This is a genomic window from Rothia sp. 27098_8_27 (assembly GCF_041432805.1).
Taxonomy (GTDB): domain Bacteria; phylum Actinomycetota; class Actinomycetes; order Actinomycetales; family Micrococcaceae; genus Rothia; species Rothia mucilaginosa.
The window spans coordinates 57,672-115,342 of sequence record NZ_JAPWAJ010000001.1 but is presented as its reverse complement, the minus strand read 5'-3'; the positions used below and the strand labels follow the sequence as shown (position 1 = coordinate 115,342).

Genomic DNA, 57,671 nt, shown 5'->3' with positions numbered 1-57,671 from the left:
AGGCGAAGTACAAGCTGTGGGTCACTGCGGATGAGAAGAAGGTTATGGAGCGCGTCCTCAACTCTTGCAAGGACACGAACCCCACTAAGAAGTAGCCCCGACTAAGAAGTAGCTTCCCGGCACGCACGCAAAAAGCATAAAGAAAAACCGCCCCGCACCCTGAGTTTAGGGTGCGGGGCGGTTTTTGCATGTGGCGCCCCAGGAGGGAATCGAACCCCCGACCAAGAGATTAGAAGGCTCCTGCTCTATCCTCTGAGCTACTGAGGCCTTCCTCTAGGGTACATGAGAATTTATGCTTCTCATGCACCGCGCCTCTCACGCGGGGGCTGTTCCACTGAGCTAAGCCAGGCTGGCGAACTAGGAGTTCGCGCTAGGAGCCTACCTTGGCGGCTTCCCGTTCTGCCTTCTTCACCTCGCGGCGGCGTGCACGGCGGCTTGATGCGCCGGGGAACAGCTGCCACCACAGGCGGATGGTGGTGCGGCGAATCTGCGTGGGGTGCAGGCTCACGTACACCAGGCGGCGGGTTGCCGGGTCGAGGGCGACCAGGTAGATGATGTAGCCCAAGCAGATGACGGTCGCGATGAGTCGTCCCATGTCCTGGTTGAAATCGCGCAGGTAGGGCGAGACGTTCAGCTGGTCGCTCACACCGTATGCCATGAAGAACAGCGTGGTGATGAAGTACCACATGAGCTGGAAGTGTGAGCGCAGGCCGGTTGCGGCGAGCATCGGGATTGCCCAGAGCAGGTACCAGGGCTGAATCATGGGGCTGCACAGGAGCATAAACAGGATTGCGAGGCCGGCGTGGCGCACGATGTTGCGGTCGCGTCCAACGAATGCCATGGCTACTGCGCCGAGCATGCCGATGCCCTTGCCGACGGTCTCGATGAGCTTGCGGATGACCTCGAAGGCGTCTCCCTGAACGAACAGGGATGCGGCGCCGATGACTAGGCCGAAGGGGGTGTACCAGATGTACTGGCCACCGGTGGTGGACAGTGCCTTAACCCAGCCGAATTCCAGTCCGGTCACCCAGCCCATGAGCGCCATTTCGGCGAGCAGCAGCACACCGGAGAGCGCCCAGAAGATGAACTTGCGCGGCCAGGAGGCGTTCTTACCAGCCCAGAGCAGACCCACGAAGGGCAGTACCACGAGGGCGAGCGGCTTGACGGCAACGCCGAGGGCTACGAAGGTCACGCCGAGCGGGCCGCCCCACCAGGTGTCGCGGTAGCGCTTGGCGTAGTAGAGGCCGCCGAGCATGAACATGGTCATGAGCGAGTCGTTGTGGCCGCTGGCAATGAACGATGCGATGAACAGCGGGTTCGGGCCAATCTGCCAGAGGGCGCGGACCTGGTTGAAGCCGTGCGCCTGGGCGAGTTTTGCCACGTAGAAGAGGATGCCGATGACCGCGAGCACGGAGAGTAGGCGGAAGTAGAAGAGGGAGAGGTCGATGTTCTCCCCCGCCAGGCGCACAATCCACTCTTCGAGCTTGAGGGAGACCGGTCCGTACGGGGGCGGGGATTCCGCCCACATGGGGTCCGCACCGTTCTGCATGAAGTTCGAGATTTCGGAAACGCCATGCTTGTACGGGTTGAGGCCGTGCGCCATGACCATGCCCTGACCGTAGTAGGAGAACATGTCGCGGCTGTAGATGGTGAACGCGAAAATCTGCGGCAGGGACCAACTGGCGGTGACGGCAATCATCCACCGCATGGCGTTGGGTTCGTTCCAGTCGCCCATTTTCTGGTAGATTCGCAGCCATTCACGGCACATGATCATAGCGCCGAGGGCGAGCATGATAATGCCGGTGATGACCCATGCGGCTTCGAATCGGATGGCTCGAATAATGTCGTAGCGCCAGAAGCTGGAGCTGTCGGCGAGCCAGCCGACGGCGTAGGAGCCGAGGGTGACCATGATGGAGCCGATGGTGCCGATAATCACCGTGCGCAGACGGTGGTTATTGACGTAGTCCAAGAGTTTGGGTGAGAGAGGTGCGTCGTGTGCGCCGGGGGTGGTGAGCCGGTGTGCTAGCTCCTTTGGTGCGCGCATAACTCCCTTTCTGTCTGCATCGTCGTTCTGGTTTTTATCATACCGGAGCCCTTGGATGCACTTACGAGAATCACTGTTGCGAAGGCACTTGTGGACGTTCCTCAAGGGCACGCAGAGGGGTGCAGTTCTCCCCCATTGCCGCCGTTTGCTCATCCGCCTGTGCCGTCTTGCACCATCTTGTACCCTTTTGTGACGCGCTACCCGCCGGGCCGGCGGTGTTTGGGGGTAGAGTGGGAGGGTGAGTATTTCTAGTGAACGTATTGTATGGATTGACTGCGAGATGACCGGCCTGGACGTGGAGAATGACGCTCTCGTCGAGGTGGGCGTTCTGGTCACGGATGCCGATTTGAACATTCTGGGTTCTGGCGTTGAGTTCGTCATTAAGCCCGGTGATGAGTCTCCTGCCGGTGCGCTGGAGAACATGAATGACTTTGTGCGGTCGATGCATGAGGCGTCGGGTCTGCTACCCGATATTGAGCACGGTGTGTCGATGGATTACGCGCAGGAGCAGGTGCTTCGTTACATCAAGAAGTATGTTCCGGTGGCGGGCAAGGCGCAGCTGGGCGGCAACTCGGTGGGTATGGATAAGCGTTTCTTGGAGCGTTACATGCCAGAGGTCATGGCGCACCTTCACTACCGCGTGATTGATGTGTCCACCATTAAGGAGCTGGCGTCGCGCTGGTACCCGGCGGCTCGTCACAGCGCCCCGGCGAAGACCGGTAACCACCGCGCGCTGGGTGATATCAAGGACTCGATTGATGAGTTGAAGTATTACCGTCGCGCTATTTTTGTGCCGCAGGGCCCGGATGCGATTGCTTCGGCGCAGATTGCGCGTGAGGTGGAGGCTGAGCGTGCCGCACGCGAGGCGGCTGAGCGCGAGGCTGAGGCGTCCGCTTCTGAGGCGGCAGAGGCGTCCGAGGCGTCCGAGGCGTAAGCGCAACATGTAACGAGCATCACGGCTTTTCAACTTGGCAGGTTTCTGAATCTCCTGTACAGTAGTATCCGTTGCATATCGCAAGGGAAACCAAGCGAAGCACATGGTGGTCGTAGCTCAGTTGGCAGAGCGCCTGGTTGTGGTCCAGGAGGTCGCGGGTTCAACCCCCGTCGATCACCCCGATGGAAAGGGTCGTTATGGTTATCCGTAACGGCCCTTTCGCTTACCCTCAATCCGGTTCACCCGCACACGGTGTACCCGGTAAGTTCCCACTCAACAGTTCCCGTTCAACACAAGCAAAGGATAATTCCGTGGCTATTCGCCCCATCGTTATTCACGGCAACCCCGTTCTGCACCGCCCCGCGGCACCCGTCACCGAGTTTAATGATGAGCTCAAGGAGCTCGTGGCTGACATGTACGAGACCATGGACGCATCCAACGGTGTGGGCCTGGCGGCACCTCAGATTGGTGTGGGCCTGCGTATCTTCACCTACAAGATGGAGAATGAGGACGGCGTTCCCCCGCGCGGCTGCATCATCAACCCGGTACTGACCCTGGGCAAGATTTCTACCGCTGACCCGGACCCGTACGAGGAGGAAGAGGGCTGCCTGTCCTTCCCCGGTTACGGCTTCCCCCTCAAGCGCGCCGAGTGGGTGACCGTGAATGGTCTTGACGAGCACGGCAACCCCGTCCAGTTTGAGGCGACCGGCTGGTTCGCACGCTGTATGCAGCACGAAACCGACCACCTGGACGGCAAGCTGTACGTGAACCGCCTGAACAAGAAGTGGACCGGCAAGATGAAGAAGGTCGTGAAGAAGGAAGGCTGGACCGTCGACGGTAACTCGTGGATGCCCGGCGTGGATCCGGATCCGTTCGGCCACTAATCACGAGCTCTTCTGAAGGTCAGAGACCTTTCGAGAAGTTTAAAACGAAGACCGCGAATGCACTCTAAAAGCGCATTCGCGGTCTTCGTTTTCCATCAGCCGGTGATATTTTCCACCGGCTAACGATAGCGTGAAACGGGTCATCCTATGAGCCGGGTTCTGTCTAAAACGCCACCCGAAGGGGCGTTTTGAGGCAATCATCTATCTAGAACGTACGTTGCCGCACGTCTCAAGCAGCCTACCCGAATACGCACCCCACCTCCGTGAAGGAAGCTGACGGGGATCGGGCGCACTACCCTACCATGGCGTATTCTGTTTGACCTTGCTCCGAATGGGGTTTACCTAGCCGGGCACGTCACCGCGCCCGCTGGTGGTCTCTTACACCACCCTTTCACCCTTACCGCGGCGAACCGCGGCGGTTTACTTTCTGTGGCACTGGCCTGCGGGTTACCCCGAGTGGATGTTATCCACCATCCTGTGCTGTGGAGCCCGGACTTTCCTCGAAGCACGTGTGCCTCGCGATTGCCCAGACGGCCCGTTTCACCCAACCCATTATACGCACACCCTTGGAGGTGGCTATTTCCCGGGTTCGTTTCGCGGGTACACGGACGTACTGGGGCACGCCGGCGCCTCGCAACTACACAGCGCCTCGTAGCTACACTGCGTCTCGCGGGTACACTGGAGAGATGCTGATTCTTCTTCCCCCGTCCGAAGGTAAAACTCCCGCCCCCGCAGGCAACGCACCCGTATGCTTCGCTGACCTCTCGTTCCCCGAACTGACCGCCGAGCGTGAGAGCGTCCTGGAGGAGCTGGCAACGGTTAGCTCGGGCCCCGATGCTCTCACGGAGCTCAAGGTGGGCGCATCCCTCGCAGCAGAGGTGGAACGCAATACGCGCCTGCTCACCGAACCGGCACAGCCCGCGATCCGCACCTACACGGGTGTGCTCTTTGAGGCGCTGGATTATGCGAGCTTCTCCCCCGCCGAACGCGATGCCGCACACTGGTCGCTGCTAATCTCTTCGGCACTGTGGGGTATTCTGCGCCCCGAGGACGCGATCCCCGCTTACCGCCTCTCGATGGGCGTGAAGCTGGGTTCGGTGGGTGCGCTCGCCTCCTTCTGGAAGGGCGCGTTGGGTACCGCTCTGAAGTCGACCGCGAAGGACCAGCTAATTCTGGATTGCCGTTCTGCCGCCTACGCAAAGTCGTGGGTAACTCCCCCGTCGCAGACTCTGGCGGTTCGCGTGGAGCGTGTGGCAGCTGATGGGTCGCGTAAGGTCGTCTCACACATGGCGAAGCATTACCGCGGCCTGTTTGCGCGTTACCTGATTCAGTCGGGTTTGGCGGCTCGTCCTATTGATGGATCTACGGCGGGTATTGCCGAATTTTTGGAGGCGGTCAGCGAGGACTGGTCGGTGGAGTGCGCCCTGCCGACGGCGCGTAAGGCGGGTGTTTTGACTCTGCTGGTGCATGAGCAGTAATGGCCGCCGGTTGTTATTTCTCACTCTTGTAAAGATTCATTGTAAAGATTTTTTAACTATTTTTATGGGCGTTAAAAATGTATTTCCCCCTGTAAAACCACATTTTCCCACATTAAGCGGGTAGGTTTTTGCGGGGCAGAAGGCGGGTAGTGTCTATCTATCCGCCTTCTTTTTGTGCACAGAAGTGCTTATAGTATTAAACGTCTCGCCATTGGTGGCGGGTATTTCACTCACTAACATTCACATTCTCAACCCAGCACACATGGAAACACGTCACGCCACGTACGTATAACAAACGACTAGAGGTTTAACCAATGGTTATTGGTTTGCTAGCGTAGAAGTAACCACTCAGAAACACATCGATAGGACAATGATATGTCTACTTTTTCCTCTCGTCGCGCCCTCATTAAGGGTGCGGCTGCACTAACAGTTGCTGGCGCTTTGGGCGCGCACCACGCCGGCGAGCAGAACGCCCAGGCTGCCACCTTGGACGTTAAGACCACTCCGCTGACGTTCAAGATTACCGAGGCGTCGTTTGATATTAGCGGTTTCAACCTCAGCTACGAGATTACCGGTCTGCAGGCTGTGCTTGATACTGGCCTGTACACCCCGTACATTGAGGCTGGCTACTACACCAAGGAGAAGGGCTTCACTCAGTTCTATTTCTTCGCTCTTGAGCCGAAGAAGCGCATTGAGAATGACGTCTATGTAAGGCACCACGTCATTAATCGTGACATCACTGCCGGCCCGAAGGGAAACTACGGGGTTCGTCTGTCTCTTCGTCCGCGCCGTGAGCAGTACACCATCCTGCGTACTATTGAGGTTCGCCCGACGATTAACACTGAGTTCGCGTGGGCACCGTTCATTGTGGATATTGATATGGATGGCGAGTACGCCCCCGATATCTACAGGTCATGTAGCGCAAAGATTCTGCTAATTGATAAGGATCGTTGCTTCCACCCTCAGCGTGCGGTGACTCGCGGCGACCTGATGGATGCAATTTACCGAGGCGCCCGCTCGCCGAAGGTGAAGCTTCCTACGCGTTCTCCTTTCCCTGATGTGTCCCCGAAGGATGAGCGTTACTCGGCGTACATTTGGGCGTACCAGAATGGTCTGACCTCGGGCTGGTCTGACGGTAAGATGCACCCGGAGGCGGTGGCTAGCCGCGCTACGATGGCTGCGTTCTTCTACCGTTACTTTATGCTTACCCCCGGCCGCCGTCCTTCGTGGTTCAATCTCACCATCCCGCAGGATATGAAGCCGGGTGCCCCGTTCTACACCGAGTCGGTGTGGCTGCACTCGTCGGTGAATGTTGATGTGAGCTTCATTTATAAGAGCAAGGATTTCCGTCCGACCAAGATTGCTACCCGCGAGGAGCTGGCTCGTGTCGTGTCGATGCTGGGTATGGCTAGCATCAGCCGCAGCCCTTATCTCGATGATTAAGATTCGGCAGATGCGGTGAATCAGACTGTTGGACCCCTATATTGTGCGGGTTGACCCCTGATAACAACAGCTGAAGATAGCAGCCTACAGAAGGGGCGGTGAGAGTTTTTCTCTCACCGCCCCTTCTGTGTGCCCGCTTTATGGTACTGGCGCTACTGGGTGCCGTTTTTAGCGCTGGTGATGTTTCCAGTTTTTGTTTCTCTATTGTGTGGTCTTTTTTGGGGTTTGGGCTTTGTATAAAGCCAGGGCGTAATTTTTGAATTTTTTGTCTTATAACTCTCATCGGCATGTTTTTCTCGTGTTTTCGTTGATTGTCTAAGACGCGGGTTGGTAGGCTGAAATTGCACTTCAGCTTACCGCTGCTACGGGCCTTCTACGATGTGGATTCGGTGCGGGCTCAGCGCGGTGGACTGTCACTCATTTATCCTCTCAACTTCTTTTCTCATTCGCCCTCTTTCATGCAGAAAATTCAGATTGGATAATGATGTCCTCCTTCTTTAAGCCTGCTCGTGGCACGCACCGAAAGGTTGCGGGTGCTTCCCTGGTTTTGGGTTTGTCTCCGCTGCTGGCTTTGACGCCGGTGGCGGCCCAGCCGGCGCCCACCTCCCCCGCCCAGCAGGCAGATACGCAGCAGGCTGGCAAGCAGCAGGCAGCACTTCAAGCAGCGCCCGTGCAGAACGCACCCGTACAGAACGCTCCTGTGCAGGGTGATAAGCAGGATGCTTCCCTGCCGACTCTGCGCGTGTCCAGCGGCTCCCTCGACATTCTTCACGGCGGTACCGTGCACGTGGAGGGTACCGGGCTGAGCCCCGAGTTCTTGGCGCATCATGAGCTGCGTAGCCTCACGATTGCGCCGAAGGGCTCTTCGACCTACGCCAACCCCTACCAGAAGGTCGATCACCGCGGCCTTGTCTTTGACGCCCCGAAACCGGCTGCTGACGGCAGTTTCAGCGCTGACCTGACGGTTCCGGCGAATAGCCTACCGGCAAACCTGGAGTACGAGGTCATTCTGACCTACCGCCCCGTGGATGAGGCGCACCCCTATGCGTGGAACACTGAGGACCGCGTCCGTGCGGCGCTGCCGGTGGAGTTCAACCTCCCGAAGGCGGCGCTCCCCTCCATCACCTATGATGTTTCGGCTATTTCTGAGGAGCAGATTGCTTCCGGTCAGCCGATTGAGGTGACGCTGACGGGTACCGGTTTTCAGGATGTCAGCTCCGTGAAGTTCACCCTATCCGAGCATGATGAGCAGGGAAAGGTCACGAACGATAATGTGGCTTCGCTTGGTGAGCTGAAGGCACCGGATACGGAAGAGAATCAGCGCATTTTCGAGGGCCTGATTCCTAATGGCTATTTCCAGAAAAAGGTCACTATCCCCGCGGGAGTCTTGAAGTCCGGTAAGGGGTATTCCCTGGGTGTTTCCGGTGTAGAAACCCACGGGTGGAATAAGCTGTCGCGCAAGTTCCCCTTCGTTCCTGTGGGCAATAATCCTGCGCGCATGGCGTATCAGGATAATTCGTTCAGGAATACCCTGCCGAAGGTATCTGTTGCTGCACAGGATTTTGATCCCGGTCAGGACCGTGTCTATAAGGTGACTATTTCTAATATTTCACCCGAGGTGGATCTGGGGTACTACCTTGATTCTGTGGCGATTTATAACGCTACCTCTGGTGAGCAGGCATATTTTGCGAGGAATGATGTAGCGGGCCAATACTATAAGCGTGACGAGCTGGTAACCCGCAACGCTGACGGTACTCTGACCGTGGAGGTTGAGTATAAGGTTCACGGCGATTCCTACAATAGGCCTTCTTCCCGCGGTTCAGTGGCTGAAGTGCGGGCGGTGTTCTCGGACTCTGAGTATTCGTACGGTAGCCATAAGTTCACGGTGAACGCGCAGCTTCCGATGGCTCCTCTTGCCGCTGATGCTGTTGATTCGGAGAACCCGGGGAATGTTGAGTTGAAGGTCGATTCGGGAACCCTCAATATTTCTCAGGGTGGCACGGTGTCGGTGACGACTTCCCCGTTGAGCCCCGAGTTCCGTAAGAAGTACACTTTCTACGAGCTGGCTCTGGTGGAGCGCGGGTCGGTGTACGTGTATGCGGAGCACAATAGTTATGAGCCTCTCGACGAGTACGGCGGAATGCTCAAGGATTTGGTGCATCAGGTGCGGGAGAACCCGGACGGTAGCCTCACCTACACGTTTAAGGTTCCCCCGCAGTACGTTGAGGCGGCGGACGGCGAGCTCTTCGATGTGGTGATGACGTACTACCCGTCGGATGAAACTGAGCCGGAACCTTCGAGTAGGTCGAACCGTTTGTATGCCCGCGCCCATATTGATACGGTTCAGGATGCGCAGCCGACCCGTGGGACCTACACTTTCAGTCAGTCCGCTATCGATGACCCGTGGAAGGATACGACGCTGCGGGTTGAGGGACGCCATATCCTCTCCCAGGCTAGTGAAATGGTTGGTAATGATTGGCCGGTCATCGCTATCTATGAGGCTGACCCTGCAACGGGAAAGATGGTGGGTGAGCCTGTGTTCACTCAGCGGGTGGACTACACGTACTACGGGGTTAACACCAGGTGGTTCCGCAATAACTATTTCAGTGCGGAGCTGAAGATTCCTGCGGGTACGTTGAAGCCGGGCAAGCTCTACTTTATTGGTATGTATGGGAACGGGTTGCCTTACCCCGGCATGGAAGATTCTCCGGGTTCTATGCTGAATGATGTTGCTGAGTTCCTTCCGGTGCATTCTCCCGAGCAGGACTCTGCGGGGCCCACGCTGCACCTTGGGTCGGTGGGCCTGAGCCCTTATGCGCAGACGAACTTGTTTACGGCGCGCGCTACCGGGCTTTCTGATCCGGGTGAAGGATCGTACCGCCTCTCGGTGCAGCATGTTGATGAGCAAGGGCGTTTGACCGGTCAGACGGTGTTCCAGCAGGCGATTCCCGCCGATCGCATCCAGGATGGCAGGGTGGAGCTGAATCTGACGATTGCTCAGCAGCTGAGCTATTCGGGTGCTTATCGTCTGGTTTTGGAGAAGGTCACCCCCGGTAAGGATGGTGCCGGTGAGTCGGTAGAGCAGCTTGCTGTCGAGGATATTCCTCTGAAGCTGACGCGTGAGGATGAGTTGCAGGCGGCTGAGCAGTGGTTTGCTGAGCGTGATATTTTGCCTAATCCTTCGCCGATGTCCTGGCATAGCGGTATGACGCGCCACGATGTGACGGTGTCGCTGTACCGCCTGGCGGGTTCCCCGAAGGTGGAGCTGCCTGCTTTTAGCCCGTACGCGGATGTGGCAACGAACGACCCGGACTACGCCGCGTACATTTGGGCTCGTCAGAAGGGCATTACCTTCGGCTGGGCGGATGGTAAGTTCCACCCGGAGGCGAAGCTTTCGACCCCGTCGACGGTGGCGTTCATGTACAGGTACCAGAAGGCGATGGGTCAGGTCACGCCGAAGGTGCCGACCTCTGCCTCGTTGCCGCGTAGCTCGTCTGTGCCGGGCAACCAGGGTGCGCCTCGGAGTGCTAGCGGTTGGCAGCATAAGGTTCGTCAGGGTAGCGCTTTCTGGCGTGAGGCTCAGTGGGCTGTTGATCACCACATGTGGGGTTACCGCGTTGATGGGGAATACGTCTATGAGGACTTTGATAGGTCTTTCGTTTCCTCTGGTGATTTGAAGTTGATGCTGTATCGCATGGAGCACGGCGGCAGCCACCTCAAGTAACGCCCGGTCGTGGTGAGGGGTAACCGGTGGGCTGGAATGTTCGGATTAGTTCGGCTTTTCAGCCCGCCGGTGCCACCCCTCCTATTTGTTTCTCCAGAATGCTACTTCTCCCCTGTTTTTTGGGGGTCTTTTCACGCTTTATCCGCTCGACGTCTTCGCTCACTTCATATACTCACTCACTTCAATCACCGTATAAATTTTGTAGATGGGATTATGATGTCTTCATTCTTCGCCCCACGAGGTGCCCCACACCATTCTGATACCCCGCGCCACCCGGCGAGCGCCCGCGCGCTCAGCCTTTCCCTGTTGCTGGGTTTGAGCCCGCTTGCCGGTATCACCCCGGCGGCACTCGCAACACCGGCCCAGGCAGCACCTGACCAGCCGACTCAGGTTGCACCCGCTCAGGCAGACCCGGAACAGACGACCCCCGTCTCTCCCGCTGCAGCTCAAGAAGATGCTGACGAACCCACATATTCGCTTCCGGAGGTAGATGAATCTCGCCATCCTGAAATGGAAGGGTTTACAGTCTCTCCCGAGACTCTCAACATTACTCGAGGAGGCACCGTAACGCTGACGACGCCTCCGCTCAGTGCTGAATTCCGTCAGAATTACGAATTCTACGAATTTTCTCTGGTTGATCGCGGTTCTTCGTACTTCAAGGCCGCGTATGCCCGCATTGACGGATATGCCTACTTTGGCTACCTCTTTGACCGTGAGCCCAACCCGAAGCAGATGGTAGAAAATCCGGACGGGAGCTACACCTTCTTCCTCAATATTGGGCCGTACATTATTGAGGCTGAAGAAGGCACTCTTTTCGACGTTATTCTGACGTACCACAAGAAGGGCCACCGGGAGGATTTTTGGCCGTCCGAATTCCGTTTTGTGGCGCGTGCACCTATTAATGTTGTGCAGGACCCTAAGCCGACTGAGACGACGTACATTTTCAGTGTGCCCGCGATTGATGACCCGTGGAAGGATACGACTCTGACGATTGAGGGGTTCCATATCCTTACGAGCGGTAGTCGAGAGGGCAAGGATGGCCCCGCGCTTCTGGCTTTTTATGAAGTCGACCCGAAGACCGGAAAGATTGTAGGCGAACCAGAATTCACCACTCGGATTCCGTACCCGGCTTCTCGTAGTGGAGAGCGCGTTTATTTCCTGAATTGGCATTTTAAGACGTCTATTACGATTCCTGGGGGCACGCTTAAGCCGGGTAAGGTCTATAAGATTGGTTTCTACGGTAAAGACCGTCCGGAGGATGAGAATTACCCCGGTGAGTTGCTGAATGATGTTGCAGATTTCATTCCGGTACGTTCGCTTAATAAGGAATCGGCTAGCCCTGAGATGTTTCTGAAGGCTACGACGGTGAGCCCTTATGATGAGGAAAATATCCTTCAGGTACGCGCCGTCGGCTTGAAGAAGCAGCCTGGGGTCTCTTACCGTTTCTCGGTGCAGTATGTTGACGCGCAGGGACTTCTGGCCGGTCAGAAGACGCTAGTGCAGGAGATTGCTGCTGAGAACATCCATGACGGCACGGTGGATGAGAAGCTGAACATCCCCGGTGCACCGATGAATTATGACGGCTCGTACAGGCTCTTCTTGGAGAAGGTGACTGCTGGCAAGGACGGTACGGTTGAGTCGGTTGAGCAGCTTACTTCGAAGGATCTGCAACTGCAGTTTACGAAGAATAAGGAGGTCAACGCCGCCTGGGCATGGTTTAAGTACCGTCAGGTTCTTCCTGAGTTTTCTTCTTTGAGTGAGGGACGCGATATGACGCGCCGCGATGTGACGGTGGCGTTGTACCGTCTGGCGGGTTCCCCGAAGGTTGAGCTTCCGGCGACGAGCCCTTATGGAGATATCGCTCCGGATGATCCGGACTACGCGGCGTACATTTGGGCTCGTCAGAAGGGCATTACGTTCGGTTGGGCGGATGGGAATTTCCACCCGGAGATGAACATGCACAATTATTCGACGGCGGCGTTCCTGTATAGGTATCAGCGTTCGCGCGGTATGGTGTCTCCCGGCTTGCCGACTGCCGCACCGCAGTCTCGTAACAGTAGCCTGCCGGGGTCGGATGAATCTGAGGTGAGCGCTAACCCATGGGTTCTGGATTTGGAGGAGGGTAGCGCTTTCTGGCGTGAATCTCGGTGGGCTGTTCAGCAACGCATTTGGGGCTACACCGGGGATTGGGAACACGAACGCTTTTTCATGGAGACAACGTCCGTCTATGACTTGGCGTTGATGCTATACCGCATGGAGCACGGCGGCAGCCGTCTCACATAGTGTCTCTCCGTGGTGTTAGCCATTCTGGTTGGCTTTCGTCAAGTAGGCGACTTTATGGCTCTGTTTATGTGCCATTTTTATTGTGGGTGACTTTTATATTGCCTTGCCCACCGCATTGTGAATATTCTCAACCTGCAGAGGTTGCATAGGTGCGAATTTTTCGAATGCGGTGGGTTTTCCTTACTTTCTTTTTTGTACAGTGACCAGCATTTGTGCTTATCAGCACAATATTTAGGCATATTTTCCACGTCATGCACATACTTTTTAAAGCTATACTTCACCTTAAGACATGCGATAAAACACACAGGCATTTTTCGCACTGATGACCTTTCAGGTTCCAGCATGTCTTAACTATTTGCTACGGTGTTTATGCGCACCACACTCGATGCGTGACACCGATAAAAACTGATTGGATAACAATGTCCTCACTTCCCAACCACATGCGCTTTGCGCTACCCAAAAACATGGCTAAGAACGGCTGCGCCCTCACTTTGGCGGGTGCCATGCTCTTGCCCCTCTCCCCCGCGTTTGCGGCTCCTGCTGCTACTCCGGTAGCAGCCCAGGCTGTTGCACAGGGTGAGGTTCAGGGTGCTCAGCGTCTGCAGGTTACCTCCGGCACTTTTGACATTCTCAAGGGCGGCAACGTGACGGTTAGCGGCTCTGGTTTCTCCAAGGACTTCGTTGAAGGCAAGTCGTTCCGCCTGTACGTTGTTCCGAAGGGTGAAAGCGTTGCTTTCCCGCCGCACCGTCCGCGTGATTACCCCGTCTATGTTCAGGATGTTCCCGCCTCCGCCTTTGCGGCTGACGGCACCGTGAATCTGACCGCTTCTATCGGCGCTAACTATCTGGAGGCCAATGGCTCGTCCTTCGATGTTGTGCTCGGTTACCGCGATGACGCTGAAGACGGCTGGATTCCCGCGGATGAGGTTCGTACTGAACTGACGGTCGCGGATGTTCCCGCCGTTGATTCCCCCACCCTGTCGTACGGCGCTTCGTCGGTGAACGCTTCTGAGAACACTAAGGTCACCGTGAACGGTGCTGGCTTCCAGAACATTTCGTACAACGGTAGCGAGTCGCTGATTGTTGCGGTTCGTGCGGTTGATCCGGCGACCGGTAAGGCGACCGGCCCCGCGCTGGCTCAGTCGGAGGCTAAGTTCACCTCCTACTCTGCTTTCTTTGGTCAGTACATGGGTTACACCAACGGCCGTTTCTCGACTGTTCTGGACATCCCGGCGGGCACCCTGAAGTCTGGTAGCTCCTATGTTGTGCAGACTTTCGAGTTCAACGTTCCGGAAGATAACGATGAGGCGAACAGCCAGGCGCTGAGCACTCAGGCGTTTGTTCCGGTGAACGGCGAGAATGTTAAGAAGGAGTCTCCTTCGGTTTCTTTGAGCACTGACAAGGTGGATCTGAGTTCTTCGACCACTATCCGTGTGAAGGGTAAGGATTTCGATGTCCCCGCTGGTGCTACCGTGAACGTGCTGTTCTCGGCTGCTGAGGCTGACGGCAACCCGACCGGTGAGGCTCTGGAGAGCATCACTCTGAGCGCTGACCGTGTGGCGACCGGCGCGTTTGAGACGACCGTTAACGTTGACGGCACCAAGCTGGATGCTGATAGCCACTACGCTATTTTCGTGACCGTGAACTACGCAGATGGTCAGAGCGAGCGCATCGCGGCTGATTACCTGACTCTGACTGGTGAGTCTGCGAACAAGAAGGCTCGTGAGCGTTTCGCTGACGTTCCGGCTGCTCACGCGAACCACAAGGCTGTTCTGTGGGCTGCTGATCAGAAGCTGATTGATTCTCGTGAGAAGGATTGGTTCGGCGTTAATGATGATGCGACCCGCGGTGATTTGACTGTTGCGCTGTACCGCATGGCTGGTTCCCCGGAGGTTACCCTGCCGGCTACTAGCCCGTACCCGGATGTGAAGACCGATGACCCGAACTACGCTGCGTACATTTGGGCTCGTCAGAAGGGTATTACTTTCGGCTGGTCTGATGGTAAGTTCCACGCGAATGCGTCTGTCTCTAATGCTACTGTTGCGGCGTTCCTGTACCGTTTTGATGGTAAGAAGCCGGTTGCTGTGACTGAGGCGCCGTACACCGATGTGAAGGTCGGTTCTGCGTTCTACCGCGAGATCACTTGGGCTAAGCAGCAGAAGCTGCAGGTCTTCCCGGGTTCTGAGTACCACCCGTCTGCGCTGGTGAGCCGTGGTGAGCTGGCTGGTTTCTTGATGAACTACAAGGTCCGCTAGGGCTCTATAAGGTTCACTAGGGCTTTATAAGGTTCGCTAGGACTAATCTCTAGGGTCTAGGGATTATGCCGGGCTGGCGGCGATGAAACGTTGGTTTCATCGCCGCTGGCCCGGCTTTTCTGTGCTCTTGCGGGGTGTTTATGAGGTGTCTGCAGGGTATCTATAGGGGGTGTGAACGGGGCTGTTGTCCGCTGCTATCCTGCGGTTTTTCGGGGTATTTTTGCCGGTTGCCACGCTAGTGTGGGCTGTACCGCATGTGGGGCGCGCCTCATGCAGTACCCGCTATTGGGTGGATTTTTGGGGTGCTCCACTCCCCTTTTTCAAGAATGTTCCATGGAGTGTAAATTAATATTTTTCAAGCTGTGGTTTATGCTTAGGACTGTTGCGCCCCCTTGGTGCGCACCCTTATCCGGCTGGGTGCGTAGAACTAGAGGGAGCCCAGCACACACCGATACATCAACCACATTGAGGATTTATGTCCCAGGATTTTAAGCAGTCGTCTGATACTGCCCATAATTCTTCTGCACCTCTGCTGGCACCGGAGGGTACCCCCGATACTTCTTCTCAGGATGCCGCTAAGAAGCGTAAGCGCCGCCGTATTGAGCTGGCTGTTGGCGCTGTGGCGTTGGCGGGTGTTTTGTATCTGCCGTTCTCACCTCTTTTCTCTTTTTATGATTCGTCGGAGGCGCGTCTTTCTTCGGCGGATACTGCTGCGCCGACGACCGCTTCGGCGACTTCTACTTCTGCTCTGGTGTCGAGTTCTTCGACCCAGGGCCCGAAGATTCTGCGTCCGTCCGTGACCGCGCCGGATGCGAACACTATTTTTGCTGATGCCCCTGAGGATTCTGCGTACTATGCGGGTATCCGTTGGGCTGTTCGCACCCAGACGATGGAGCCGGTTTCTGAGGACCAGTTTGGTGCTGAGGATCCGGTGACTCGTGGCGAGCTGATCACTATGTTCTATAAGCTGGCGGGTTCGCCGGCGGTGACTCGTCCGGAGCATTCGCCGTATGCGGATGTTGATGAATCTGACCCGAACTATGATGCGTACCTGTGGGCGCGTCAGGAGCGTATTACGTCCGGTTGGGTTGATGGTATGTTCCATGCGGAGGCGCGCTTGTCGAATGCTTCCGCTGCGGCGCTTCTGTACCGTGCTGATGGTGCGCGGAAGATTCAGATGTCGGGTACTTCCCCGTTTAGCGATGTTTCGTCTGCGACTCCGTTCTACCGTCAGATTGTGTGGGCGTCTCGCCATGGCGTGTCAACGGTGTCTGAGAGTAATGCTTTTGAGCCGACGGCTCAGACCTCTCGTGGTCGTGTTGCGATGATGATGTACCTGTACTTCCGCACTTCATAGTTTTCGCACTTCCTCGTTTCACGCTTCGTTTTAGTGCTTGGTTAGTGTATTTGGCCGCCCCGTGTTCCCGAATGGTTTTTCTGTTCGGGAGCACGGGGTTCTGTTTTCGGGGTTTAACGTGCTGAGTTTAGCGTGCTGGGTTCAGTTTTTAGCAGCTGGTCAACCTGGGAAAACCCTCAGAACCTTCAAGTCTCTCTTGAGTGTTTCCTGACTTCTATTCACCCCTTTGATAGGGTGAAATTGTCCCCGAAACTAACGGGGACATTCGACCACTTCTCATTGGGTTGGCGCAGATTCGACGAAGATTTCTCACTCCCCTTTTAGAAACTGCATTGGCGCGATGGGTTCGACCAATAAGGAATGATTATGTCCGCTCTTCCGAATTTCAAGGCTTCGTCCTTCTTCCGTGCAGCACGGGGTTGCGGTGCATTGGCGTTGGCTGGCGCGATGGTTTTGCCGATGTCTCCTGCGCTTGCTCAGAATGTTGCCGCGGATGCTCCTGCGGCGGCTGTTGCTGGTTCCCTGCCGGATGATCGCGTCCGTGAGAATCCCACTGATACTTCTGATGAGTTCTATCCTCACTTGAGCTACAACGCGTTGAAGAATACTGATAAGGATCAGGTTCTGGACTTCTGGGGTTGGGGGTTTGAGGGTGATTTTAACTCCCCGAAGGGTGTTCAGATTGTTGTGCGTGAGAAGGGCTCGAACACCCCCGCCCTGGCTATTAGCGACATCATCGAGTACAACGACCCCGAGTATTCGTCCCAGTACCAGCATGGGCTCCTCAACGGTAACGTTAAGATTCCCGCTAACACCCTGAATAAGGCAAAGCAGTACGTTGTCGAGGTATGGGGCAACAACGGCTACCAGGAGGGTAGCGAAGACCTGGTGACCCCCGTTGTTGGCAAGGCACCCGAGGGCCGCGGTACTCTGCTCGCTTCTCAGACGCTGAACTTCAATGGTTCTGACGGCACGACGGCTGCGGATGTTCCGGGCGCTAAGGCCACCCAGGAGGACGCTCCGACGTTCGAGGTTCTGTACGACGGCAAGGCTCAGCTGCTGTACACCTTTGAGGGCGGTACCGTCCACGTGAAGGGTTCGGGTTTCACTAAGGAGTGGCGTGAAAAGCACGGCAAGGTGGCGGTTTACCTGGCCGCTTCTCAGGGTGTTCCCGACGGTAGCCTACTGCCCGCTGATGATACGCCGCTACGTTTTGAGGAGGGTAAGGACTTCACCATTGCTGAGGACGGCACCCTGGATGCTCAGCTGACGGTCAAGCCGGACGTGCTTCAGCGCTACTATGAGCCTCGCTACTACTTCCCCGGTATCCCGACTTACGATGTGCGTTACGAGGTTGACCTGGTTGCTGAGCAGCAGGGTCAGCCCCAGCTGACCATTGAGGATCTGTGGGCTGGCAAGAATGTGATTCGCCGTATTGCAGTGCAAACTCAGGCGTTCCGTCCCAGTCCGTTTGCCCCCAAGGTGGAATACAAGGCTCTGGGCGATACCACCACTGATCAGGACATTTACTTCTCGGGTACCGGTTTCTACGGTGAGATTCACTCCGTCAAGGGTGTTCAGTATGTAATCCGTGAGAAGGGTTCGAACACCCCTGTTCTGGCGACCAGCGACATCATTGAGTACAACCACCACGATCGTGCCTTTGAGTATGTGAACGGCGTAGTGAACGGCACCGTGAAGGTTCCGGCTAACACTTTGGATGCTTCGAAGAAGTACGTGGTGGAGGTCTGGGCTAATGACGGCTACAGCGAGAGCGGCGAGTTCCTTGCCCCCGTTGTGGGTAAGGCGCCCGAGGGTCGCGGTGAGCTGTTGGCTTCTCAGGACCTGAATTTTAAGGGTTCTGATGCGTCCAACACTGATGATAAGAAGCCTAGCCTGACCGATGAGCAGCGCAAGGAACGCGCTACCCGCGGCGAGTTGACTGCGGCACTGTACGCTCAGGCTGGTAGCCCCAAGGTGAATCTGCCGGCAGTCTCCCCCTGGCCGGATGTGAAGACTACCGACCCGAACTATGCCGCCTACGTATGGGCCCGTCAGAAGGGCATTACTTTCGGCTGGTCTGATGGCAAGTTCCACGCGGACGCTGGTATCTCGAACGCCACCGTTGCGGCGTTCACTTACCGCGCGGCTGGTTCTCCTGCGGTGACGGGTAATTCCCCCTACGTGGATGTTAAGCCTGGTTCTGCGTTCTACCGTGAGATTGTGTGGGCTAGCCAGAATTTGGCGTCTGCGTATGATGGTCACTATTTCATTCCTCAGCAGTTGCTGACTCGCGGCCATCTGGAGACGGTGCTGGCAGCTTTCCAGTCTCGATAAGCTGGCTCAGCTGATCGACTAGCTGCACGCATAACCCCGTGTTCCTAGACAGGTTTTCTGTTTGGGGGGCACGGGGTTCAGCGTTTAACAGCTACTCACTGTGTGAGATTTTCCAGAACCTTAAAGCGTTCCTTGAGTGTTTCCTGACAACTGTTCAACACTTTGCTAGGGTGGGAGTACTCCCGAAACCGACGGGGGTACTCAACCACTTTCTCCTTGGGGAAGAACAGGTTCGATAGCGATTTTTATAACCGCCAGCGAGCCCCCTACAGCCCTCTAGGAGAAACGACTTTAAGGATGTCTTATGTCCTCACTTCCGAACTCTAAGTCTTCATTCCTGCACGCGGCTCGCAACTGCAGTGCACTGGCACTGGCGGGCGCGATGGTCCTGCCGATGACCCCGGTTCTCGCGCAGGATGCAGCACCCGCCGCAAACGCACCTGTGGCAAACGCGCCGGCCGCTAATACCCCTGCAACCCAGAATGTTACGGATGAGCCGTCTTTCACCGTTGATTATGGGGAGTACGACTTCCTGGATGGTCGTGACTACTTCAGGAAAGAAAGCGACGCCCTGTACACCGGTGACTACAACGAAATGACGGTGAAGGGCACCGGTTTCACCAAGGAGTGGCGTGAGCAGCACGGCACCGTGGTCGTCTATATTGCTGCTACTCAGGACCGTCCTGGTAATGTGGAGCCTTCCACGTCGATGCTTCGTTTTGAAGAGGGTAAGGACTTCACCATTGAAGATGACGGCACCTTTGACGCTTACCTGAAGATCGATCCCAACACCGTGGAGAGTTACTACCCCCTCAAGGAGTATTCCCCGGATACGACTCTGGAGAAGGTGCGCTATGAGATTGGCATCCTTGCCGAGCCTAAGGGTCAGCCGCAGTCGACTGTTCAGGATATTTGGGCTCGCAAGAATGTTGTTGCCCACCAGGGTCTGAGCACTAAGGATGATCGCCCTGGTACGTTATCACCCATGTTTAAATACGATGCTCTGAAGGACACCACAAAGGATCAGGAGTTGCTGATTCAGGGTGTGGGTTTCCATGGGGATCTCCGTGGAGCAGAGGGCATGATGTACCTCATTCGTGAGAAGAGTACCGGCTCCCCGGTCCTGGTCATGAGCAATATAAAACACTACGGCTACGATAAGGAAACCTACTCGAACACGCTGGAGGGAGGTTTCGCTTTCGTCACCATCAAGATTCCGGCGAACACTCTGGATCCGTCCAAGCAGTACCTCATTGAGGCGTGGAGCGACTATGGCTATGTCAGCCAGCCGGATAAGACTCTCATCACCCCGTTGGTGGGTTATGCGCCGGAGCACCGCGGTGTTCTTTTGGGCAGTATGGATTTGAAGTTTGAGGGTGTCCAGCAGTTCACGCGTGCTCGTACGATTGATATAGGACGTGAGTACTTTTCGACGCATCTTTACGGCGATGAGGACAAACAGCCCGCTACCCGCGGTGAGTTGGTTTCCTACCTTTATGGGTTGAAGAATAGCCCCAAGGTTGACCTTCCTGAGGCCTCTCCGTGGCCGGATGTAAAGACTGACGACCCGAACTACGCCGCCTACATTTGGGCTCGTGAAAAGGGCGTTACCTTCGGCTGGTCGGACGGTAAGTTCCATGCGGATGCCGGCATTTCGAACGCTACCGTTGCTGCGTTGACCTATCGTGCAGCTGGTTCGCCGGCTGTGCAGGGTGTTTCGTCTTTCCCGAATATTACGCCGGATTCCGCGTTCTATCGCGAGATTCTATGGGTGACCCAGCAGGAGATTATCAATCCCGACAATGGCACGTTTGATTCAACGCACCCCGTGACTCGTGGCGAGCTGGAGTGGATGATGTACTACTTTACGACTCAGTTCCTTCATCCTGAGCAAAATTAATTAAGTAAGCCGGGCTGGCTCTAGCCTCAATGCCCCGTGCACCTTGAGAGTCTTCTTCTCACCGGGTGCACGGGGTTCAGCTTTTACCGGCTGATCAACCTGTGAAACGCCTCAAAACTTTCAAGCTTCCCTTGAGTGTTCTCTGACATCTACCTGAGGGTTTGATAGGGTGAAAATGTCCCCGCAACCGACGGGGCTTTCAACCACTTTTCTCATAGGGTGTGTGCAGATTCAACGGCGAATTCCCTACCCGCCATTGAGCCCGCAGAGCCCTGCGAGAAACAACTTTAAGGATGTCTTATGTCCTCGCTTCCGAACTCTAAGTCTTCATTCCTCCTCGCGGCTCGGAATTGTAGCGCTCTGGCGTTGGCTGGTGCTATGGTTCTGCCGTTGGCCCCGGCGCTGGCTCAGAATGCAGCTCCTGCCGCTGATGCTGCTGTTGCTGCCGCTACCCCGCAGGTAGCCGACCAGGACGCTGCGGCTACCCCGACCCTTGAGGTTTCCATCCCTGACGGTTACAAGTACGACGGCGTGAACCCCTCCCTCGTCACGACTGAGGGCGGTACCATCCATGTGAAGGGTGCGGGTTACACCAAGGAGTGGCGCGCTCAGCACGGCACCGTGGCGCTGTACATTGCCCCCGCGAACTACGCGCCCTCCGGCTACGAGATTCCGACTTCGAAGATGTTGCGCTTTGTGGAGGGTCAGGACTTCACCATTGCCGATGACGGCACTTTTGAGGCTGATCTGAAGGTCGAGGCGTACGATCTTGCCGCCTACTACTTCGTCGATGACGATTACGCCCAGGATCCGACCGGCGGCACCAAGTACGATGTCCGCTATGAGATTCACGTGGTTGCTGAGCAGAAGGGTCAGAAGCCGCTGACCACTCAGGAGCTGTGGACCAGCAAGAACGTGGTACGCACTCAGGTCCTGAATACTCTGGGTAAGAGGGCAGAGCCGTTCGATCCTAGCTTGGCATACAACGCTGTGGGTAATCCCGCGCAGGCGCAGACTTTGTATGTTAGCGGCAGCGGCTTCCACGGCAATATCGACTCCGTTAAGGGCGTTCAGTTCGTGGTTCGTGAGAAGGGCTCGAACACCCCCGGTTCTGGCAGCCAGCGACATTATCGAGTTTAACCACCCCACCATGTACTCGGCGTACCGTGACGGCAACCTGTACGGTAAAGTGAATGTTCCGGCAAACACCCTGGATGCTTCGAAGAAGTACGTGATTGAGGTCTGGGCTAATGACGGTTACAGCGAGAGCGGCGAGCTGCTCGCACCGGTTGTGGGCAAGTCCACCGAGGGCCGCGGTACCCTGCTCGCATGGCAGGACCTGGATCTGAATGGTACGAACGGTTACAGGGATGCAAACCTGCCCAACGCGCAGGATCCTAAGAAGGACGACGACCAGAAGCCTGCTCCTTCCGATGAGAATCTGAAGACTCCGGCAACTCGCGGTGAGCTCGCAGCTGCCCTGTACATTCAGGCGGGCACCCCCGAGGTGAAGCTGCCTGAGACCTCCCCCTGGCCGGATGTGAAGACCGACGACCCGAACTTCCCTGCTTACGTGTGGGCTCGTCAGAAGGGTATTACCTTCGGCTGGTCGGACGGCAAGTTCCATGCTGATGCTGGCATTTCGAACGCTACCGTTGCGGCGTTCACCTACCGTGCGGCTGGTTCGCCCGCGGTTAAGGGCGACTCCCCCTACAGCGATGTGGCTCCCGGTTCGGCGTTCTACCGTGAGATTCTGTGGGCTCAGCAGAACAAGGTGGTACTGAACGCTAGCGGCGCTTTCGATGCTCAGCACATGGTGACTCAGGGTGAGCTAGAGACTCTGATTGAGGCGTTCCAGGCTCGCGCTAAGTAAGGTCGTTTAGACCACCCGTGCTTGCGGGATAATACCTCTCAGAAGTAATGCCCGGTCTGCACGTTCTCTTGAGGATCCTTGGGAAAGGTTCCTGTCGGGTTCGTGCAGGCCGGGCTTTACTGTGCCTAAATTTTTGAAGCCTGCTTCTTGGTAGCTATTCAGCGGCTACTTTCAGCGTTTACTTTTCAGTCAGGCTGGTCCATGCGGCGGCGGGTTCGGTGCTTGCCGAGTGCGCATCCTGACCGGTTGCCACGCCGGTGGAGACGGTGAAGTCCCACGGGTCGGTGTTCAGTGCGGACAACTTCGTTTCGATGATGAAACCGCGCTCAGCGAGCAGGGCACACAGGCGGTTTGCCGCCGAACGCAACCACAGCGATTCGCTGGCGGCGTGGGAGCAGTCAATCAGGGCGATGTTGCTGCCGTCAATTCGTGCGGTTTCACGGAATTCGCTGGCGGGGTGGTGGCGCAAGTCGGCGGTGATGTACACCTGCGCGTCGGTGGCGCGCACAGCGTCGAAGAGAGAGTCACCGGCACCACCGCAGAGGGCGACGCGGCGGATCGGCTGGTCAGCGTGTCCAGCGATGCGCAGGCCGCCGGCGGTTGCGGGCAGTGCCGTAGCGAGGCGTTCTGCAAGCTCCTTGAGGGTGACTTCTTCGGGCAGGGTGCCGAGGCGGCCGGTGCCTACCGCGTGTTCCTGCTCGTCAAGTACCTGGGTTTGCGCTTCGGTGAGCGGTTCGCGGTCAATCAGACCGATAGCGTCACAGAGTGCTTCGTTCACGCCTTCAACGGCGGCATCTGCGTTGGTGTGCGCGCCGAGCAGTCCGCATCCGCCTTCGATAAGGGTGTGCAGCACATTGCCCTTGTAGTCGCTGTCGGGGATGAACTTTGCGCCGCGTAGCAGTAGCGGGTGGTGGGTGATGAGTAGCTGCGCGCCTTCGGCTACGGCTTCTTCGGCGGTGGCGGTGAGGGCGTCTACTGCGAAGAGGACGGTGCTCACTTTGGCGGCGCCACGTCCGGCGACGAGACCGGAGGCGTCCCAGCCGGCGGCGAGCTGCGGCGGGAAGAGTGTGTGGAAGGCGTCGACGACTTCTGAGAGTGTGGGGGTTTCTAGTTTTTCAGTCATACCTCTATTGTGGCAGGTGACGCGGCAGGGCAGGTGGCGGTTTACGCCAAAGCCTGCGGTAGCGCAGGAATATTGTGCGGCCCTGCGGTGTTCTTTAGGTAGCGTGGTTTTCGAAGCGTTAGTTCGAGCCCCAATATTCGAGGAGGAATCATGACTGATGTTGTTCTTGCCGGAGGCTGTTTCTGGTGCCTGGATGCGGTGTACCGCCAGTTCCGCGGGGTTGAGGCGAGCATCTGCGGCTACACGGGCGGCGATACTCCCGACCCTGATTATCGTTCGGTGTGTTCGGGTGCGACCGGGCATCAGGAGGCGCTGAAGCTCAGCTTTGACCCGCAGGTCATTGACCTGGATACGGTGCTGGATATTTTCTTCACAAGCCACGATCCGACCAGCTGGGATCGTCAGGGTGCGGATACCGGTTCACAGTACCGTTCGGTGCTTTTCTACGCGGATGAGCAGCAGCGTGAGGCGTTTGAGCGTGCGGTGGCGCGTGCTCAGCAGCTGTACTCCTCCCCCATTGTTACGCAGATTAAGCCCCTGGGCGTGTTCTATGAGGCTGAGGAGTATCACCAGAATTATTACGCGTTGAATCCGGCGCAGGGTTATTGTGCGTTTGTGGTGAGCCCGAAGGTGGCTCAGGCGCGCCGTAATTTTGCGTATCTGCTCCGTTAGCTGTTCCGTTAGTCGGTGCGTCCGGTTCAGCCGGAACGTTTACGTTGTTCACCCCGTAGCTGTCTTTTGTTGTGTGGCAGCTATGGGGTGTCTTCGTATGCGCCCGGCTATTCATTGTTCGCCGGTGCTTTAGGGTTGCTATAAGGTGCGCCCGGTATGATGGGGGTGTCGACTCACTCCTCCTTGTCCGTTGACCTCACCGAAAGACTGCTGATGACTAGCTCCTCTTCTAAGCCCGTCGCCTTGTGCCGCCGCGCCGTGTTGGGTGCGGGCGGTGTTGGTCTTGCCGCTGTGTTGTCTGCGTGTGCGCGTACGGTGCATCCACCGGTTGATACTGCCGCCTCTGAGTCAGCGAGCGCGAGCCCCTCTGCTTCGCCGGCGTTGCCGTCTGCGAATAAGTCGTATAAGGGTAAGGTCACGTTCGATAACTTTGAGAAGAACGGCGAGTACGTTCCTGCCACGGCTGAGAAGAAGGCGCAGAACGTGCCCAAACCGCTCATGCCGGAGAAGGTGCAGGAGCTGAGCATTGACGGTATCTATGCACTGATTGGCTATTGGATTTCTAGCTTTAATTATTTGGCGTTGACGGGTGATATTGAGCCGATGAAGAAGACGGATCTTAGCACTGACTACACCAAGGAGCTTGAGCCGATGGTTAAGCTCTATGAGACGGGGCGCGGCTGGATTTATGACACGAGTGAGCCGATGTCTGTGTACCTGTTGACGGATACTCCCACGCAGGTTGAGGGCGACCGCATTCTTTATTATTGGCGTGCTCGTTCCCTGGTTGATCAGAATGGGAAGAGGCATCTGACGGAGGGTGATAACCGTGATAAGCCCATTGTGGGGGCTGAGGATTCTCAGGGTCAGGCGATGAGGATTGTTGTGGAGTATAGGGAGGGTGCTTGGTTTATGAGCACCCAGAAGGATAAGGACGCTGGTAAGAGCTCGGATTCTGCGAGCCCCTCGGCATCCTAGTGCACTAATTGCAGCTTTTTAAACCTTTCTTCGCAAAAGGATGTAAGTGGAAACATTTGATATCTATTTGCATACTTTAGGGTATGATGGGGTTGTCAACTCACTCATTTTCTTTTGTTGACTTCCCTTGAAAGGCTGATTATGACGAGCCCTTCCCCCACCTCTGCTGGTATGTCTCGCCGCGTGGCGCTGGGTGCGACCGCCGCTGGTGCACTTGCCGCGTTGACCGCTTGTGCCAGCGATATTCGTCCACTGGCTGATGGCTCGGCGTCTAACTCTACTTCCGGTTCTGCTAGTGCATCTGCGAGCGCTTCAGCTAGTGCCTCACCCAGTGCCTCGGCTAGCGCTTCGCCTTCTGCTTCTTCCGGCAAGCATTATAAGGGCCTCGTGAAGTTCGATAACTTCGAGAAGAACGGCGAGTACGTTCCGGCGACCGCCACTCATAAGGCGCAGAATGTGCCGAAGCCTCTCGTTCCAGCGAACATGAACGAGCAGAACGTTGACGGTATTTACGCGTTCGTTAGTTATTGGTTGGCGAGTTCCAACTATCTGCTAATGACCGGCGATACTGAGCCGCTGCAGAAGATTGAATCTGCGGATGCGCTGGAGAATTACCGGAATTTGACGGTTGCCTATGAAAATAATGCGGGCTGGCTCTACGGTGCGGATACTCCTATTATTCTTGAGTTGCTTTCTGATTCACCGCAGAAAATTTCCGGTAGCCGAATTCGCTATGACTGGTTGGGATACATGAGTTACAGCGCGGACATGAAGATTCACGCTGAAGGTCAGGGCCCTGATGAACCCTTTATGGAGGATAGCTCGCGGGAACTGACGAAGGTTGGTGTGGAGTACAAGGACGGTAAGTGGATTATGCTCACCGGCGATGAGAGCTCTTCTTCGGCGGCTTCCGATTCTTCTTCGAGTTCTTCTTCTGTCTAAGCACCTACCCTATAGGTATGGTCTAACGGCTTAAGATGGATTTCTCCCCCGCCTGCGGTAATGCACCGTGGGCGGGGGTTCTTTATGTCAAGACTTGGTGATGCTTTGCAGTGGTATTAGGTTGCTTTGTCATCGGCGCTAAATGACGACCGTTGATAGGTGTCTGTGTGCTTGTCGGTATAATAGGGGCGTCAACTCACTCAATTTCCTTTGTTGACTTCCTTTTGAAAGGCTGATTATGACGAGCCCTTCCCCCCTCTCTGCTGGTATGTCCCGCCGCGTGGCGCTGGGTGCGACCGGTGCCGGTGTGCTGGCTGCGTTGACTGCATGCGCTAGCGATATTCGCCCGACGGCTGAAGGTTCGGCGTCTAGCTCCGCTTCTGAAAGCGCCTCGGCCGCTACTTCCGCATCTGCTTCTTCGGACAAGTCCTATAAGGGCTTTGTGAAGTTCGATAACTTCGAGAAGAACGGCGAATACGTTCCTGCCACTGCCGAGAAGAAGGCGCAGAACGTGCCCAAGCCCCTCGCCCCGGGGAACATGAACGAAGATAACGTTGATGGCATGTATGCGTTCATTGGCTACTGGCTGGCGAGCTTCAACTATGCGTTGATGACCGGTGATACTGAGCCGATGAAGAAGGCTGACCCTGCAGATGTGTATGCGAAGAGCCTGCAGGAACTTACGATCATGTACGAGAACGATCTGGGCTGGATGTACGGTACGGATACCCCGGTTACTCTTGAGCTGACTAGTGGTTCACCGAAGAAGGCGTCCGGTAAGGGTACCCGTTACGACTGGCCGGCATACATGAACTACAGCGCCGATGCGAAGATTCACATTGAGGGCAAGTCTGACCAGCCCTTTAAGACCGCTTCTAGCCCGAATGGCAAGCTGGCGAAGGTTGCCGTGGAATACAAGGACGGTAAGTGGATTATGCTCACCGGCGATGAAGGCTCTTCTTCGTCGGCTTCCGCTTCTTCTAGCTCTTCTGCTGCCTAGGTCTTCTGTCTAGGCCCCACCATAACGGTTCAGGCATAACAGCTTGAGGTAGGCTTCTCCCCCGCCTGCGGTAATGCACCGTGGGCGGGGTTTCTTTGTGCCGAAACTCTGCGAAAATTCTGGCGGAACTCTGCGGAAACCCAGGGAACACCCAGGCAAAACCCTGGAGCTATTCGAGGGCCGCTGGAGGGTACCTCGGGTACGCTTAATGTATATACATTGACGTACTAGATGTGGTCTTTGCCTGCAGGTCGTGAGCTTCGTACTGACGGCTTTGGAGGTGAATGATCCGACGAAGGACTTCCGATGACTACTTTCTTCACTCGACGTACTGCCCTGGGTGTTGCTGTTGCTGGCGCGCTTTCTGCGTTGACTGCGTGTGCCAGCGATATTCGTCCGCTGGCTGGCGGCACCGGCTCGGCTTCTCCGTCGGAGGCGGCGGCCACCTCCGAATCTGCGTCTGCAGTGGCGTCTGCGAGCGCTTCGGCTTCTCCTTCTGCTTCGGCTGCTTCGGGTCTTCCTTCTTCGGGTAAGTCCTATAAGGGTCCGATGAAGTTCGATAGCTATGAGAAGAACGGTGAGTACGTTCCGGCGAGCGCTACGAATCCGGCTGAGAATATGCCGAAGCCTGTTCCTCCGGCGAATATCAAGGAGCACAGCGTTGATGGTGCGTACGCTTTCTTGAGTTTCTGGCTGGCGAGCTTGAACTATTTGATGATGACGGGTGACCCGGCCCCGATTGAGAATATTTACTACAAGGGCTACGGTTGGGAGAAGTATCAGAGCACAATCAAGCTGTATGCGTCGGGTGCTGGTTGGGTGTACGGTACGGAAACTCCGTATATTATTGAGCTGCTGACGGATGCTCCTCGTGAGGTGCCGGGTAGCGACAATACCCGCTTTATCTGGGAAGGCTATTCCTACATGGACCCGAAGATGATGCGGCATTACAGGAATCAGCCTGAGAAGGCAACGAGCGCTGATGAGTCGAAGAAGAAGGTGGCGAGGTTCCGTCTGGAGTACAAGGACGGCAAATGGGAGCTGTCTAGTGCCGCGTAGTTGCCGCCTTGCAGGGGGTTCTCTCTCCTCGTGACTTCTCACGCAACAAGACCCCGCACCTGGTAAAACGCTGGGTGTGGGGTCTTAATTTTCTGAACATTCGAAGTGGTCACGGGGCTATTTGGTGGCTCTCGGGTAACCTTAAAGGTGTATACATTGACGTACTGATAGGTCTTTACAGGGCGTCTACGCCTGCTCTGGCGCATGGTGTTTTTATCTGTTCTGTATTGGTTCCAACGAAGGGCTTCCGATGACTACCTTCTTCACTCGACGTGCTCTCCTGGGCGTGGGTGCGACCGGCATCCTTGCGGCGCTGACTGCGTGCGCTAGCGATATTCGCCCGCTGTCGCAGGGTTCCGGCGGTTCCTCTGGTTCAGCTTCTGATGCTGCTTCTGGTGCGGCGTCCTCTTCTGCGAGCGCTTCGGCGTCGCCTTCTCCTACCGATGATCACACGCCCGGCTCATACGTGGGTCCGATTAAGTTCAATAACTACGAGCGGAACGGCACCTACATCCCTGCGACTGCGGATGCGCCGGCGCAGAACGTGCCGAAGCCTCTGATTCCGGAGAAGATGAAGGAGAACAGCCCCGAGGGCGCCTACGCGCTGATGGGTTATTGGCTTGCGTCCCAGAATTATCTGATTTTGACCGGCGACGTTGAGCCGCTGATGAAGGCGGATCCTGCGAAGGCTTTTCTGAGGAACTCTAGGACCATGATTAAGCTCTATGAGTCGGGTCTGGGTTGGATTTACGGTTCGGATCAGCCGTACAAGATTGAGATTGCGGAGAATGAGCTTCAGCCGGTTGCTAATAAGCAGGACCGTTACGAGTGGCTTGTGACCGTCGCGTATGACGCTGCCGCTAAGTACCACATTGAGGGTGAGCCTGACGCGACTATCGTTGAGGAAGAAAAGACGATTCCTCGCACGACGAAGTTCATCATGGAGTACAAGGAGGGCATGTGGCGCATGCTCCTGGATAACAACAGCTAAATTTCCTCATCTTCTGATACGCACTACTTAAGGATTTCTGATGACGACTTTCCTTTCTCGACGTGCAGCCCTGCTAGCTGCCGGTGCAGGCGCTATTACGATGCTGAGTGCCTGCTCCAGTGATATTCGCCCGCTGGCGGATAGCTCCCCGTCTGCTTCTGGGGAGGCTTCCTCTTCAGCAAGTTCTAGCGCCTCTGCTAGCCCCTCTGCCTCCGCTAGCTCCTCCTCTGGGGGCGGTTCTTCTGCGAAGTCTTATCTGGGGCCGGTAAAGTTCGACAACTATGAGAAGAAGGGCGAGTACGTTCCCGCGGATGAGACGCACAAGGCGCAGAACGTGCCCAAGCCCCTCCCTCCGGCGAATATGCATGAGAACAGCATTGATGGTGCCTACTCTGCCTTTAGTTTTTGGCTTGCCAGCGTCAACTATCTGGTGCTCACCGGTGACGATGAGCCGTTGAAGCAGGCTGACCCCTCCGGCAGGGATGTGAAGTCTTTCCATGATTACGTGACTTTTTATGAGTCCAATGAGGGGTGGTTTTACGGTTCGGAGCATGCGCTTCAGGCTGAGATGATGACCCCGCAACCTGAGAAGGTGGAAGGCAACGAACCTCTCTATTACTGGCGTATCACGCTGTCCAAGGACCCTAATGCGATGATGCATGTTGAGGGTAAGGGCAACAGGCCTATGTACCAGAACACTTCCATGGAGCCCGAGCTTTCCAACCTGAAATTGTCGTATCAGGACGGCAAGTGGTTTACTTACCCCACCAAGGTACGCGGGCAAAGCACTGCAAGCCCGAGTGCTAAATCATCCGATGAGGCTAGCTCCAAGAACGCCTAGAGCATCTTTGCTGAGTCCGTCATAGGGGCGGGGATTTACCTCGCTTACAGGCTCATAAGATTTAGGGCTTAGTCCCATGACCCTACGCACTATTTAAGGATTTTTCATGGCAACTTTTCTTTCTCGACGCGCCGCACTAGCTGCTGCAACCGGTGCCGGCGCGGCTGCAGCGCTGACCGCCTGCGCTAGCGATATCCGTCCGCTGGCTGATAGCTCTTCTTCCCCTTCCGGTGAGGCTTCGGCCAGTGCCAGCGCTTCTGAGTCTGCAAGCGCATCCGCCTCGGCATCTGCGACTACTTCCGCTAAGAAGTCGTATAAGGGCACGGTGAAGCTCGACAAGTACGAAAAGAACGGCGAGTACGTTCCTGCCACGGCTGAGAAGAAAGCGCAGAACGTGCCGAAGCCTGTTGTTCCGGAGAAGATGAACGAGGCGACCGTTGAGGGCATGTACCAGTTCCTCTGCTACTGGGTGGCAAGCTTCAACTACATGTTCATGACCGGCGATTTCGAACCGCTCAAGAAGGCTGACCCTGAAGGCCGCTATGCGAACGATCACGCCAATGCTGTTCTTATCTACTCTTCCGGTAAGGGCTGGGTGTATGACACGGATGCGCCGGTTACCATTCAGCTGCTGACTGATGCTCCCAAAAAAGTTGAGGGCGGTCCCAACCGTTACGATTGGCTCGGACGCATTATCTATGATCCCAATGCAAAGGCTCACGTTGAGGGTCATGACCCTGTTCCTCTGGTTGATGGATCGACCAAGAGCGAGGCAACCAATTTTCCGTTTGATTATAAGGACGGCGCCTGGTTCTTACTCAGTGATGAAGAAGCTGATTCCCCCTCTTCAGAGGCGAGTAGCGCTAGTGCCTAACCCGCGTTCCTAGCCATTTATAGTGATGAGGGAAGCTCTCGAATGCAGTTGAGGCTGCGTGCGGGAGCTTCCCCTTTTTGTTTGCATGGCCTGCGTACGGTCGTGTTGAACTATTCCCCCAGATGAGCAGGTGCCGGCTTTGAACGTGCCAACAAACCTGCTCGGGTACGCTTAAAAGCACACGAACAAACTATTGAGGGGTTCTCATGCCTACCTTCGTTACCCGACGCACCGCCCTGGGTATCACCGCTGCCGCTGCGCTCGCCTCCTTGACTGCCTGCGCCAGCGATATCCGCCCGCTGGAGGACCCGAGCGTGGTTGACCCGATGCGCCCTTACAAGGGCGAGCTGAAGTTCAATAGCTACAAGTCCACCGGAACCTACCGCCCCGCAAGCACCACGAAGAAGGCGGAGAACCCGCCCATGCCCGTTCCTCCCGAGAACATAAAGTCGAAGACGATCTCCGGCATGTATGCGGCGCTGGGCTACTGGCTCGCAGCCCTGAACTATCTGACGGTTACCGGCGACGCTGCCCCGTTCAAGGACGTGGACCTAGACGGTATCTACGTACAGAAGATGAAGATATACGTAGACTTGTACGCGAAGGATGAGGGGTGGATGTACGGCACCGATACGCCGCTCTTGGCTGAGCTGATCGAAGAGACTCCACAGAAGGTTGACGATGAGCAGTACCGTTGGAAGGGTATTGGCCGTAACCATAAGGCCGCCGTTCTCCATTACGTACCGGAGGACAGGGATATTCACATTGCAGATACGAGCGGCAGCTCTGCTAATGATGAGGTCACTTTTGTGTTGAATTATCGGAACAATACGTGGATGGTCACCATTGAGACGAAAAGCTCTTCGACAGCTACCCCCGACTCCTCGGGCGGAAGCAATTCTGGCCTCAACGTTTAGGATGCAGTGACATAGACACCGACACCACGTACGCCTAACAAACAGCACTTTTCGTTAGCTAACGCAGTTTTTGCAGTATTTTCCCAGGTTTAATACCCAAAAAATCATAAACATATCCAAATACACTAAGGTACTCTGAAATAGATACACCGATAATCTATTGAAGGGTACCTTATGTCTACCTTCGTGACCCGACGCGCCGCCTTTGGCATCGCCGCCACCGCCGCGCTCGCCTCCTTGACCGCCTGCGCCAGCGATATTCGCCCGCTCAGCGACCCGAGCACGCCCGAGGAACAGCGCTCCTACAAGGGCGAGCTGAAGTTCAACGGCTACGAATCACGCGGCACCTACGTTCCCGCGACCAGCTCAAAGAAGGCGGAGAATCCACCCAAGCCTATTCCTCCTGCAAAGATGAGGGCCAAGACGACAGAGGGCATGTACGCCGCCATAGGCTTCTGGGTAGCATCTTTCAATTACCTGATACTCTCCGGTGATATTGAACCCTTCAAGGCTGTGGATATAAACCGAAACGATATCTACAAGGCAGAAGCCTTCTCCAAGCTTTATAAGAGCAACACTGGCTGGATGTACGGCGCAGATGCACCAGTCTCAGCGAACCTGACCGAGGACGCTCCAGAGCAGGTTAACGAGCACCAGTATCGTTGGAGGGCCACCAGCCGCTACCACAAGAAAACAACGATTCACTATACAGATGGCCGGGAACTACCCATGACCTCATTGGATGGCAATACTGGCGATTATGATTTCTTCTTTGCCTTGAAATATCAGGATGGTGCATGGACGGTCTGGAATGAACGAGTCAAACTAGCTCCGATCTCACCCACTTCAAGCGCGAGCAGCTCCGGCGCCTCCGTTTAGAACCCCAGTCATATCGTAGTCGTGCCAGAGCCTTAGGTCCCGTGTTTTTCGTCATCTACCGCCGCTTCTACGGCGTTGGAGGCGCACACAACATTGGGCTGACCGCTCCCCTGCGATATTCTGGAATTAGTTCATTTCCGGCACATACTTTATTCACCTCAGAAAGAGCCCCATGTCTACCATGTACACCCGCCGCACCGCCCTGACCGCACTGGGCCTGGGCACCGCCGCGCTTCTTGCCGCATGCTCCTCGAAGTCCTCCGAATCTTCGGCGACCGCGAGCGCATCCGCTACCGAGTCTTCGACCGCGAGCGCTACCGCATCCGTCTCCCCCACCGCGGAGGCAACCACCACCGTTGAGCCCGGCCCCAGCATGAAGGGTGAGGTCGTTCTTGCCGATTACTCCTCCACCGGCACTTTTGAGCCCGGCACCAAGGAGCACAAGGCTGTAAACGTTGCGATCCCGGTTGAGCCGGCGAAGCTGCGTGAGAACAGTGTTGAGGGTCTGCACGCGTTCATTGCGTACTGGCAGGCTACCCTGAACTACCTGCTGCTGACCGGTGACGGTGTACGCTTCACGAACATTGACCACACCGGCGACTACTCGACTGTGGCTGAGTTCTTCCAGAGCATGTACGCTTCGGAGAGCGGATGGGTGATTGGTTCGGAGCGTCCGATGGTTCTGTCGCTGACTGCTGACCGCCCGACCAAGGACACCCGCACTGGCTACTACACTTGGGCAACCGAGATGGTGATTGATGGTGCTGAGGGTGCTGGCGTGTACAGCAAGACTAATGATCGTGTGCAGCCGCTGACCGAGGTGTTCAAGTACCCGGGTAAGCCGGTGGCTGGCCAGATTGTGGCGCACTACCAGGACGGCACTTGGCGTATGGTGCGTCGTGCTCCGGGTACTGCTTCTGCTTCGCCGGTTCCGTCGCTGAGCCCGAGCGCTTCGGCTGAGGGTTCTGCGTCTGCGGAGGCTACCACTGCTTCTGCTGAGGCATCGGCACAGTAGATTCAGATCCCCTTTATACCGCTGAGAAGCCACATATGTTTCGAAAAGCCACCATAAACGTGGCTTTTCGAAACACATGTGGCTTTTCACCTTTATTCTTTGAGAGGCTCACGGCGGCACCTTGGAATCTAAAACCAGTTTCACCGGATAAACAAAGAAGCTCCCCAGTCTTTCGACTGGAGAGCTTCTTTCCTAGTGTGACCCCAACCGGTTTGTAACGGTGACGGAGGGGCATGATGCCGAGCGTGCGAGGAAATCCATCATGCCCCGGAGTGCCGCGACGTAAGGAGCGGCGCCGTGAGAGGCTCACGGCGGCACCGTAGAATCTAAAAGATCATCCGACAGATACAGACAGATATAAACAAAAAAGCCTTGATTCCGAAGAATCAAGGCTTTTTCCTAGTGTGACCCCAACCGGATTTGAACCGGTGTTGCCGCCGTGAGAGGGCGGAGTACTAGGCCGCTATACGATGGGGCCATGAGATTTATACCTCTTTTATCAGGTCTCCCTGACAACACATATAACTATACAGAGGTTCCCAGAAACAACCAAATCGAAAAGCAGTGAATTGAGTCACATATTTTACACTGAGTGCAAGGCCTAAAAACAGACTCCTCCCCCAGCTGTGCAGGCACTCTCCCGACAGCCGTCCGGCACCTCCGCAGAGCCCACCTCCGCACCCGTACCTGCCCCGTTCAAGCACCACGGCATCACGGCGTCACAGCATCAAGGGCACAAAAATGCGCCCCGCACAGTGTACGGGGCGCATCCGCTCAAACTAGAGCAAGAAACTATGCCTTACGGCGGCGAAGCACCATCACAGCGGCACCAGCAATCAGCGCAAACGCACCAACAGCAGCCAGACTCAGAACATTCTGAGCACCAGTCTTAGCCAGCGAGCCCTTGCTCTGAGGCGCAGACTTAGTCGCCGAAGCGCTCACCTGAGAATCCAAACCGGAGCCCTTAGACTGATCCTCAGACTTCACCGAAGAAGAGTTCTTCAGCGGCGCGGTCTTCGCGGTGGTTCCCAGCTGGTCGTTAGCCTCCTCAGCCTTCGACTGTTCGCCCTTAGGCTGCTCAGCTGCCGGCTTCTTTTCTGCTACAGCAGCAGATGCGGAAGGCGATGCCGAACCATTGGTCGGGAATGCCGGTTCGTCAGCTTCATCGCGGTTATCCGCATTGCCGGCATCCTTCGCATCGTTGACAATCAGCGAAACAGCCGAATCGTAATTGCGGTTGGTTGCCACGTCAGAACCAGCAGTGACCGTGCCGAGCATGTAGCCCTGGCTGTACTGCATGGTATTCGCGGGAACACGCAGGGTCGCGTCGAAGGAGTACTTGCCCGTGCGTGCATTGTAGACGAACGCGCTCGCCGGAACGACAGTGGAAACCTTCTGAATATTTGCCAGTTCGCTATCGGTCAGCTTGTCGTAACCCATCGACCATTCGCCCTCCTTGACGAGGAACAGGCGAATACCTTCTGCCGGGGGCTTCTCAAAGTCGTAGCCGGACACGTGGAAGGTGTAGGGGCGGGTAATGTCGACGGTGCCCTCAGCGAAGTTCAGGGTAGGATCAATCAGCACTGCGGTAGCCTGCTTCGGGTAGCCCTGGAAGGGAACCTTAGCGGGGTTGATGGTCGCAGTGGAGGTGAACTCACCCTCAGAAACCTCAGCGTGGAACTTCACGATAGAGTTCGGAACCAGCTTCTGCTGCGAGGAAGGAACAGCCTTGCCGTTACGATCCACAGTCGCCTTGGAGGTGTAGGTGTCGGTCATGGTGCCGTCACCGGTCTTCGAGTTCAGCACGTAGGGCACTGCCGCGGTGGTGTTCGCGATATCCTGCTTGTCCACTGCAACAACGGAGCCATCCTCGGTGACGGTCAGGTCGTTAGCCTTACCGCCGTTCATCTCAACCTCACCGATCACACGGTCGGTCTTAGCGTCAAAGATAGCGATCTTGCCGGTACCGAAATCGGTCACGTACACCAGGTCGCGGTCCTCGTCGTTCTCCATGGACAGCGCCTGAGTACCGAACTTGACGAACTTCTTGAACGCGCCGGTGGTCAGGTCGTAGACGGAGATACCGGAGTTCACGCCGTCAACACCCTGCGAGGAGACGTAAATTTCGTTCTCGGAGTGGTCAATGGTGACATCAGAGGGGCGAACCTCAACGGAGGAGTTCTCGCCGCGGGTCTGAATAACCTGCTCAGTCTTGAACGTGTGAGTGTTGATGACGAAGACCTTGCCGCCGGTGCGCTCGGGCACGTACAGCTTGTCGCCGTCAACGGTCATGTTCATGCCAATGTAGCGGGTACCGCCGTTGGGGGCGCCTTCCAGCTGCAGCTTGGTGACCTGGAAGGTCTTCATGTCGATTGCGGACACATAGTAGCGGCCGGTCACGAACACCTTGCCGGAGTTGTGGTCCACCAGCACGGAGCGGGGGTGCTCAATCCAGTTGGGGTCACTCTCGGCAATGCCGTGGTTAGTCCAAATCTGCTCCATGGTGTTCTGGTCGAACACAGAAAGGGAGTTGTCGGTGGTGTTAGTAACCCACACGGTACCGGACACGTCATCAACAGTGATGCCGTACGCGGAAATGTAGCCAAATTCGCCGTTCTTATCCAGCTCGAAGGGAAGCGCCGCCACTTCTTCAATCTGAAGAGTGTCTGCGTTGACACGAGCAATAGTGGAGGCGAGGTCGCCGCGGGCACCCACGCCGACCATCCAAATCTTGTTGGTCGCCTTGGAGTAAGCAACCTGGTACTGGCCGGGCAGACCCTGGGTAATCTGCGCGACGGACGCGGAGGCGTCAACAACGCGACTCAGCGATGCGGTGGAAGGAGCCGATGCGCTGGGGGAAGCAGTCTGATGTGCGGTATTCGGTGCTGCGAAGGAGGCGGGAATCATGGCTGCGCCGGAGATTGCGAGCGCGAGGGAGCCGACGGCGAGCCCCTTCAATGCTTTACCTGAGGAGGGAGTGAGGTTCAATGTGTGTCCTTCAAATGTGTAACGGAAGTGCTCACATGCCGCATGCGAATGCTAACGAGACACCCGTGAATATGCGGTGACATATTCGACGGCACGAAAAGCAGAAGTGTAGGTAACGCATAAATTTACTTACCTTCTAATCCTCAGTGTTTTCCTAGGAAAATACAAGCAGCGACGTGGGTGTGTTTTGTGTTTTTGTGAGTGATCCCCTAATTCACCTTCAGTATCACGTGAAGGTTGATGTGCATCCAGGGTTTTTCCTTGCTCTTACGGGAAAAAACCCTGGTCACTAGGGGTATTGTGATGCTTTTATATTTACACATTAATGTAAAAGTTTAGGTGAGGCGCGCCAGCGACATTCACCACGGGCCACACATTTTTTCAACATTCAAAACCTATATTTTTACAGGCAAGTGCACATATATAAATATGCTTTAAAAACCACCCACCCAGCATTAGCCCAAGCAAGCACATAAAAGGCGGGTACTCCCTCCCCCAGATTCGAAGAATCCGAAAGAGAAAATACCCGCCTTCTCACGCGTTACATCGAGCATTTACGCCCGAAAACTAAACGCTACGCTTATGCCTTGCGGCGGCGCATCACCAGAGCAGCACCCGCAATCAGAGCCACAGAAGCGAAAGCAACCAGCGGCATCACAGCGTTCGCACCGGTGTTCGCCAAAGCGCCACGCGAAGAGCCAGCCTGCGAGGAACCAGCGTCGCTCTTAGCTACCGAGGAGCCACCGCCCAAATTATCGGAGCCACCTGCAGAGGAGCCACCGTTCTTCACAGCCGAACCGGACTTATCAGCCTTCACAGCATCCGGAGCAGACTTGGAGTCCTGTGCACCGGTCTTAGCGTCAGACTTCGAATCAGACTGAGATGCCTGGTCCTTGGAGGTCTGATCCTTAGCCTCTGCGGTGTTCTCAGACTTAGCGTCAGACTTCTTATCCTCAGGCTTCGGGTCTGCAGGCTTCGGGTCTGCAGGCTTCGGATCTGCAGGCTTCGGCTCCTCAGCCTTCACACCGGTCACCGTCGGGTAACCCGCAAAGTCCAGCGAAGTCGGGGTGATACCCACCGGAGCTGCGCTCGCGTCGGTATCCTTCAAACCAACCTTGAACTTCAGAATCGAGTTAGCCTTCAGCTGCTGAACCGATGCGGGAACGTCGTTACCCTGGCGGTCCTTGGTGGGCAGGGTGGTGTACTCGCTGGCGGTGGTGATTTCGCCGGTGGTGCCGTTGAGCACGTAGGGCAGGGTCACCTTCTCGTCGCGGTCCTTCTTGTCGACAACCAGTACGGAGCCGTCCTTGAGCAGGGTCACGTCGTTCGCGGCTGCACCGTTCATCTCAACCTCGCCGATGACCTCGTCAGCGCGGCCGTCGAAGACAGCCACCTTGCCGGTACCGAAGTCGGTTACGTACACCAGGTCGCGGTCCTCATCGTGCTCCAGAGCGAGCGCCTGGGTGCCGAACTTGACGAACTTCTTGAACTCGCCGGTGGTCAGGTCGTACACGGAGATACCGGAGTTGACGCCCTTCACACCCTGAGAAGAAACGTAAATCTCATTCAGCGAGTGGTCCACAGCAACGTCGGAGGGGCGAACCTCAACGGTGGAATCCTCACCCTGAGTCTGGATGGTCTTCTCAACCTTGAAGGTCTTGGTGTCCACGACGAAGAGCTTGCCGCCGGTACGCTCGGGAACGTACAGCTTGCCGCCATCGAGGAACAGGTTCATGCTGATGTAGCGAGTACCGCCTTCGGGGGCACCCTCAAGCTGAATCTTCTCAACCTGCTTAGTCTTCAGGTCAATAGCAGAGACAAAGTAACGGCCGGTTACGAACGCCTTACCGGACTCGTGGTCAACCAAAACGGAGCGGGGGTGCTCAATCCAGTTCGGGTCGTCCTTCTTCACACCCTCGTTGCTCCAGATGAGCTTGAGGGTCTGCTGGTCGTACACTGCCACGGAGTTGTCGGTGGTGTTGGTAACCCAGACGGTGCCGTCCACGTCATCAACGGTCACGCCGTACGCGGAGGTGTAACCGTACTGGCCCTTGTCGTTCTTCTTCACGGGCAGCTCGGCGAAAGCCTCGGTCTGCAGGGTGTCTGCATCCACGCGTGCCAGGGAGGAAGCAAGGCCGCCGCGTGCACCTACGGTGGGTACGAACAGCTTGTGGTTCTTCTTGGAGTAGCCAACCTGGAACTGGCCGGGCAGACCCTGAATGATGTTTGCAACGCTACCGGATGCATCCACGGTGCGGTGTGCCTCGGTGGAGGGGGTGGTGGTGTCGGTTGCCTTGGTGGTCTTGGTGGCGGTTGCCGGGTAGCCCTGGAACTCGCGGGTTTCGGGGGTGACCTGCTTGACCTCGGAGTTGTCGCCCGCGGTTGCGGTGACCTTGAACTTCAGGATGGAGTTCGCCTGAATCTCGGAGGTCTTGGCGGGAACCTCGTTGCCCTGCTTGTCCTTAGAAGGCTTGCTGGTGACCTGGCTGGAGGTACTGACGGTACCGGTGGTACCGTCGAGGACGTAGGGCACGGTTGCGGTTGCGCCAGCCTGCTTGTCCACAGCGACCACGGAACCGTTGGGCAGCACAACCAGGTCGTTTGCCTTGCCGCCGTTCATGGCGACCTCGGCAATCAGCTTGTCCGCCGCGCCGCCGTCAATCACGCCGACCTTGCCGGTGCCGAAGTCAGAGACGTACACCAGGTCATTCGCCTCGTCATTGTCCAGGGCGAGTGCCTGGGTGCCGACCGGGATGAACTTCTTGAACTCGTGGGTGGTCGCATCGTAGATGGACACGCCGGAGTTCGCGCCCTTCACACCCTGGGAGGAGACGTAGATTTCGTTCTGGGAGTGGTCAATCGCGATGTCGGAGGGGCGAACCTCACCCTCAGCGTTGCCCTTGGTGTCGAAGCTGCTCTCTACCTTGAAGGTCTTGGTGTCGATGACGAAAATCTTGCCGCCGGTACGCTCCGGCACGTACAGCTTACCGCCGTCAACCAGGATGTTCATGCTGATGTAGCGGGTGCCGCCGTCGGGTGCGCCTTCGAGCTGGATCTTCTCAACCTGCTTGGTCTTCAGGTCGATAGCGGATACAAAGAAACGACCGGTCACGAACGCCTTACCGGACTCGTGGTCAACCAAAACGGAGCGGGGGTGCTCAATCCAGTTCGGGTCGGTCTCTGCGATACCCGCGGTGGTCCAGACCTGCTGCATCGTTGCCTGATCGTACACGGACACGGAGTTGTCGGTGGTGTTGGTAACCCAGACGGTACCGTCTACATCGTCAACGGTGATGCCGTAAGCTGCGTCGTACTGGTAGCCCTTGTCGTTCTTGACGATGGGCAGCTCGGCGACTGCCTCAATCTTCAGGGAGTTCGCGTCAATACGAGCGATAGTGGAAACGTGCTTGTCGCGGTCTGCAGTGCCCGCAACCCAAATCTTGTTGGTCTTCTTGGAGTATGCGACCTGGAACTGACCGGGCAGGCCCTGGGTGATCTTTGCCATCGCCTTGTCGGTGATGGTGCGAGCGTCAGTGCTCTGGCTTGCTACCGGGGTGGAGTCTGCCGCGAACGATGCGGGGATGGTGGCAACGCCGGAAATTGCCAGTGCCAGCGATCCAACGGCGAGGCCCTTGAATGCCTTGCTTGAAGCGAGGTTCATATGTATGTCCTTTTTCGTGGGTGGCGCGTGAAGGTGCGTCTCTCCCCCACCGATGGGTGGTGAGGCGCCGCGTTTTTCCTGCTCTTTGGTATGGGTTTCGTGGGCCCATGAGGAAGGAAACTAGTCTTCACACAGTATTAAGTAAGGCAACCTTTAACTTACCTTCTAGGTAATACTTACTTAGCGCACAGGATTTTGCAAGATTTTAGGCATATATAACGCAAAATTTCATATGCCAGGCACAGCCTGTCACTAAAACTCCCCGAGGTTCGGCAACACGGGACATAGCAAAACCCCCGCCTCCAGCAAAAGCCAGAAGACGGGGGGGGTTCCACACACCCCAACGCACGGTACCTGGGTAACACGGTGCCGGGGTGACTAAAAATTAGGAGACATACGAGAAGTCAGTGAACAGCAGGTTCTGCAGCTTGTAACGGCGAATGAAACGAGCCAACTCCGCGCGAGTAGTCGGCGCGGTCGGGTTGAACACACCCGAAGAATCCAGCACGATGTCGTTCGCGCCAGCCCACGCAACGTAACGGTGCAGAGTACCGGCACCGAGCACGTCGCGGAAACGAGAACCAGCAGCCTCGTTCATTTCAGTCAGCTGAACCTCCGCGTTGTACTGGAACAGCACAGCCGCCAGCTGCTCGTGAGAAACCGGTGCGGTCGGGTCAATCTTGTCGCCACCAGTGAGCGGCTCGGTGATCTTGCGGTCACGAGCCCAGTGCAGCGCGTTCGCGGTCGGGCGGCCTGCCGCATCCGCAAAGGGTGCAACATCCGAGTTTTCGCTCACGCCAGCGTGACCTGCAGCGTGGTTCAGCAGAGCAATAAGCTCCTCACGGGTCACAGGGCGGTCCGGCTCAAACGCCCCAGACTGCGGGTTCGGCATCAGCCACTTCTTCTGGTTCGCCATGCGGATATCCTCAGCGAACGGGTGGCTACCCGGAACATCCTCGAAAGAGGTCCTCAGGATCTTAGTCTCAGCCACGGGGATGCGCGCAGCAATCTGGTGGGTAATCTCCTGACCCCACGGGTCGGAGCAAATATCCAGCTGCAGGGCGTGATCAACACCCTCACCCTGCAGCAGCTCGATGGGGAACTGGTCGCTACCGCTGAAGCTGTCAGCATCACCGTCAAATTCGGGGGTGAGCGGCCAGGAGCGCAGAGTTTCGAAAGAGTCGTTACGAACGTAGCCGTGGCGTACGGTCAGGGTGGTGCCCTCGGTGAGGAATTCGCGCAGACCGTGTGCAGTGTAGCTGACGGTCATACCGGTTTCAGTGATGGTGGCACGCTGAATAACGAGGCGCGGGCCTTTAGTTTCCTCGGTTGCCGGGGCAAGGTTTGCGGGAGCTTCGTCAGCCTGAGCGGCCTGTGCCTGCAGGGTCAGTGCGCCTGCAGCGGCGGCAGCGGAAGCACCCTTTACGAAAAATCGTCGTGAGAGTCGATGGGTAAGCAAGGGCATGATTGTCCTATTCAGTTCTTGTTTGAGTTGAGTGAGTTACGGGTGGCAGGATGCGCGGACAGCGGCGTAAACGGTGAGTGAGGCCGATACGTTGGGTTCCCTCCCCTGTGTGCGTGAGTGAGACGCAGTGTACGGGGTGCGGATGTCTGTCGGGCGGATGCGCGGTGAGTGAGACCGGCACGAGTTCCCTGACCCAGTCATCTAGCGTACCTTAAGGTCTCCTTAAAGCGAAGACGAAACGGCGGTGATTTTACGCCCATTTTCGATGTTCAACGAAGTAGGGGCGATATCTGGCAAGGTTTGCCGGAAGTTGGTATGGGTTGGAAGGGCGAGGAGAGGGAGGCGTTGCGGAGCCACTGGGGTGCGGATTGAACGCAGCTAGGCTGATCTTTTTGGGTGCGCTACTTACCAGCCCTCCCCCATTTGGGGGGGGGCTGGTAAACAAGGCTTTCTAAAACATCCCCGCTGATGCGGGGAACACATGAACGCGCTCAAGCTGACGATGCAGTGGCAGGGCTCATCCCCGCTCGCGCGGGGAACCCGCTTCGTCCCTCAGTGCGTGTGAGGTGTCGGTGGGCTCATCCCCGCTCACGCGGGGAACACCCCTTCTTGCGAATGGCGATGTCCGGCCCCATGGGCTCATCCCCGCTCGCGCGGGGAACACATGCGCCGGTGCCCGGTAACCTTTGAGAGCTTCTAGCCGATTCTTCCTCCAATGGGGTGACTGTTTATTAGATGAGGCCGTTCTTAGCATCCCACTCGGTGCGCTTCTTGCTACGCATCGCCACGGTATGCCCTCTGCACAGTCTTCAAAGCCACCTCTGTGGCCTCCTCACGGGTAAGACCATCTTGAGAGTACTCGGCGGACTTCACGGCACTCAGGAAGCCGTCAGCGCCCCCGGTGATGGTGCAGACGATGAGCCCCGAGCCGTCGCCGGTAGCGTAGTCCTCGATGCGAACCACGTCCGGTACGCTAGAGCCTTCGCCTCGCATCTTCTGCGACAGGGATAGCCCTGCCCATGCCAGGATGTCCTCTTCACGCCAGAGTCGGCCCTCCTCGAGGCCCTTGCCGCGGTTGTAGGTCACTGCCGGTGCCGGGAAGTTCTGGGCACCGAGAGCGTGGTAAATGTTTGCGCGGGTGTAGCCCGTAGCGGCGGCAATAGCCGGGATGTCGTAGAGCTTGCCGTGCTGTCCCAGGTTCGGGGAGGTGGTCATGTGTTCAAAGTCCTTTCGTTAGCTACCGACTGGATGGATAGTCAGCTCGGCTCGGTAGAGGTCTTCAACCCCTTCAACGGGGGTGAGCCCTGTGATGGTGATTCGTTTGCGCGTCTCGTAGTAGGCCGAGTCGCGGTTGATGGAGCGGGAGCCCCAGGTAAGCGTGTCGGGCAGCTCCACCCCGGATCGGTGGTAGATGCGCAGTGCCCAGTCAGCGGCTTCTACTTCGTCCACGTTACCAGTTCGTTGCATATGTAACGCGCTGCACGTTTCTCACGGGTGTCCCCCCCCCCCAGCTAAGCTCATCCCCGCTCGCGCGGGGAACACTGGTAGAAGCAGACCCGGCAGCGCCCTCAGCAGGGCTCATCCCCGCTCGCGCGGGGAACACACCCCGCGTGTCGCGTCCAGAACGTCACGCTTGGGCTCATCCCCGCTCGCGCGGGGAACACGTGATACCAAAGGTACGGGTAGCCGACCACTTGGGCTCATCCCCGCTCGCGCGGGGAACACGAACTTCTTGAAGTCCGCGGGTAGCATGCCTAGGGCTCATCCCCGCTCGCGCGGGGAACATGAAGACCACTGACCCTAAGATGACGCTAAAAAATTTTAGGGACTTCCGCGTAATTGTAGGGAAGTGGCACTAAATGACCCTAAACCTCGCGCGTACGGAAAGTTTATTAGAGAAGTTAGCTCAGACCCCCCGGATCGTGGGCACAGAAGAGCCACCTATGAACTTGTCGCTCATGGGTGGCTCTCCATATCCCTAGTCGTCACCCCCTATACTGGTGACGCTGTTCAGTGTACCAAGAGCCCGGTACTTGCTCCAGTCGATGCGAGAGCTGATCGGAGCGTCCTTCCGAAGGATGTCCCCACCACCCATACCTCGGACCGTCTGCCTGGAGAGCTTGCGGAGCCTCTCTTGCTACGCTTCGCCACGGTATGCCCCCTGTGCAGCTTTCAAAGCCACCTCTGCAGCCTCTTCACGGGTCAGACCACCGAATGAGTACTCAACGGACTTTACGGCACTCAGGAAACCATCAGCATCTCCTGAGATGGTGCACACAATGAGACCTGAGTGCTTGCCTGTGGGGTAGTCTTCGATGCGGGGGATGCCGGAGAGCTTAGCGCCGTCTCCCTGCCTCTTCTGCCCCCTCGTCAGGTTCGCCCACGCAAGCAGGTCTTCCTCGTGCCAGAGTCGTCCTAGCTCGTGGCCCTTGGTCCGGTTGTACACCACAGCCGGGGCGGGGAACCTGTCGTTGGAGTACGCATGGTGTAGGTTGGCACGGTTGAATCCGGTAAGAACTGCGGCAGCATTCATATCGTAGAGCTTGCCGTGGGGTCCGGGGTTAGCAGCGCGGAGCATAAGTTGTTGGGTTCCTTTCTTAGTCTTCCACCGTCAGAGTCACGGTATAGAGGTCGTTTACGCCCTCGACCGGCTCTGGTGCGGAGAGCTTGAGTTTGTTGAGTGTATCGGTGAACGCTTAGTTGCAGATGACGGAGTGGGAGCCCCACTCCAGACCGTCGGGGAGCTAGACACCTACTGCTTGGAGCAGGCGGAACTCCTTTCACCTACGGGCGGCTTCCTCTTCGTCCGGCAGGCTGCATGCCGAGGATGCCCAGGCGTAGGCGCTGACGATGCCGGTCAGTAGTGAGTGGCTGAACGTGGCGGCGAAGCTGTTGAGGATGATGTCGTTGGCGACGGGGCGGACGGCGTTGGCAGACCCGGCTCATCCCCGCTCGCGCGGGGAACACTTTGGCCGCCGTGCTGCTGACCGGCACGAGTTCGGCTCATCCCCACTTGCGTGGGGAACGCCGCCCTGCATGTTTCCGGGACATTGCCGAAAGCGGCTCATCCCCGCTCGCGCGGGGAACACGGCATCGCTACTCGGTCACGGTGTTGGTTGCCATGCACTGGAACCCTGCCGCCTTGAGTACTTCCAGCCGAATCTGCCGCCGCTGAGGTGACTGCCGGTAGGTGAGACCACTTTTGGGACCCTACCCGGTACGTTTCTTGCTACGCTTCGCCACGGCATGCCTCCTGTGCGGCCTTCAAAGCCACCTCTACAGCCTCTTCACGAGTCAGACCACCAAATGAGTACTCAACGGACTTTACAGCACTCAGGAAACCATCAGCATCTCCTGAGATGGTGCACACGATGAGACCGGAGTGCCTGCCAGTGGGGTAGTCTTTGATGCGGGGGATGCCGGAGAGCCTTGCGCCCGCACCCTGCCCCTTCTGAACCATTGAGAGGTTTGCCCACGCAAGCAGGTCTTCCTCGTGCCAGAGTCGTCCTAACTCGTGGCCCTTGGTCCGGTTGTACACCACAGCCGGGGCGGGAAACTTGCCCTTACTGATCGTTAGGTGCACGTTAGCGCGGGTGTAGCCGGTGAGGGCAGCGGCGGCCGTCATGTCGTAGAGCTTGCCGTGAGGTCCGCGGTTCGGGCTGAGGAGCATAAGTCGTGTGGTCCTTTCGTTAGTCTTCCACCGTCAGAGTCGCGGTGTAGAGGTCGTTTACGCCCTCTATCGGCTCCGGGGCGGAGAGCTTGAGCTTGTTGAGTGTATCGGTGAACGCTTGGTTGCGGATGACGGAGCGGACGGCGTTGGCGAACCCGGCTCATCCCCGCTCACGCGGGGAACACTTTGAGCTTGTTCACCCTCACCTTAACACGTCCGGCTCATCCCCGCTCGCGCGGGGAACACTTCCAGAGTCCGCTCTTGGAACTCAGGCAGTCGGGCTCATCCCCGCTCGCGCGGGGAACACCCCCCGTATGTGTGTTCTATTGGGGGTTGGGGTGGGCTCATCCCCGCTCGCGCGGGGAACACCCCCCGTATGTGTGTTCTATTGGGGGTTGGGGTGGGCTCATCCCCGCTCGCGCGGGGAACACAGACCACCGTGGCCCTTGCGGGCTGCCGCCGGGGGCTCATCCCCGCTCGCGCGGGGAACACCTGTGGGATAGGCTAACCGTGGATTCTAAGCTGGGCTCATCCCCGCTCGCGCGGGGAACACATTAGTAACATCGGTCATATCATTGTGGACGCGGGCTCATCCCCGCTCGCGCGGGGAACACCGAATCTTGAGGTTGCCGAGGTTGCCTGCGGAGGGCTCATCCCCGCTCGCGCGGGGAACACACCCAGAGGAGGACATCGACCATGACTGAGTTTGGGCTCATCCCCGCTCGCGCGGGGAACACCAACTGACCCCAAGCGCCACCGCCGAAGTCGTGGGCTCATCCCCGCTCGCGCGGGGAACACTCGCCGCCCACTTGAGGTAATTCTCAACGTTGGGGCTCATCCCCGCTCGCGCGGGGAACACTGGGTGTTTCATGGGGTTTCCTGTCGTTGTTTGGGCTCATCCCCGCTCGCGCGGGGAACACAGCGCCGCCGATCTGATTAAAAACACTGACCGGGGCTCATCCCCGCTCGCGCGGGGAACACTTTTTGCCCCCGCGCCGGTTATCGGTTATGTCCGGCTCATCCCCGCTCGCGCGGGGAACACTTGCCGCTTACCCGGCGGCGACTAACGCACAGGGGCTCATCCCCGCTCGCGCGGGGAACACCTGAGGCGGCGGTGCATAGCGCGCGTGCTAGTGGGCTCATCCCCGCTCGCGCGGGGAACACTTTTAGCCTCTACGATGCGAGAATCATAAGGCGGGCTCATCCCCGCTCGCGCGGGGAACACTTAGATGCAGTCTGGAATAGTGGCGCTACGGTGGGCTCATCCCCGCTCGCGCGGGGAACACGGTAACCTGTTGGAACCGGCGGTAGCGGATTGGGGCTCATCCCCGCTCGCGCGGGGAACACTGGGAAATGCTTCTAGCGGATATTCCCCCTAAGGGCTCATCCCCGCTCGCGCGGGGAACACCTGCGCAATTTCACGGCGCAACCGCTCGATACGGGCTCATCCCCGCTCGCGCGGGGAACACTCTCCTTCTTGTGTCGGTTCAGTTTGCGTGCTGGGCTCATCCCCGCTCGCGCGGGGAACACACCGCCTGCCAGCTGTGCCTGAATGTCGAGCAGGGCTCATCCCCGCTCGCGCGGGGAACACCCAAAGGAACGGGTGGTTTTTCTGGGTGTGTGGGGCTCATCCCCGCTCGCGCGGGGAACACCGGGAGCCGGTACAAGGCTCTGGGATACGGGGGGGGCTCATCCCCGCTCGCGCGGGGAACACTGGAGGGTGTAGCCCTTGGTGGCGATTTCTTCGGGCTCATCCCCGCTCGCGCGGGGAACACCGGCATTAAGGCTGTCCAGGATGCGCGCCTGGGGGCTCATCCCCGCTCGCGCGGGGAACACCACTCTGAACCCTGTGCGGATACTGTGAGAGCGGGCTCATCCCCGCTCGCGCGGGGAACACTGGGTCCGCACTAACGGCGACATCTCCGTGCTGGGCTCATCCCCGCTCGCGCGGGGAACACCGCCTGGCTTTCTTTTGCAAATTTAGACTTCTGGGCTCATCCCCGCTCGCGCGGGGAACACTCGATGCTGTAGCTGCCTGCCTCGTGGTCCTCGGGCTCATCCCCGCTCGCGCGGGGAACACCTGACAGCACGGTGAGCCGCGCCGGTAGGGACGGGCTCATCCCCGCTCGCGCGGGGAACACTTGCTTACCGTGACCCGAAGTACACGGGGGGCGGGCTCATCCCCGCTCGCGCGGGGAACACGCCTTCGTTGCTCTTGAAGTCCCACAGCACCAGGGCTCATCCCCGCTCGCGCGGGGAACACTTGCGACCGACTTAGCAGCGGCAAGGACGATTGGGCTCATCCCCGCTCGCGCGGGGAACACTTGGTCACCAGGTCGGTGGTCTTTGCCTGGGTGGGCTCATCCCCGCTCGCGCGGGGAACACTCGTCAAGGGTGAGTACGTTAAGAACCCTGACGGGCTCATCCCCGCTCGCGCGGGGAACACCTCAACATAGGTACGGGGGAAACGCACGTTTCGGGCTCATCCCCGCTCGCGCGGGGAACACACCATCCATGAGCCCGGCGGGCACGGATCAACGGGCTCATCCCCGCTCGCGCGGGGAACACTTCAAGGGACACCCGGTTGCGGACATCCTCTCGGGCTCATCCCCGCTCGCGCGGGGAACACGAAGCACCAGGACAAGATGGGGCAATATGTCAGGGCTCATCCCCGCTCGCGCGGGGAACACCTTTGCGGCATACTCCACCAATTCCTTCTGCTGGGCTCATCCCCGCTCGCGCGGGGAACACCTGACCCGCTTCCGCGTCGGAATCAGCGACAAGGGCTCATCCCCGCTCGCGCGGGGAACACAACCGTCATTACGACTGGATTACTTTGTTTGCGGGCTCATCCCCGCTCGCGCGGGGAACACTTGCCGTTCATATGGGAGCCAAGGAACAAGGCGGGCTCATCCCCGCTCGCGCGGGGAACACACGAATGATGCTTTCGGTAGCGTCACAGTACCGGGCTCATCCCCGCTCGCGCGGGGAACACCCGGTACCGCTAAGCCTTTCCATATGCGCCCCGGGCTCATCCCCGCTCGCGCGGGGAACACGTAGGTTCAACCGGGGCGATGTCGCCCGCCTCGGGCTCATCCCCGCTCGCGCGGGGAACACTCGAACTTTCATAACCCCTATCGAAAGGACTTAGGCTCATCCCCGCTCGCGCGGGGAACACCGCTTCTTGCACTCACGGACTTCTACGCCCGGGGGCTCATCCCCGCTCGCGCGGGGAACACAACCGTTTCCGTGTCCTCGCTGAGGAACGCCTGGGCTCATCCCCGCTCGCGCGGGGAACACGAGCAAATGCAGGGCAACAACGAAACCGTCGAGGGCTCATCCCCGCTCGCGCGGGGAACACCGTGCCGGCGGCCAGCGTGAGCAGATTTTCGCGGGCTCATCCCCGCTCGCGCGGGGAACACGCATGGTTGCTTGCGTTTGTGTCCAGATCAAGGGGCTCATCCCCGCTCGCGCGGGGAACACTTGTACTCGGTAATTACCTTGTCGATGGTGTTGGGCTCATCCCCGCTCGCGCGGGGAACACCGGGGTAACCGGCGCGGCCACCGCCGGGGTGGGGGCTCATCCCCGCTCGCGCGGGGAACACTTCTGGAACGCGGTTTTAATCGTTTCCCAGAGGGGCTCATCCCCGCTCGCGCGGGGAACACGATAAGAGCTAACCGGGGCTATTCACCGGCGGGGGCTCATCCCCGCTCGCGCGGGGAACACTCGTTGAAAGCGCTTTCGCAGCTTCCACCGGCGGGCTCATCCCCGCTCGCGCGGGGAACACGCCAGGATCATGCCGATGAGGACGGCGGCGACGGGCTCATCCCCGCTCGCGCGGGGAACACCGTGCCGGCGGCCAGCGTGAGCAGATTTTCGCGGGCTCATCCCCGCTCGCGCGGGGAACACTTTGACCTACGGCATCATGGGTGCCGCGTACGGGGCTCATCCCCGCTCGCGCGGGGAACACTAATTAAGCCATAAAACATAACAATGTTTGATGGGCTCATCCCCGCTCGCGCGGGGAACACCGGGCGCGCTCAGCTTCATTTGCCCTATGGCCGGGCTCATCCCCGCTCGCGCGGGGAACACGCACGCCCACCTTAAACCATGCTTCAACCACTGGGCTCATCCCCGCTCGCGCGGGGAACACAAAAATACCCTCCAATAAACCATAAAAGGTCAGGGCTCATCCCCGCTCGCGCGGGGAACACTGGAGCCACGGGATTGATCGATGCCGTCGAGCGGGCTCATCCCCGCTCGCGCGGGGAACACTCTTCCTCGTGCCCGTCAGTAGCGACCAGAGAGGGCTCATCCCCGCTCGCGCGGGGAACACAGGATGAAGCGGGTCAGTGGATGGTCACCGACGGGCTCATCCCCGCTCGCGCGGGGAACACGCGGTCATGTCGGCGGTCGCCTGCGGCCTGGTGGGCTCATCCCCGCTCGCGCGGGGAACACAGTTTCTTCTCTTTGCCTGCGCGCTAATACTGGGGCTCATCCCCGCTCGCGCGGGGAACACTTTCAGTTGGACCCGGCAAAACGGTTCGGTGAGGGCTCATCCCCGCTCGCGCGGGGAACACGTGGTGATTGGATGTGCGGGTACGGGGGAACCGGGCTCATCCCCGCTCGCGCGGGGAACACGGGTGAGCTGTGGGATTCCACCGTGTGGATGTGGGCTCATCCCCGCTCGCGCGGGGAACACGAACCCGCACGCGCTCGCCTGTGGTGGTACCGGGGCTCATCCCCGCTCGCGCGGGGAACACGTGCCGTCGTCGACAGCGGTGAGGTTCAGTCCGGGCTCATCCCCGCTCGCGCGGGGAACACGGTGTTGTACGCCTCGTAGATGGTTGCCTGTTGGGCTCATCCCCGCTCGCGCGGGGAACACCTGGTTTGTGCGGGCTCGTAGGTGTTGTGCCAGGGCTCATCCCCGCTCGCGCGGGGAACACCGACCACTTGGCTCCACAAGCGACGCTGGGAGAGGCTCATCCCCGCTCGCGCGGGGAACACCGCTCCGCTTCGAAAAAGTGACGCTCGTAGCGGGGCTCATCCCCGCTCGCGCGGGGAACACTGAGCCTCCACAATGCCAGGCATCCACTGCACGGGCTCATCCCCGCTCGCGCGGGGAACACCAGCTGGCTGAGTGGTTGGTGGAGACTGGCACGGGCTCATCCCCGCTCGCGCGGGGAACACAGCGCTTCATCACGGACGGCGACGGTCTTGTCGGGCTCATCCCCGCTCGCGCGGGGAACACTGCTGCCGACTGTGGATGAGGTGGCGGATGCGGGGCTCATCCCCGCTCGCGCGGGGAACACAATGAGCTGGTGCACTGGCATGGGCAGCGCCCGGGCTCATCCCCGCTCGCGCGGGGAACACTGCCCGCCGGTTCTTGTCTCACCCGTACGGTAGGGCTCATCCCCGCTCGCGCGGGGAACACACTTGCTGACATGGGGGTTTACCCCCTACATCAGCAAAATAGAATCACTTTGGAGCCAGAGCCTACATCCAGAATACACGATAAACAATTGCTCCTAACCACGACGAGCACGGCGATACTTACTCGCCTTACTCCACCCTGACTTAGGCGCCGTTTTACGAACCACCGGACGATAAATCAGTTTCACACCCTCAAAATCGACAGGCTCCCAATCCGCATTATTTACCCGAAACTCAAGCCGCTGCTCATTATCCGCCGGAAACACCATAGTCGCACGACCAGTGCCACCCGACTCCAACACACGCGCCCACAACTTCTCACGAATCCTAGCGCTCACACGACCCACAAACACCCCAGGATTAATCTCCAAAAGCCACTTCGTCAAATCACCGCGAAGACTCACCGGACAAGCAGACAAAACAATAACAATCATCAGTCCGCCCCTCCATCGCCATAATTCATGCCACCGCGCTGAGCCTCACCCTGCTCATTCCACAAACCCACAACATCCAGTTCAAGCATCTCCTCAGGAAGCTCTTCTGGCACCAACAAACGCTGAATATCCCGCACAACTCGCTCCATCACCTTCTCAGAACGAATACGGTCACGCACCGCCCTGCGCGTCACAGACCCAATATCCATCCCCTCCGTATAGCCAGCAACCACCTCAAACGCAGCAGGAATCGTAATCTCAGCCTTATACAAATCAGCAACGTCATAGACAAAAGACCAAGAATTCCCCGTATGCACAACCCCAAGCCCCGGGGCACAGCCCAAAGACACAATCGCCGCATGAACAATCCCATACAACGCAGCATGAGCAGCCGACAACGCCTGATTAATCGGTGACCCATCACCAAAATTATTCGGATCATACTCACGGCGCTCCCACGGAACACCAGTCCGCTCAGACCACTGCCTATACACAGAACGCACCCTAGCGCCCTCCCTACCACGCAGCTGCTGCATCGTCAGCTCGCTCGTATCCTCACCAGGAAAACGCCACTGATACATCATGCGCGCCACAGCCAAACGGCTCCGCGTATTCGACACCAACTTCGCCTGAGCAATCAACAGACGCGAAGAACGCGCCACAGACTTACCGCTCGCATAATAACGAACCCCCTGCTCACCAACCCACACCACCGTAGTACCGCACTCCCCCAACAAAGCCATCGCCTGATGAGTAATACGAGTGCCCGGCCCCAACAGCAAAGCGCTCAAGCTCGCAGCAGGGCAATGAACCACGCCCTCTTCCTTCACAAACGTCACCGCACTATCAGCACGGGAAATCGTCGCATGCTCCACATACACAAAACTCAAACGGTCAGAACTACGAAACAGCTCAGACGAGCTCGGAGGAACAGCTCCCTGCATGATCTTCTCCTATGAACAGCAGCGTGCCAGCATCGGCACAAAAATATGAGTGAATAAAGAAAGGGCGGGGCACCATCACACAGAACAGTCCCCCGCCCTTCACCCGCATTACCTAGCGGGACAGAGGCGCCAACGTCAGAAGGCCCATGCCGTACGCCTTGCCCCTGCCCATACCGGAGAGCAGAGACTTACGGAACAGCTCAACATCAGTGATGCGAAGAGCACCATCAAACTGAGCCTTACGGTGAGTCACTTTACCAACTTTGCCATCAGCATTACGGCGGGCAAACGCAAGGTCCTGACGAGAAGAAACCATCGGGCACTCCTCAACATCCTGACCTTCAACACTAGGAATTACTTCAAATCCCCACTGCGGAGCACGCTCACGAATCCACGCTTGCTGCTGGGCAACAGTCACGTGCGGGAACACCTCACGCTTACCCGTCTGCTGATTCGTATGACGCTTCACCGGGTTCGCGGCAAGGCGGAAAGCCCATTCCTGACCGTTCTCCAGCTTCGCCAGCAAACGACCATAATGAGCACTCTCACCAGGGCGATTCTGCCAACCAGCCTGCTCCACAAGAGCCGAAAGATCAGGCTTCTCAGGGCTCAACATGTACAGAACCGGCGCATGCTTAGACTCATCCAAACGCCACAGAATGCGACCCTCGGAATAGTCCGTATCCGGCGGCAAAGTCGCCATCACAGCAGCATGCATAGCCTGCGGGCTACGCAACAACTTCCACGCGCCACGACGCTGCGGATTAATCATGAAACGAGAAAAATACGTCACGCTTCCACCACCACATTCAAAAAATCAGGTTCGGCAGGGCTCTCGGAAGATTCTTCCTCGCTCAAGGAGGCTGTAGCGTGAAGCTTCCGCCCATGAGGGTTCTCCAATACCAGAGGCTCCACAGTGACCACCTCACGGGCAGCGTACTGACGGTACTCCGGGCTGAAACTCACCGGAATATCCCGCACCAAGTCGCCACGCTCTCCAGGCAACGCATCACGCAGGATGCGCAACGCTACCGGGCTCGGAAAATCCTTACGACGATACTCAGGCACCTGCCACTCCAACGAACGCAGAGCCTCCTCAGCGGACTCCTCACGGATACCCAGGACAAGGTCGTAACCAGCCGGGCATGCACGCCGCCCAAGATACAGAGGATATACAGGCTTCTTCAGCACAGACTCGATAGTCTCCAACTGTTCGCGTTCCCCATCGAGAGCCACCACAAAAACAGCGTCAGAAAGGTACATGCGGGTCGAAAGAGAAACCGCGCCCTTCGGGCTCTTAGCCCAGTTCTTAGCGGTCTGATAGTCACGAATCAGGGTACCAGAGGCATCCGTACGCACCGCGAACTTCAACGAAACCAAGTCATCAACCGGCTCGTTACGCGAGCGCCCCAAGGCTGCAGCGACCATTCCAATCACGCCAGATTTGCTCGGCTCATGTCCGGCATCACGGCGACGGAAACGGCTCTGAGTGCCCCATGACTGCAACGGCCCGCTCATCTTCAAGAGCAGGGTAGGCATTAGGACTCCTGAGAGGTGAGAGCAGTCAGCTGAGCTTCCAGGGACTCCAGCAAACCCTTCAGAGTGACAGACTCACCCAGACCAGCCAGTTCTTCCTTGAGGTCGCCCAAAGCCAGAACATACGAAGCGACCGGCTCGTAACCGTATGCTTCTTCAATGTTCTTAGCCTCAGATGCGAGCGCACGAGCTGCGACTACGCGGCGGCCCTCAACCTCGGTGATAGCCTTCTCAAAGGCGTTCACGTAGGAGATGGGGCGGTCGTTACGAACGGTCACGATAACCGCGTCAGGCAGGGTGCGTGCGGCGAAAGAGTTCTGCTTACCGGTAGGCATAGAGTTAATGAAGGAACGGACAAACGCCAGGGTTGCCTCAACACTTGCAGAAGCATCACCCAGGTTAGCGTTCAGCGCGTCCAGGTTGATGTTGGCGTAGCGGTAGAAGGTGCTTGCCGCCATCTCAACGGTGCCAATCATGCCCGCACCGGTAGCGTCATCCGAAGAACGAACAACGTCATCCACTGCGGTGTAGTAGTCAAAATCGGGTTCGGAACCGTGGACGCTCAAAGCGTGTGCTACCTGGCAAGCCGCATCAACGTTGAAATCGGGAGCATCCGCCAGCATGCGACCGAAGAGAGCAATATCAACGCTGTGGTTGGTATCAAGGATTTCCTTAACCTGCTTCGCGGGAAGCTTCTCGCCGTTAGCTTCGATGATTGCCTGCACCAACTTGTCAATCTGCTGGTTGCTCAGCAAGAGCAGGTAGCCAGAAACAGGACGTCCTGCTTCTTCGCCTTCCTTCGCCTTAGGTTCCTTGAGCGTAATACCTGCAGCCTTGAAAGCTGCAACAACAGCCGTTTCAGCCTTCTCAGCATCGAACTCGGGCGCAAGCTCCAAGATACGCGCCACTACCTTGTCAGCAACCAGGCGGGTACGTACGCCCAGCTGCGAGCGGTCAAGATGCGATTCAAAATCGCGGCGAATGACGGACTTCCAAGCCTGGCTGGAAACACGCTGACGCTGAACGCCGCCAAAGAAGGCGGACTTGGGGCTGCCGGTATCGTCACGGTTAATATTCGACGGGGGCAGGGTCTGCAGGGCGTGGATGTCGACGAAAGTAGTCATGATGTTTTCCTTCTTTCAGGAGTAATAGTTACTTAGTGGTTTTGCTCGCAGCAGCGCGAACAGGGATGAGCCCGTAGGAGAAGTCGCGGTTCCAGCGGTACATAACCTTTTGACGCGTCGCAGGATTCAGAAGACGCATGTAATCCACCGCAAATCGACCGTAATCGAAGGCAATACCTTCGGAACGAAGCAGAGTAATCAGGCTACGCAGGTAATGCTGGCGAGCATTCTCCGTCTGAGCGGTCAGCAGAGAATCAAAACGCTTCTTCATTGACGTTGTGGTGTCGCCAACCAGCTTGCCTACCGCGTTGCCAAAAGAAACCTCTGCATCGTGCATGGGCTGGTTCTGCGACTGCTGATGCAGAGCAAAAAGAGTCAAAGCAGTGTACGCAGCGCTCTCCGCATTACTCGGCTGGTCTCCCCTCCCTCGGTACTGTTCAGGAATACCTTCAGTGCCATCTTCCTTTTCCAGGATGATTCCTAAGAGTTCCGGGTACTGAAAGGGCGATGCACCCACACCTCGGCGAAGCTGAGCAAGCTGAGCCGTGGCTGCTGAGACACCGTTACTTTTCTGGTGGTACAGGCGCATCACTTTTGCCACGACGAAACGTTGTAGCTCATCCTGCGCGGTGTAATCACTCATTGGTTTCCTCCTTGTCAGAGTGAGATGTAGAGTCCTGGTAAGCCAGGGGAATAATCTTACGCAGGCGAGCATGTAGCAGGCGCTCCGCACGCGCAACATTGTAGAGAACTTCATTACCAGCAGGGTCCTTACCGAAGGTACCCAGCATGGCTTTGGGGCCAGCGTTGTATTTAAGAAGGTCTGATTCTTGCGTGATTACGGCACGTACACGGCTTTGCCACTCCTTCTTTTTCTCAGCGATATCTTCCGATGCTCGCTGATCTGCAAGCCAGAGGCGGAAAGCATCTTCCATACGGTTCAGGAGAGCTTCAGTAGCATCTGCACGGAACTCGTATTCTCGGCCTGCCGCTTGTAGAAGCTGTCCAGCAAACTGTCCAAGAGCGATTGCCGCGTCCATGGTGGTTTGGATGTTCTCGCGAACCATCTGGGACGCACTCACGCCTTCATCGGTCAGCAGAGAAAGCTCAAGAGTCATAGAGTCAGAAATAATGTTCTCGATGATGGAGCTCTGGGTACCGTATTCGACACCCACCAGCTGAACCTGTACCTCCGCAGCGGTCGGGAAGTACCTTCCCGAACCCAGCTGACGAATCACGGGAGCAGGCTTATTCTGCTTCTCAGATTCCGGGGTAAGACGAGTCAGCAGAGCATCAGCACCACGCCACAGGGTACGTTCAGCCGCGTGAGTCTGCGGCATCCATACCTGTTCGGTCTTTGACGACTGATTCTTGCTGTACCGATACCCCGTCAGAGGGTCAGTATAGGTATTGCGATCAAGCCACTTATCACCGTTGGAGATAAGTACCGAAGTCACACGATTGCCGTCATGATGCAGACGGATGCGACGTGACTGCCAGGTCAAAATCTCGCACATACCGCTCGCGGGCACCGGCTGGTCCTTGTACTGAGCCGCAGGACCACCAGTGTATGCACGCGGTGCTGCGGTATCAGGCTCAGCACGTTCCCAAACTGGAACGTCTTGTTCGAATGACTCTTTATCGGTCAACTGCTCGTAGTCCAGGCTGTACAGCAAGGTTTCCATCATGTTGGCGCCGTGAACAATCACCTTGCCAGTGGCACCATACCAACCAACACCCAGAGGATAGCCCTTGCCGCCCTTAACGCGGGGGTCACCTACTGCGCCAGATTTAATGCCCGAGTAGTCGTAGGCCTGAAGCGTTACGAGAGACCGAGCTGCTTCAGCAAAGCCCAGAAACTTCAATGCCGCCTCAGCCCGCTGCGAGAAGTACTCGCTTTCAGAATCCAAAACCAAGCGACTAACAGGCTTCGTGTCCCCCTTTGCCGTATGCAAATCATGCACCTGCATAAAGGGGCGCTCGCCGCCTACCAACCAGAAACAATCCTTGAAAATTTCAAGGTATCCCAGAACAGCAGCCAGGTTATTAGCGTCAGGCTCACGCATCTGGCGAATCCATTGGGCCGGACCATTAGAGGTATCGATACTGTCTGCAAGGAAGGATGCACGAGCAAAAATCACGAGCACGACACCAAAAATTGCAGTATCCGTCAGCGGGTTATCCGATTGAATCCGGTCAATCTCATACACCCGTTTGAAATAATCGCGCAGAGACAGCTCGACTACTTCGCCTGACTTAAGCCGTGCAAGGATCCATGCTTCATCTACAAGATTGAACCTAGGTTCTTCCATGACAACCATTCCCACTCCTTTCTTCTTTGAAATCAGCTCCCTGTCGAATGACGAACAAGCGAGCATAATAACGGACTCTGGTCCACAATGAGAGTAGACCAGGTAATTAAGCCTTGTCAGGAGGTTCTCTGAAGAGCCTTCATTGGCTTGTTGAGTTCATCATAGGACCATCAAGAAGGTTAAGTCAAGAAAACTACTATAAAAACTGCATGTTTAATAAATTTTTGATACGGTAATTTTAGAAAGAGAAGCAGAATCCCCGCTGACGCAGGGAACATCTCAAACCAACTATCAAAAACT

38 protein-coding genes, 3 tRNA genes, 1 other RNA gene, 1 pseudogene and 2 CRISPR repeat arrays (1 of these 45 only partly in view) are annotated in these 57,671 nt (G+C 57.3%); of the genes and pseudogenes, 24 read left to right on the top strand and 19 right to left on the bottom strand.

Going from position 1 to position 57,671, the window contains the following annotated elements:
• Positions 1 to 95, top strand: the end of a protein-coding gene (locus O3675_RS00440) for an HNH endonuclease family protein (RefSeq protein WP_314893638.1). It extends 802 nt beyond the left edge of the window; 95 of the gene's 897 nt are visible here — the last part of the coding sequence; the start codon falls outside the window, past its left edge; the stop codon is at positions 93 to 95.
• 96 nt (positions 96 to 191) lie between these two features.
• Here the strand turns inward: O3675_RS00440 and O3675_RS00435 are convergent.
• Positions 192 to 267 (bottom strand) — tRNA-Arg (locus O3675_RS00435).
• A 103-nt stretch (positions 268 to 370) separates the two neighbouring features.
• The gene (gene mptB / locus O3675_RS00430; protein WP_371570224.1) at positions 371 to 2,044 is read right to left on the bottom strand and encodes a polyprenol phosphomannose-dependent alpha 1,6 mannosyltransferase MptB; all 1,674 of its coding nucleotides are present in this window, start codon (positions 2,042 to 2,044) and stop codon (positions 371 to 373) included.
• Positions 2,045 to 2,282: 238 nt separating this feature from the next.
• Here mptB and orn point away from each other — a divergent pair, with 238 nt between their 5' ends.
• The 3 genes from orn to def all read left to right on the top strand — a co-directional run bounded on the left by orn (position 2,283) and on the right by def (position 3,862).
• Entirely contained in the window at positions 2,283 to 2,978 is a 696-nt protein-coding gene (orn, locus tag O3675_RS00425; RefSeq protein ID WP_371570221.1) for an oligoribonuclease, read from the top strand.
• Between the two features lie 106 nt (positions 2,979 to 3,084).
• Positions 3,085 to 3,157 (top strand) — tRNA-His (locus O3675_RS00420).
• A 132-nt stretch (positions 3,158 to 3,289) separates the two neighbouring features.
• A complete protein-coding gene (gene def, locus O3675_RS00415) occupies positions 3,290 to 3,862 on the top strand; it encodes a peptide deformylase (protein WP_060823562.1) in 573 nt (190 codons plus the stop codon).
• 132 nt (positions 3,863 to 3,994) lie between these two features.
• Here the strand turns inward: def and rnpB are convergent.
• Positions 3,995 to 4,400: RNase P RNA component class A (rnpB, locus tag O3675_RS00410), an RNA gene on the bottom strand.
• A gap of 148 nt (positions 4,401 to 4,548) precedes the next feature.
• Between rnpB and O3675_RS00405 the strand changes: the two genes are divergently transcribed.
• From O3675_RS00405 to O3675_RS00365, 9 genes and pseudogenes are all read left to right on the top strand, one after another.
• Entirely contained in the window at positions 4,549 to 5,340 is a 792-nt protein-coding gene (locus tag O3675_RS00405) for a YaaA family protein (RefSeq protein WP_371570218.1), read from the top strand.
• 375 nt (positions 5,341 to 5,715) lie between these two features.
• Positions 5,716 to 6,783: an S-layer homology domain-containing protein gene (locus O3675_RS00400; protein ID WP_371570215.1), complete on the top strand. Its 1,068-nt coding sequence runs from the start codon at positions 5,716 to 5,718 to the stop codon at positions 6,781 to 6,783.
• Between the two features lie 484 nt (positions 6,784 to 7,267).
• Positions 7,268 to 10,507: a siroheme synthase gene (locus tag O3675_RS00395; protein ID WP_371570212.1), complete on the top strand. Its 3,240-nt coding sequence runs from the start codon at positions 7,268 to 7,270 to the stop codon at positions 10,505 to 10,507.
• 213 nt (positions 10,508 to 10,720) lie between these two features.
• Positions 10,721 to 12,790 carry a superoxide dismutase gene (locus O3675_RS00390; RefSeq protein ID WP_303937794.1) on the top strand — a complete coding sequence of 690 codons (2,070 nt, stop codon included), beginning with the start codon at positions 10,721 to 10,723 and terminating at the stop codon, positions 12,788 to 12,790.
• 419 nt (positions 12,791 to 13,209) lie between these two features.
• Complete coding sequence (locus tag O3675_RS00385) at positions 13,210 to 15,045, top strand: S-layer homology domain-containing protein (RefSeq protein ID WP_303937796.1); 1,836 nt, start codon at positions 13,210 to 13,212, stop codon at positions 15,043 to 15,045.
• 475 nt (positions 15,046 to 15,520) lie between these two features.
• Positions 15,521 to 16,402: an S-layer homology domain-containing protein gene (locus O3675_RS00380; protein ID WP_371570209.1), complete on the top strand. Its 882-nt coding sequence runs from the start codon at positions 15,521 to 15,523 to the stop codon at positions 16,400 to 16,402.
• 366 nt (positions 16,403 to 16,768) lie between these two features.
• Complete coding sequence (locus O3675_RS00375; protein ID WP_371570206.1) at positions 16,769 to 18,739, top strand: gluconolactonase; 1,971 nt, start codon at positions 16,769 to 16,771, stop codon at positions 18,737 to 18,739.
• A 304-nt stretch (positions 18,740 to 19,043) separates the two neighbouring features.
• A complete protein-coding gene (locus tag O3675_RS00370; protein WP_371570204.1) occupies positions 19,044 to 20,639 on the top strand; it encodes a peptidase in 1,596 nt (531 codons plus the stop codon).
• A gap of 300 nt (positions 20,640 to 20,939) precedes the next feature.
• A pseudogene (locus O3675_RS00365) lies at positions 20,940 to 22,512 on the top strand (gluconolactonase).
• 178 nt (positions 22,513 to 22,690) lie between these two features.
• Here O3675_RS00365 and O3675_RS00360 read toward each other — a convergent pair.
• The gene (locus tag O3675_RS00360; RefSeq protein WP_371570201.1) at positions 22,691 to 23,635 is read right to left on the bottom strand and encodes a Nif3-like dinuclear metal center hexameric protein; all 945 of its coding nucleotides are present in this window, start codon (positions 23,633 to 23,635) and stop codon (positions 22,691 to 22,693) included.
• Positions 23,636 to 23,785: 150 nt separating this feature from the next.
• Between O3675_RS00360 and msrA the strand changes: the two genes are divergently transcribed.
• The 11 genes from msrA (at position 23,786) to O3675_RS00305 (ending at position 33,803) form a co-directional block, all read left to right on the top strand.
• The gene (gene msrA, locus O3675_RS00355; RefSeq protein WP_371570200.1) at positions 23,786 to 24,307 is read left to right on the top strand and encodes a peptide-methionine (S)-S-oxide reductase MsrA; all 522 of its coding nucleotides are present in this window, start codon (positions 23,786 to 23,788) and stop codon (positions 24,305 to 24,307) included.
• A gap of 213 nt (positions 24,308 to 24,520) precedes the next feature.
• A complete protein-coding gene (locus tag O3675_RS00350; RefSeq protein ID WP_371570197.1) occupies positions 24,521 to 25,285 on the top strand; it encodes a DUF6318 family protein in 765 nt (254 codons plus the stop codon).
• A gap of 141 nt (positions 25,286 to 25,426) precedes the next feature.
• Positions 25,427 to 26,227: a DUF6318 family protein gene (locus O3675_RS00345; RefSeq protein WP_371570195.1), complete on the top strand. Its 801-nt coding sequence runs from the start codon at positions 25,427 to 25,429 to the stop codon at positions 26,225 to 26,227.
• A 238-nt stretch (positions 26,228 to 26,465) separates the two neighbouring features.
• On the top strand, positions 26,466 to 27,227 hold the full coding sequence (locus O3675_RS00340) for a DUF6318 family protein (RefSeq protein ID WP_371570193.1): 762 nt from the start codon (positions 26,466 to 26,468) through the stop codon (positions 27,225 to 27,227).
• Positions 27,228 to 27,533: 306 nt separating this feature from the next.
• Positions 27,534 to 28,286, top strand: a complete 753-nt coding sequence (locus O3675_RS00335; RefSeq protein ID WP_371570192.1) for a DUF6318 family protein — start codon at positions 27,534 to 27,536, stop codon at positions 28,284 to 28,286.
• A gap of 250 nt (positions 28,287 to 28,536) precedes the next feature.
• Entirely contained in the window at positions 28,537 to 29,277 is a 741-nt protein-coding gene (locus tag O3675_RS00330; protein WP_371570190.1) for a DUF6318 family protein, read from the top strand.
• A gap of 40 nt (positions 29,278 to 29,317) precedes the next feature.
• On the top strand, positions 29,318 to 30,118 hold the full coding sequence (locus O3675_RS00325) for a DUF6318 family protein (protein ID WP_371570187.1): 801 nt from the start codon (positions 29,318 to 29,320) through the stop codon (positions 30,116 to 30,118).
• Between the two features lie 106 nt (positions 30,119 to 30,224).
• Positions 30,225 to 30,992, top strand: coding sequence for a DUF6318 family protein (locus O3675_RS00320; protein ID WP_313987872.1), 768 nt, complete (start codon positions 30,225 to 30,227; stop codon positions 30,990 to 30,992).
• Between the two features lie 206 nt (positions 30,993 to 31,198).
• On the top strand, positions 31,199 to 31,909 hold the full coding sequence (locus O3675_RS00315) for a DUF6318 family protein (protein ID WP_371570185.1): 711 nt from the start codon (positions 31,199 to 31,201) through the stop codon (positions 31,907 to 31,909).
• Positions 31,910 to 32,083: 174 nt separating this feature from the next.
• Positions 32,084 to 32,788, top strand: coding sequence for a DUF6318 family protein (locus O3675_RS00310; protein WP_371570184.1), 705 nt, complete (start codon positions 32,084 to 32,086; stop codon positions 32,786 to 32,788).
• A 172-nt stretch (positions 32,789 to 32,960) separates the two neighbouring features.
• Positions 32,961 to 33,803 (top strand): DUF6318 family protein, encoded by an 843-nt coding sequence (locus O3675_RS00305; protein ID WP_371570182.1) that lies wholly within the window; start codon positions 32,961 to 32,963, stop codon positions 33,801 to 33,803.
• A 405-nt stretch (positions 33,804 to 34,208) separates the two neighbouring features.
• Here the strand turns inward: O3675_RS00305 and O3675_RS00300 are convergent.
• From O3675_RS00300 to casA, 15 genes are all read right to left on the bottom strand, one after another.
• Positions 34,209 to 34,281: transfer RNA gene (locus tag O3675_RS00300), tRNA-Glu, on the bottom strand.
• A 314-nt stretch (positions 34,282 to 34,595) separates the two neighbouring features.
• A complete protein-coding gene (locus O3675_RS00295) occupies positions 34,596 to 36,791 on the bottom strand; it encodes an LPXTG cell wall anchor domain-containing protein (RefSeq protein WP_371570181.1) in 2,196 nt (731 codons plus the stop codon).
• Positions 36,792 to 37,371: 580 nt separating this feature from the next.
• Positions 37,372 to 40,452, bottom strand: coding sequence for a peptidase (locus O3675_RS00290; RefSeq protein WP_371570179.1), 3,081 nt, complete (start codon positions 40,450 to 40,452; stop codon positions 37,372 to 37,374).
• 385 nt (positions 40,453 to 40,837) lie between these two features.
• Positions 40,838 to 41,917, bottom strand: a complete 1,080-nt coding sequence (locus O3675_RS00285; RefSeq protein ID WP_371570177.1) for an S-layer homology domain-containing protein — start codon at positions 41,915 to 41,917, stop codon at positions 40,838 to 40,840.
• Between the two features lie 774 nt (positions 41,918 to 42,691).
• Positions 42,692 to 43,132: a helix-turn-helix transcriptional regulator gene (locus tag O3675_RS00280; protein ID WP_371570174.1), complete on the bottom strand. Its 441-nt coding sequence runs from the start codon at positions 43,130 to 43,132 to the stop codon at positions 42,692 to 42,694.
• 18 nt (positions 43,133 to 43,150) lie between these two features.
• Entirely contained in the window at positions 43,151 to 43,384 is a 234-nt protein-coding gene (locus O3675_RS00275) for a hypothetical protein (protein WP_371570171.1), read from the bottom strand.
• 46 nt (positions 43,385 to 43,430) lie between these two features.
• Positions 43,431 to 43,703: direct repeats of the CRISPR family, unit length 29 nt; unit sequence GGGCTCATCCCCGCTCGCGCGGGGAACAC.
• A gap of 351 nt (positions 43,704 to 44,054) precedes the next feature.
• Positions 44,055 to 44,495, bottom strand: coding sequence for a hypothetical protein (locus O3675_RS00270; protein ID WP_371570170.1), 441 nt, complete (start codon positions 44,493 to 44,495; stop codon positions 44,055 to 44,057).
• A 651-nt stretch (positions 44,496 to 45,146) separates the two neighbouring features.
• Positions 45,147 to 45,587, bottom strand: coding sequence for a helix-turn-helix transcriptional regulator (locus tag O3675_RS00265; protein ID WP_371570167.1), 441 nt, complete (start codon positions 45,585 to 45,587; stop codon positions 45,147 to 45,149).
• A 156-nt stretch (positions 45,588 to 45,743) separates the two neighbouring features.
• A CRISPR array of direct repeats spans positions 45,744 to 51,022; the repeat unit is 29 nt; unit sequence GGGCTCATCCCCGCTCGCGCGGGGAACAC.
• A gap of 94 nt (positions 51,023 to 51,116) precedes the next feature.
• Positions 51,117 to 51,455, bottom strand: coding sequence for a type I-E CRISPR-associated endoribonuclease Cas2e (cas2e, locus tag O3675_RS00260; protein WP_303938160.1), 339 nt, complete (start codon positions 51,453 to 51,455; stop codon positions 51,117 to 51,119).
• Complete coding sequence (cas1e, locus tag O3675_RS00255; RefSeq protein WP_371570164.1) at positions 51,455 to 52,399, bottom strand: type I-E CRISPR-associated endonuclease Cas1e; 945 nt, start codon at positions 52,397 to 52,399, stop codon at positions 51,455 to 51,457. Before cas1e ends, cas2e begins: the two co-directional genes overlap by 1 nt.
• Before the next feature lie 112 nt (positions 52,400 to 52,511).
• On the bottom strand, positions 52,512 to 53,192 hold the full coding sequence (cas6e, locus tag O3675_RS00250) for a type I-E CRISPR-associated protein Cas6/Cse3/CasE (protein WP_371570161.1): 681 nt from the start codon (positions 53,190 to 53,192) through the stop codon (positions 52,512 to 52,514).
• Positions 53,189 to 53,938 (bottom strand): type I-E CRISPR-associated protein Cas5/CasD, encoded by a 750-nt coding sequence (gene cas5e / locus O3675_RS00245; RefSeq protein ID WP_371570158.1) that lies wholly within the window; start codon positions 53,936 to 53,938, stop codon positions 53,189 to 53,191. Before cas5e ends, cas6e begins: the two co-directional genes overlap by 4 nt.
• Positions 53,938 to 55,059 (bottom strand): type I-E CRISPR-associated protein Cas7/Cse4/CasC, encoded by a 1,122-nt coding sequence (gene cas7e, locus O3675_RS00240; RefSeq protein WP_371570156.1) that lies wholly within the window; start codon positions 55,057 to 55,059, stop codon positions 53,938 to 53,940. Before cas7e ends, cas5e begins: the two co-directional genes overlap by 1 nt.
• 28 nt (positions 55,060 to 55,087) lie before the next feature.
• The gene (gene casB / locus O3675_RS00235) at positions 55,088 to 55,702 is read right to left on the bottom strand and encodes a type I-E CRISPR-associated protein Cse2/CasB (RefSeq protein ID WP_049352942.1); all 615 of its coding nucleotides are present in this window, start codon (positions 55,700 to 55,702) and stop codon (positions 55,088 to 55,090) included.
• Positions 55,695 to 57,380: a type I-E CRISPR-associated protein Cse1/CasA gene (gene casA / locus O3675_RS00230; protein WP_371570153.1), complete on the bottom strand. Its 1,686-nt coding sequence runs from the start codon at positions 57,378 to 57,380 to the stop codon at positions 55,695 to 55,697. The genes casB and casA overlap by 8 nt, the downstream gene beginning before the upstream one ends.
• Between the last annotated feature and the right edge of the window lie 291 nt (positions 57,381 to 57,671).

Coding starts and splice junctions, on each gene's coding strand:
- mptB (WP_371570224.1), bottom strand. CDS start 2,044: ATGCGCGCACCAAAGGAGCTAGCACACCGGCTCACCACCCCCGGCGCA.
- O3675_RS00405 (WP_371570218.1), top strand. CDS start 4,549: ATGCTGATTCTTCTTCCCCCGTCCGAAGGTAAAACTCCCGCCCCCGCA.
- O3675_RS00400 (WP_371570215.1), top strand. CDS start 5,716: ATGTCTACTTTTTCCTCTCGTCGCGCCCTCATTAAGGGTGCGGCTGCA.
- O3675_RS00395 (WP_371570212.1), top strand. CDS start 7,268: ATGTCCTCCTTCTTTAAGCCTGCTCGTGGCACGCACCGAAAGGTTGCG.
- O3675_RS00390 (WP_303937794.1), top strand. CDS start 10,721: ATGATGTCTTCATTCTTCGCCCCACGAGGTGCCCCACACCATTCTGAT.
- O3675_RS00385 (WP_303937796.1), top strand. CDS start 13,210: ATGTCCTCACTTCCCAACCACATGCGCTTTGCGCTACCCAAAAACATG.
- O3675_RS00380 (WP_371570209.1), top strand. CDS start 15,521: ATGTCCCAGGATTTTAAGCAGTCGTCTGATACTGCCCATAATTCTTCT.
- O3675_RS00375 (WP_371570206.1), top strand. CDS start 16,769: ATGTCCGCTCTTCCGAATTTCAAGGCTTCGTCCTTCTTCCGTGCAGCA.
- O3675_RS00370 (WP_371570204.1), top strand. CDS start 19,044: ATGTCCTCACTTCCGAACTCTAAGTCTTCATTCCTGCACGCGGCTCGC.
- O3675_RS00360 (WP_371570201.1), bottom strand. CDS start 23,635: ATGACTGAAAAACTAGAAACCCCCACACTCTCAGAAGTCGTCGACGCC.
- msrA (WP_371570200.1), top strand. CDS start 23,786: ATGACTGATGTTGTTCTTGCCGGAGGCTGTTTCTGGTGCCTGGATGCG.
- O3675_RS00350 (WP_371570197.1), top strand. CDS start 24,521: ATGACTAGCTCCTCTTCTAAGCCCGTCGCCTTGTGCCGCCGCGCCGTG.
- O3675_RS00345 (WP_371570195.1), top strand. CDS start 25,427: ATGACGAGCCCTTCCCCCACCTCTGCTGGTATGTCTCGCCGCGTGGCG.
- O3675_RS00340 (WP_371570193.1), top strand. CDS start 26,466: ATGACGAGCCCTTCCCCCCTCTCTGCTGGTATGTCCCGCCGCGTGGCG.
- O3675_RS00335 (WP_371570192.1), top strand. CDS start 27,534: ATGACTACTTTCTTCACTCGACGTACTGCCCTGGGTGTTGCTGTTGCT.
- O3675_RS00330 (WP_371570190.1), top strand. CDS start 28,537: ATGACTACCTTCTTCACTCGACGTGCTCTCCTGGGCGTGGGTGCGACC.
- O3675_RS00325 (WP_371570187.1), top strand. CDS start 29,318: ATGACGACTTTCCTTTCTCGACGTGCAGCCCTGCTAGCTGCCGGTGCA.
- O3675_RS00320 (WP_313987872.1), top strand. CDS start 30,225: ATGGCAACTTTTCTTTCTCGACGCGCCGCACTAGCTGCTGCAACCGGT.
- O3675_RS00315 (WP_371570185.1), top strand. CDS start 31,199: ATGCCTACCTTCGTTACCCGACGCACCGCCCTGGGTATCACCGCTGCC.
- O3675_RS00310 (WP_371570184.1), top strand. CDS start 32,084: ATGTCTACCTTCGTGACCCGACGCGCCGCCTTTGGCATCGCCGCCACC.
- O3675_RS00305 (WP_371570182.1), top strand. CDS start 32,961: ATGTCTACCATGTACACCCGCCGCACCGCCCTGACCGCACTGGGCCTG.
- O3675_RS00290 (WP_371570179.1), bottom strand. CDS start 40,452: ATGAACCTCGCTTCAAGCAAGGCATTCAAGGGCCTCGCCGTTGGATCG.
- O3675_RS00285 (WP_371570177.1), bottom strand. CDS start 41,917: ATGCCCTTGCTTACCCATCGACTCTCACGACGATTTTTCGTAAAGGGT.
- O3675_RS00280 (WP_371570174.1), bottom strand. CDS start 43,132: ATGACCACCTCCCCGAACCTGGGACAGCACGGCAAGCTCTACGACATC.
- O3675_RS00275 (WP_371570171.1), bottom strand. CDS start 43,384: ATGCAACGAACTGGTAACGTGGACGAAGTAGAAGCCGCTGACTGGGCA.
- O3675_RS00270 (WP_371570170.1), bottom strand. CDS start 44,495: ATGCTCCGCGCTGCTAACCCCGGACCCCACGGCAAGCTCTACGATATG.
- O3675_RS00265 (WP_371570167.1), bottom strand. CDS start 45,587: ATGCTCCTCAGCCCGAACCGCGGACCTCACGGCAAGCTCTACGACATG.
- cas2e (WP_303938160.1), bottom strand. CDS start 51,455: ATGATTGTTATTGTTTTGTCTGCTTGTCCGGTGAGTCTTCGCGGTGAT.
- cas1e (WP_371570164.1), bottom strand. CDS start 52,399: ATGCAGGGAGCTGTTCCTCCGAGCTCGTCTGAGCTGTTTCGTAGTTCT.
- cas5e (WP_371570158.1), bottom strand. CDS start 53,938: ATGCCTACCCTGCTCTTGAAGATGAGCGGGCCGTTGCAGTCATGGGGC.
- cas7e (WP_371570156.1), bottom strand. CDS start 55,059: ATGACTACTTTCGTCGACATCCACGCCCTGCAGACCCTGCCCCCGTCG.
- casB (WP_049352942.1), bottom strand. CDS start 55,702: ATGAGTGATTACACCGCGCAGGATGAGCTACAACGTTTCGTCGTGGCA.
- casA (WP_371570153.1), bottom strand. CDS start 57,380: ATGGTTGTCATGGAAGAACCTAGGTTCAATCTTGTAGATGAAGCATGG.